The sequence below is a fragment of the Streptomyces sp. NPDC031474 genome, assembly GCF_055581185.1.
The window spans coordinates 482,436-537,105 of record NZ_JBVIJX010000002.1 but is presented as its reverse complement, the minus strand read 5'-3'; the positions used below and the strand labels follow the sequence as shown (position 1 = coordinate 537,105).

Genomic DNA, 54,670 nt, shown 5'->3' with positions numbered 1-54,670 from the left:
GAGGCCGCCTGGACCACCCCGCCCTTCGAACTGACCGAGCGCGACGGCCGCTGGTACGGCCGCGGCAGCGCCGACTGCAAGGGCGGCGTCATCATGCACCTGCTCGCCCTGCGCGCCCTCAAGGCCCACGGCGGCGTCCCGGTCCACGTCAAGGTCATCGTCGAGGGCTCCGAGGAGATGGGCACGGGCGGGCTGGAGCGGTACGCCGAGGAACACCCGGAGCTGCTGACGGCCGACACCATCGTCATCGGCGACGCGGGCAACTTCCGCGTCGGGCTGCCGACGGTCACCGCCACCCTGCGCGGCATGACCATGATGCGCGTGCGGATCGACACCCTCGAGGGCAACCTGCACTCCGGCCAGTTCGGCGGGGCCGCGCCCGACGCGCTGGGCGCGCTCATCCGCGTCCTGGACTCGTTGCGCGCCGAGGACGGCTCGACCACCGTCGACGGGCTGACCGACGACTCGCGCTGGGAGGGCCTGCAGTACGACGAGGGACAGTTCCGCCAGGACGCGAAGGTGCTGGACGGCGTCGGGCTGATCGGCTCCGGCACGGTCGCCGATCGCATCTGGGCCCGGCCCGCCGTCACCGTCCTCGGCATCGACTGCCCGCCGGTGGTCGGCGCCACCCCGTCCGTGCAGGCGAGCGCCCGCGCCCTGATCAGCCTGCGCGTGCCGCCGGGCGTGGACGCGGCCGAGGCGACGAAGCTGCTCCAGGCGCACCTGGAGGCCCACACACCGTGGGGCGCGCGCGTGAGCACCGAGCAGATCGGCCAGGGCCAGGCGTTCAGCGCCGACACCACCAGCCCGGCCTACGCGGCGATGGCCGAGGCCATGGCCGTCGCCTACCCCGGTCAGGACATGCAGTACGCGGGCCAGGGCGGTTCCATCCCCCTGTGCAACACCCTCGCCGCCCTCTACCCGCGGGCCGAGATCCTCCTCATCGGTCTGAGCGAGCCGGAGGCGCAGATCCACGCGGTCGACGAGAGCGTGTCCCCCGAGGAGCTGGAGCGGCTGTCGGTGGCGGAGGCTCTGTTCCTGCGCACCTACGCGGCGAGCTGAACCGACCTCCGGGCCGACAGCGCAGGAGCGAGGGCGCCGGCGGCCCCGACCGGATTCCTTGACGGTCCGTCAACTCCTGTGCTCCGACGCCCACTTCGGCACTCGCCCGCACCCCCGTCCAGGACGGACCGCCGCAGTCGTCGGCCGTGACGCCACGGTCGCCGAGGGTGCGGGAGGGTTTCGAAGGACAGGTCCGGGCGGAGCGCCGCCCGGCCCCCTTCCGGCGGCGGGCGCTACGGCGTGTCTCGTCCCGGCGGGAGTTCCCCGGTGGGAATTCCCGCCTCCAGGTAGAGCGCGGCCCCGCGCTCACGGGCCCGCAGCGCCCAGCGCAGTCGCTCGTAGCGGACCGGCGGCAGGAGGTCGGCCGCCTCCTCCTCCGTGGCGAAGCGCCAGGCGCGCAGTTCGGGGCCGGGCAGCAGCAGCCCCGCCACCGCCGCCGGGTCGAGCCGGCCGCCGTCGAAGAGGAGCCGCAGCCCGCCGTAGCCGGGAGGCGCCGGTCGTTCCCAGTCGACGACGAGCAGCCGGGGGACGTCCGCCAACCGGATCCCGGTCTCCTCCTCGACCTCGCGCACACCCGCGCGCGCGGGCGCCTCCCCGGGTTCCACCACGCCGCCCGGGAACTCCCAGCCGGGCTTGTACGTCGGGTCGACGAGCAGCACCCGGTCCTCCTCGTCGAAGAGGAGCACGCCGGCGGCCAGCGTCTCGGCGGTGGGCTCGGGGGTCTGCACGATGGCGCACGCGGACACGGCGCCGCCGGCCACGGCCTCGGCGATCCGGGCGGCCGTCTCGTGCGGGGTGAGGGCGCCGTTGTCCACGGGGTGGGCGTCGGCGGTGAGCCAGGAGGCGAGGGCGGCATGGTACGGCTCGATGTGGTCGTACGACCACTGCCGGATCCGTATCTCGCCGTCCGGGAGGTCGGGCGGGACCTCCCGGTTGGCTATTCGCTCGCGCAGGATCGTTTCCGCCGGAGCGAGGAGGACATGCCGGACCGCGATCCGGCGGGCGGCGAGGCCGCCGAAGATCTCGTCGCGGTACTCCTGGCGCAGCAGGGTCATGGGGACGACGAGGGTGCCGCCCAGCTCGGCGAGGAGCGCGGCCGCCGTGTCGATCACGAGCCGTCGCCAGATCGGCAGGTCCTGGAAGTCGCCGGCCTCGGCGAGTCTTTTCGGCGGTAGCAGGTACGGGAGCGCCCCGCCGATGACCTCGGGGTCGAAGAGCGTGCTGTTCGGGATCAGGTCGATCAATTCCCGTGCGGTGGTTGTCTTCCCCGCACCGAACGCGCCGTTGATCCAGACGACGGTCACGGTTCCCCCTCTTCTGTTGGCCCCCTGTGGCTTGCCCGCTCCACCCTGCCACGGAAACCAGTTCCCGTTGAGGGCGCACAAACGCCGTGACGCCGGTACCCCTCCCGGTGGGGTCCGGCGCCACGGCTTCGTGCCTGCTGCCTGGTCCGTCAGCCGCTCTGCCCCAGGGCGTCGTCATCGATGGCCAGGCTGTCGCTGGCGATGACGGTGTGATCGAGCGTGCCGAGGGTGTCGCCGACGTTCAGTCCGCCGAGGTCCTCGGCGTCCAGGCCGTGCGAGGGGGTGATCGCCGCGACGACGAAGCCGGTGGCGAGGGAGGCGATGGCGAGCATGCTGCGCTTCTTCATGCGCGGATCAACTGCGCGGACGGGCGCGGGGTCACGCGTGACCCGGCAATTCGTTCGCGCGGCGCACCGGTCCCCGGTGAGAATGCCGTGATCGCCGACGTTTCCGAGGAGCCTTGCCATGAGCAGTCCGCAGCACGCCCACGCCAGTCTGGACGGGCTCGTCCTGGGCGACGCCTTCGGCGACAGCTGGTTCACCCGCTCCGACGAACCCGCCGAGGCGCTGTGGGCGGCCCGGGAGCCGCGTCCGGCGCCCTGGCTGTGGACGGACGACTCGGCGATGGCGTTCGTGCTGTTCGCCCACCTGACGGCGCACGGGGAGGTCCGTCCGGACGACCTTGCGCGGGAGTTCGCCGCCGAGTACGGCCGCGACCCGGGCCGCAAGTACGGCCCGTCCATGCACGGTGTGCTGCGGCGCATCGCCGACGGCGAGGACTGGCGGGCGGTGACGACGGGGCAGTTCGGCGGACAGGGTTCCTACGGCAACGGCGCGGCGATGCGGGTCGCGCCGCTGGGGGCCTGGTTCCACGGCGACCTTGCCGAGGCCCGCGAGCAGGCCCGGCTGTCCGCGCTGGCCACCCATGCCCATCCGGAGGCGGTCGCGGGCGCGGTGGCCGTCGCGGTCGCCGCCGCGCTGGCTGCCGCCTGCGCGGACACGGACGCCCCTGTGCGCGCGGTCTTCCTGCGGGAGGTCGCCGCGCAGGTGCCGGACAGCGACGTCCGCTCCGGACTGCGAGTGGCGGCGAACCTGCCCGAGCACACGTCGGTGCGCCATGCGGCGTCCGTGCTGGGCTCGGGGACGCTGATCTCGGCTCCGGACACGGTGCCGTTCGCCCTCTGGTCCGCCGCCGGGCACCTGAACGACCTGCCCGAGGCCCTGTGGCAGACCGTGGGCGGCTGGGGCGACCGCGACACGACCTGTGCCATCGCGGGAGGCGTGGTCGCCGCCCGCACCGGCACCGGCGCTGTCCCGACCGCCTGGCGCCAGGCCTGCGAGGACATCCCCGCCCGAAGCGGCTGGGACCCCCTCGCCGCAATACGGCCGGCCGTCGCCTGAGACCGATCCCGCCCGATCACTCCCGGCACCCGACCCCGGCCGGGTGCCGGACGCAACGGCGCGACCTCACCCCCGACCCCGCCGCCCACCGGCCCCCACCCCACGCCGGCAGGCCGGCAGGTCGGCAGGCCGGCAGGCCGAGCCTCACAGCATCCCCCAGGCCGACAACGACCAGTCGCTCCCCACACCGGCCGCGGCCGGGTGCCGGGCCAACGGCGCGACCTCGCACGCCCGCCCGCCGACCATCGGGCCCTCACCCCAGGCCGACAACGACCGGTGGCTGCCCCATCCCCGACCGCGACCACCGGCCGGGCGCAACGGCGGCGCCCACACACCCCGCCCCGCCGACCACCCGGGCCCCCACCTCACGCCGACAGGCCGAGCCTCACAGCATCCCCCCAGGTCGGAACGTTCCTGCTGTGCTGTGTCAGACGCCCGCCGCGGTTCTCCTCGCCAGGGCGGCCGCCGCCGCCCCCACCAGGCCCGCGTCCGTGCCCATCTGCGCGGGCGTCACCCTCAGGCGCTGGACGAAGGAGAGGGTCGCGTAGTCGCGCAGGGCCCGGCGCAGGGGTGCGAAGAGCACCTCGCCCGCCTTGCCGACGCCTCCGCCGATCACCGCGATGTCGATCTCGACGAGGGTCGCGGTGGCCGCGATGCCGGCGGCCAGGGCCTGGGCGGCCCGCTCGAACGAGGCCACGGCGACCGGGTCGCCCGCCCGGGCCGCCGCGGCCACCGCGGCCGCGGAGGTGTCGCCGTCGGGGCCGGGCAGCCAGCCGTTCTCCAGGGCCCGGCGGGCGATGTTGGGGCCGCTCGCGATGCGCTCCACACAGCCGCGCGCACCACACGGACACGCGTCGCCGTCGAGGTCGACGCTGATGTGCCCGATGTGCCCGGCGTTGCCGGTGGGACCGGGGTGCAGTCGGCCGCCCAGCACCAGGCCGCCGCCGACGCCGGTGGAGACCACCATGCACAGCGCGTTGTCGTGGCCGCGGGCGGCGCCCTGCCAGTGTTCGGCCGCCGTGATCGCCACGCCGTCGCCGATCAGCTCGACCGGAAGGTCCCCGGTCGCGGCCCGGACCCTCTCGACCAGCGGATAGGCCCGCCAGCCCGGCACGTTCACCGGGCTGACCGTGCCCGCGGAGGCGTCCACCGGGCCCGCGCTGCCGATGCCGACGGCATGCGCGCGGCCCCACAGCGGCGACACGGTCAGTTCCCCCAGCACCTCCTCGACGGCCCGCATCACGGTGTCGCCGTTCTCCTGTGCGGGCGTGGGGCGCTGCGCGCGGGCCAGGATCGTGCCGTCGCCGTCCACCAGCGCTCCGGCGATCTTGGTGCCGCCGATGTCGAGCGCGGCCACGAGGTCGGTGTGCATCAGTCTGGTTTCTCCCGGTCCACCATGGAAAAGGGCTGGCCGGTCCAGCGGTTGGGGGGACGCGGGCCGGAGATTGCGGTGGACAGTGTCCCCCGCATCTGACAACGTTGTCCAGGCTCTATGCTCGACGCCACATCCTCATACAACCCCTGGGCCCCGCGCATCCCCTACGCAACACTTCGTGAACACGGCGTGTGGCCGGCGGGCAGGGCCGGCCTCCCGGGGACGACAGGACAGGACCCAGCATCGTGCCCGAGACGCAGCGCCGGCCCGAGAGCCGTTACGGCAACCGTCCCACCATGAAGGACGTCGCCGCTCGCGCCGGAGTCGGCCTCAAGACGGTCTCGCGCGTGGTGAACGGCGAGCCCGGGGTGACGTCCGAGACGGAACGGCGTGTCCAGGAGGCCATCGACGCGCTGGGCTTCCGCCGCAACGACAGCGCCCGGGTGCTGCGCAAGGGCCGTACGGCCAGCATCGGCCTGGTCCTGGAGGACCTCGCCGACCCGTTCTACGGGCCCCTCAGCCGCGCGGTGGAGGAGGTGGCCCGGGCCCACGGAGCACTGCTCATCAACGGCTCCAGCGCCGAGGACCCCGACCGTGAGCAGGAGTTGGCGCTGGCCCTGTGCGCGCGTCGGGTGGACGGCCTGGTGGTGATCCCGGCCGGTGACGACCACCGGTACCTGGAGCCCGAGATCAAGGCGGGCGTCGCCACGGTCTTCGTCGACCGGCCGGCCGGCCGGATCGACGCCGACTGCGTCCTGTCGGACAACTTCGGCGGAGCCCGCGAGGGCGTGGCCCATCTCGTGTCACATGGGCACCGTCGGATCGGCTTCATCGGCGACATGCCGCGCATCCACACCGCCGCGGAGCGCCTGCGGGGCTACCGGGCGGCGATGGAGGACGCGGGGATACCCGTCGAGGGCGGGTGGATGTCGCTGGGCGCCACCGATCCGCTGCGGGTGCGCCGGGCGGCCGAGGAGATGCTGTCCGGACCCGCGCCCGTGACAGCGATCTTCTCGGGCAACAACCGGGTGACGGTCACCGTGATCCGGGTGCTCGCCGAGCGCAGCCGCCGGGTCGCCCTGGTGGCCTTCGACGACCTGGAGCTCGCCGACCTGCTCCAGCCGGGGGTCACGGTGGTCGCCCAGGACGCGGCCGCCCTCGGCCGCACCGCCGCCGACCGGCTGTTCCGGCAGCTGGACGGCACCTTGATCGCGCCCGAGCGCATCGAACTGCCGACCCGGCTCGTCACCCGCGGCTCGGGCGAGCTGCCGCCGGCGGAGTGAGGCTCCTGTGGACGCCGGCGACGAGTACCGCACGCCGGAGCACGGCACGCTGGAGTACGGCACGCTGGAGGCGCTGGGCCTGGCCGACGCGCTGCGCGACCATCCGCTGAGCTATCCCGGCGCCCGGCCGGCCAGGACCGGGCTCCTCGACGGGGACAGGCTGCTGCCGCTGGACCGGCTGACGCATCCCGGCCGGACTCCCGTCGTGGCCGTCGGCTCCAACGCCAGCCCCGCCCAACTGCGCCACAAGATGGCCGAGTTCGGGATCGCCTCGCCCGTCCCGATGGTGAGGACGCGCGTGACGGGCCTCGACGTGGGCGTCTCGGCCCACGTCAGCCGGCTCGGGTACGTGTCCGCGTCCCCGGTCAACGCCCCTGATGCGACACGGGAGTTGTTCGTCATCTGGCTGGACGCCGAGCAACTCGCCATGATCGACGCGACGGAGCCGAACTACGACCGGGTCCTGCTGCCCGCGCCGGGTTTCCGGGTCGAGCTGGAGAACGGCGAGGCACTCCTCGAAGCGTTCGCGTACGTGAATCATCATGGGGTACTGCACAACGGCGCCGGCGCTCCGCGCAGCCATCCCGGGCAACGCGCCCTGATCACCGAACTCCTCGCAGGGTCACCGGCGTTGCGCCTGCTGTTCGGGGCCACTCCGGAGGAGTTCTGCGCTCGGGCGCGGGCCGACGCACGGCTGTGCGAGCGGGGCACCCGGCTGTTCGCGGAAGAGAAGATGGTGATCGCTTCCGGCCTGGAGTATCTGCACATCCATTAGGATGATCAGACGGCATCGCGTGTCGGTCACCGTCCGGGTGAGGCATGGAGGCGCCCGTGAGTTTGCCTTACGGAGGCATTCCACACATGTCAGTCGAGCTGAATCACACCATCGTCCACTCCCGTGACAACCGGGAGTCCGCCGAGTTCCTCGCCCACATCCTGGGACTCGAAGTCGGGGCCGAGTGGGGCCCGTTCGTCCCGGTCGAGACGAGCAACAAGGTCACCCTGGACTTCGCCACCATCCCGGCGGAGTCCATCGTCGTGCAGCACTACGCGTTCCTCGTCTCGGACGAGGAGTTCGACGCGGCCTTCGACCGGATCAAGCAGGGCGGGATCCCGTACTTCGCGGATCCGCACGGCAAGCAGCCCGGCGAGATCAACCACAACCACGGCGGTCGGGGCGTGTACTTCATGGATCCCTCGGGGCACGGGATGGAGATCATCACGACCCCGTACACCTTCCCCGCGCAGTAGTCCTGCCTGACGGCCGGCGGCCGCTCGGGGCGTACCGGCCCCGGCCGACCGCCGGCCTTCGCGCGCCCGAGCCCCTCGCGCGCTACCGGGCGGACGCCGTCAGATCGCCGCGGCGCGGGGCCGCGAAGCCCTCCAGCGCGGCCCGGGTCAGCCCGGTCGCGCCGGTCACCTCGGCGAGGTCGAGGGCGCCGCAGTCCAGGCCGCGCAGCAGATAGCCGCTGAGGGCCTTGGCGGTGGCCGGCTCGTCCATCACGTCGCCGCCGGCCCGGTTGGCGTACCGGGACAGCCGTTCGGCGGCCTGGGCGAAACCCTCGCGGTAGAAGGCGAAGACGGCCGCGTAGCGGGTGGGGAGGTGGCCGGGGTGCATGTCCCAGCCCTGGTAGTAGGCGCGGGCGAGGGCGCGGCGGGTGAGGCCGTAGTGCAGGCGCCAGGCGTCGTGGACGTTCTCGGTCGGGCCGACCGGCAGCACATTCGTGGAGCCGTCCGAGACGCGTACCCCGGTGCCGGCCGCCGCGACCTGCATGACCGCCTTGGCGTGGTCGGCGGCCGGATGGTCGCTGGCCTGGTAGGCGGCGGAGACGCCGAGGCAGGCGCTGTAGTCGAAGGTGCCGTAGTGCAGGCCGGTGGCGCGCCCCCCGGCCGCCTGGATCATGCGGGCGACCGTCGCGGTGCCGTCGGTGGCGAGGATGGACTGGCTGGTCTCGATCTGGATCTCGAAGCCGAGCCGCCCGGGTTCGAGCCCGCGCGCCTTCTCGAACGCCTCCAGCAGCCGGACCATGGCGGTGACCTGCTCGGGGTACGTCACCTTCGGCAGGGTGAGGACCAGGCCGCCGGGCAGGCCGCCGGCCTCCATCAGGCCACTGAGGAAGACGTCGAGGGTGCGGATGCCCCGGTCGCGTACGGCGGCCTCCATGCACTTCATGCGGATGCCCATGTACGGGGCCGCTGCGCCCTTGGTGTACGCCTCGGCGATCAGGCGGGCCGCCCGGGCGGCCGTCTCATCCTCCTCGGCGTCCGGGCGGGGCCCGTAGCCGTCCTCGAAGTCGACGCGCAGGTCTTCGATGGGCTCACGCTCCAGTTTGGCCCGCACGCGCGCGTAGACAGGCTCGGCGAGCGCGTCGGACAGGCCGAGGCAGGCGGCGAACGACGCGGCGTCGGGTGCGTGCTCGTCGAGGGCGGCGAGGGCCCGGTCGCCCCACGAGCGGATCGTGTCGGCGTCGAAGGCGTCACCGGGGACGTAGACCGTGTGGACCGGCTGGCGGCTGCCGGGGTCTCCTGGGTAGCGGCGGTCGAGTTCGGCGTCGACCGGGGCGAGGGAGGCGCTGATCTCCTCGCTGACGGCGCCCGCGAGACTCGTCGTCACCGTCTCCTGCTGTCCCTGACCCATCCCACAGCCTCCAGTTTTCCGCTCTACGGAATAAACAATCCGTAGAACGAAGTTAGCCAGGGATCTTCCGGCAGGTCAACACCCTGTCCACGCCGTGGTCCCCTCGCGTTCACCACCGCACCTACGCCCCCTTCCGCACGACGGTTCACCCCTTCATCCTTGCTCACGGGACGAGGGGGGACACATGACGGGCAGCGGTGGGCCGACCCGGCGGGCGGGACTGAGAACGATGGTGGCCGCCCTGGCCGCCCTCCCCCTGCTCGGCGTGGCAGGAGCCTCCGCCGCCCGGCGCGAGAACGCGTCACCGGGGGCGCTCCACCCCACGCCCGTGCCGCCGCTGGACGTCATGACGTTCAACCTCCGCTACGCGTCCGACGAGGAGCCCAACAGCTGGTCGGACCGCCGTCCCGTCATGCGCACGCTGTTACGCCGGGCGGCCCCGCACGTCATCGGCACCCAGGAGGGCCAGCCGCCGCAGTTGCGGGACATCGAGGCCGATCTCGGGCCGCACTACGACTGGATCGGCACGACCCGCGGCGGCGACGAGGAGGTGATGGCCGTCTTCTACGACAAGCGCCGGCTCGCCCCGGCCGAGTACGCGCACTTCTGGCTCTCCGCCACGCCGGAGGTACGCGGCTCCAACACCTGGGGCGGTGCCCACCCCCGCCTGGTCACCTGGGTCCGCTTCCGTGATCTGTGGGCGCGGGGGCGGGAGTTCTACCTCCTCAACACCCACCTGGACAACGCCAGCCAGTACGCGCGCGTGCGCTCCGCCGACCTGATCGCCGAGCGGATCGCCCGGCTGGACCGCTCCCTGCCGCTGCTGCTGACCGGCGACTTCAACGTCGTCGCCCACGCCAATCCGGTCTACGACACCCTGCTGGGCGCCGGTCTGGTCGACACGTGGGACACGGCACGCGCGCGTGGCGGGGCGTATGCGACGTTCCACGGGTACAAGGCGTTCACGCCGGGCGGGGACCGCATCGACTGGATCCTGGCCACTCGGGGCATCACGGTCCACCGGGAGTGGACCGACACCTACACCGTGAACGGCCAGTACCCGAGCGACCATCTGCCCGTGCAGGCCTCCTTGAGCCTGGGATGAGCCGAGGCCCCCGTGACCGGCGCGCCTGCGCGGTCACGGGGGCCTCGTACAGTCGTGCGACTGTCGGGGGATCAGCCCCTGCGGGTGTTGATCTCCTCGGTGAGCTGCGGGACGACGTCGAAGAGGTCGCCGACGACGCCGTAGTCGACGAGGTCGAAGATCGGGGCCTCGGCGTCCTTGTTGACGGCCACGATGGTCTTCGAGGTCTGCATGCCGGCGCGGTGCTGGATGGCGCCGGAGATGCCGTTGGCGATGTAGAGCTGCGGCGAGACGCTCTTGCCGGTCTGGCCGACCTGGTTGGTGTGCGGGTACCAGCCGGCGTCGACGGCGGCGCGGGAGGCGCCGACGGCCGCGCCGAGGGAGTCGGCGAGGGCCTCGATGATGGCGAAGTTCTCCGCGCCGTTGACGCCACGGCCGCCGGAGACCACGATCGCGGCCTCGGTCAGCTCCGGACGCCCGGTCGACTCACGGGCCGTGCGGCCGGTGACCTTGGTGCCGGTCGCCTGGGCGGAGAAGGTCACCGCGAGGGCCTCGACGCTGCCTGCGGCCGGGGCGGCCTCCACGGCGGCGGAGTTCGGCTTGACGGTGATGACCGGGGTGCCCTTGGCGACACGGGACTTGGTGGTGAAGGAGGCGGCGAACACCGACTGGGTGGCCACCGGGCCCTCGGCGCCGGCCTCGAGGTCGACGGCGTCGGTGATGATGCCGGAACCGATGCGCAGCGCCAGACGCGCGGCGATCTCCTTGCCCTCCGCGGAGGACGGGACCAGGACGGCGGCCGGGGAGACGGCGGCGACGGCGGCCTGCAGGGCGTCGACCTTCGGCACGACGAGGTAGTCGGCGTACTCCGACGCGTCGTGGGTGAGGACCTTGACCGCGCCGTGCTCGGCGAGCGCGGCGGCGGTGTTCTCGGCACCGGCACCGAGCGCGACGGCGACGGGCTCGCCGATACGGCGGGCGAGGGTCAGCAGCTCGAGGGTCGGCTTGCGGACGGCACCGTCCACGTGGTCGACGTAGACGAGGACTTCAGCCATGAAATTGCTCTCCTGCGAAACGAAGTTGAGGGGCGGTCGGCGAGAGGCCTTAGATGAACTTCTGGCCCGCGAGGAACTCGGCGAGCTGCTTGCCGCCCTCGCCCTCGTCCTTGACGATCGTGCCCGCGGTGCGGGCCGGACGCGCGGTCGCGGACTCGACCGCGGTCCAGGCGCCCTCCAGGCCGACTTCCTCGGCCTCCAGGTCCAGGTCGGACAGGTCCCAGGACTGAACCGGCTTCTTCTTGGCGGCCATGATGCCCTTGAAGGACGGGTAACGCGCCTCGCCCGACTGGTCGGTGACCGACACCACCGCCGGCAGGGCGGCCTCCAGCTGCTCGCTCGCGGCGTCGCCGTCCCGGCGGCCCTTGACGGTGCCGTCCTCGACGGAGACCTCGGAGAGCAGGGTGACCTGCGGGACGCCGAGGCGCTCGGCCAGCAGGGCCGGGACGATGCCGGCGGTGCCGTCGGTGGAGGCCATGCCGGAGATCACCAGGTCGTAGCCGGCCTTCTCGATCGCCTTGGCCAGCACCAGCGAGGTGCCGATGGCGTCGGTGCCGTGCAGGTCGTCGTCCTCGACGTGGATCGCCTTGTCGGCGCCCATCGACAGCGCCTTGCGCAGCGCGTCCTTGGCGTCCTCGGGGCCCACCGTCAGGACGGTGATCTCCACGTCGTCGTCGGAGTTCTCGGAGATCTGCAGCGCCTGCTCGACCGCGTACTCGTCGAGCTCGGAGAGCAGACCGTCCACGTCGTCCCGGTCGACGGTCAGGTCATCGGCGAAGTGCCGGTCGCCAGTGGCGTCGGGCACGTACTTCACAGTGACAACGATCCTCAAGCTCACGCCGGCTCTCCTACTGCATCGTCAGTTCTCGGCTGCCTTCTTCCAGGCAGCATAGGCGTCACAAGCGGCCGATCCCGGTTGGGGCGGCCTGCGCTCCCGACCGAAATATTACTCGTCAGTACACTCAGTTCATGCCCGCTAAGCAAGCGCTTTGAACTGTGACCTTTGCAACGCAGCGTAATCGGAATCCGACGACTTCGCAGGAGAGCCGGTCCGTGATCAATCCCGCAGAGCGGTGAACCGCCCCTGGTGGTAGAGCAACGGACGGCCCGCGCCCTCGGGATCGCCCAGGACGACCTCGGCCAGCACGATGCGGTGGTCCCCCGCCGGCACACGCGCGACGACACGGCACACCAGCCACGCGAGCACGTCGTCGAGGACGGGGACGCCCTCCGGGCCCTCGCGCCAGACGGTCGGCGCGCCGAAGCGGTCGGCGCCGCTCCTGGCGAAGGTGGCGGCCAACGCCTGCTGATGCTCGCCGAGTATGTGGACACCCACGTAGTCGGCCCCGGAGATCGCGGGCCAGCTGGAGGCGCCGACGCCGATGCCGAAGGAGAGCATCGGGGGCTCGGCGGAGACGGAGCTGAGGGAGGTGGCGGTGAAACCGACCGGACCGCTCTCACCGTAAGCGGTGATCACGGCGACTCCCGCCGCATGCCGCCGGAAGACGGAGCGCAGGAGATCGGGAGAGGCGAGTCGAGGCGCGCCGAGGTCGGGCGTGGCCGTCATGGAGTTGTCCTTCTGCGAGGAGTGGCGAACTGGTCCGTGGGTGCTCAAAAGGCCGGACAGCGCGCGCTCGCGGTACGGACCAGGTCGACATGGACCCGTCCGTGCAGAAGGAGTTCCTCAGGCATACAGCCAGGCTGACGATGGGTGGCGGGCGCAGTCAAGTGCGTTCCGGTATCTGGGAGCCGCCTCACCGTCGCCTTCGGGAGCGTCACACGGCCTCCCCCAGGGCCGCGATGACGTCGGCCTTGCGTGGCTGGCCGGTGGCGCGCCGGACGATGCGGCCGTCGGCGTCGAGGACCAGGACGGTCGGCGTCTTGAGGATGTCGAGTTCGCGGACGAGGTCCAGGTGCGCCTCCGCGTCGATCTCGATGTGGGCGACCCCGGGGACCACGCCCGCCACCTCGCCGAGGACCCGGCGGGTGGCCCGGCAGGGCGCGCAGAAGGCGCTGGAGAACTGCACGAGCGTGGCCCGTTCGCCGAGTTCGCCGCCGAGCCGGTCCGCCCCGATTCGTCGTCCGTCGTCCCGCCCGCGCACGCGCACCCTCCCGCTCCGCCGCCGCTGCAGCACTCCGAAGGCGCTCGCCGCCGCGAGCACGGCCACACACACCATCAGTCCGGTCATCAGCCGCTCCAGCGTTCATGAGACTGCAAAGATTCCCGACCCCATGAATCATTTCCGTTGCGGAATGCTTGATTCATGGACATCGATGCGAGGGGCCCGCGCTTCGGGGCCGCCGTGACGACCGTAGTACTCGCGGTCGTACTGATCACGGGCAGCGCCTGGCTGCTCGCCTGGCAGACGCTGGCGTTCGCGCTCGGCGCGGCGGGCGGGGTGGCACGCTCGCCGTACGGCCGGCTGTTCCGCACCGTCGTACGGCCGCGGATCGGGCCGCCGACCGAGTTCGAGGCCCCCGAGCCGCCGCGGTTCGCGCAGACGGTGGGCCTGCTGTTCGCGGGCGTCGGCCTCGCCGGCCTCACCCTGGGTCCCGACTGGCTCGGCCTGGCCGCGACCGGCGCGGCGCTGGCGGCCGCGTTCCTGAATGCCGCTTTCGGGTACTGCCTCGGCTGCGAGTTGTACCTGCTCGTGCGGAGGGTCGCGGTGCGCACGGAGTAAAGGCGACTTAAAAGGCCGAGGTGGATCAAGAGGGTTGAAGTGACGAGGATCTCGCCGCCGCCGGGCACCAGGACTGGCTCCCCGGCCGTTCTTCGGGCACGATCTGCGAGATGCCGTAAACCTACGGCTGCGTAACTTTGCCGACGGGAGCCTCCCTCGGCGAAGAGAAGGAAGGGTCCGCCCCGCCCATGGCAGAGCTCGTCTACCGCCCCGTCGTCGGCCTCGCCCAGACGTTGTTCAAGGTCTGGGACCTCAAGATCGACTGCAAGGGGTCGGAGAACATCCCACGCTCGGGCGGAGCCGTGCTGGTGAGCAATCACATCAGCTACCTCGACTTCATCTTCGACGGCCTGGCCGCGCTCCCGCAGAAACGTCTCGTTCGCTTCATGGCGAAGGAGTCCGTGTTCCGCCACCGGATCTCCGGTCCGCTGATGCGCGGGATGAAGCACATCCCGGTCGACCGCAACCAGGGCGAGACGGCGTACCAGCACGCGCTGGAGTCGCTGCGCTCCGGTGAGATCGTCGGGGTGTTCCCCGAGGCCACGATCTCGCAGTCGTTCACCCTGAAAAGCTTCAAGTCGGGTGCCGCCCGCATGGCCCAGGAGGCGGGCGTCCCGCTGATCCCGGTGGCCCTGTGGGGGACGCAGCGGCTGTGGACCAAGGGCCACCCGCGCAACTTCAAGCGCAGCCACACCCCGATCACCATCCGCGTCGGCGAGGCCGTCGAGGCCTCCCGCGACAAGTACGCGGGCGCCATCACCCGGCAGCTGCGCGAGCGCGTCCAGGAGCTCCTGGAGGCCGCTCAGCGCGCCTACCCGGTGCGTCCCAGGGACGCGGGCGACACCTGGTGGATGCCGGCCCACCTGGGCGGCACCGCGCCGACGCCGGAGCAGGTCCGCGAGGCCGAGGCGCGCTGACGTCCGTCGGCACAGCGCGCGCCGGGCGAGGTGCCGGCTGCGGCTGCGGCTGCGGCCGTGGTCGCACCGGACGGCCGGCCCGCCCAGCCGTACGTCCACGAATGGTGGGGGGCTCACAGTGAGGCGGGGAGCGTCCGCCAGAGGTGCGGGCGGTCCTGAGCGGTCTGCAGTGCGGCGAGTACGGCCGGGTGGGGTGCGGCGTACAGGCCGGGGTAGTCCAGCTCGCCCGTCTCGGCGTCGGGCAGAAAGGCCAGTCGTTCCCCGTCCAGGGAGAACCGCGCGTCCACGCCCGGCTTGTTGCCGCGTGGATCCTGGCGGTGCCAGGCCCCGTTGAAGCGCACCGCGACGAGTCCGTGCAGGGCGTACCCGGCGCCCTCGTCGTGTGCGAACCGCTGGTAGCACAGCGCGGTCGGGATGTCCTCGGCCCGCAACAGGGCGGCCAGCGCGTGGGCCTTGGCGTAGCAGATGCCCGTCCCCTGCTCCAGCACGTCCGAGGCGCGCCACGTCACGCGCGGGTCGCCGACGTCCTGCGAGTGGGGAATGGTGTCGCGGACGAACTCGAATGCCAGGCGTGCATAGACATACGAGTCCTCCGCATCCCGCGCAAGACGTGCGGCCGTCGCCCGCACCAGCGGATGATGGTGGTCGACGGCCTCGTCGGCGGCCAGGTACGCAGACAGGTCAGGGTTCTCCTGGATCAGCTCCATGGCGGGAGAGCATAGGAACACGATCACCCATGGGTCAAATACTTTTGAGGGTGACCGTATATCTATGCATGATCCAGGGGCTTGTTAGCGCGCCATCTCCTCCTTGAGCGCCGCCACAAACGCGTCCACGTCCTCCTCGGTCGTGTCGAACGAGCACATCCAGCGCACATCGCCCGCCGTCTCGTCCCAGAAGTAGAACCGGAACCGCTTCTGCAGGCGCACGCTCACGTCGTGCGGGAGCCGGGCGAAGACCCCGTTGGCCTGCACCGGGTGGAGGATCTCCACGCCGTGCACGGCCCGCACGCCCTCCGCCAGCCGCTGGGCCATCTCGTTGGCGTGGCGGGCGTTGCGCAGCCACAGGTCCTTGGCGAGCAGGGCCTCCAACTGCACGGAAACGAAGCGCATCTTGGACGCGAGCTGCATGGACAGCTTGCGCAGGTGCTTCATGTGGCGCACGGCGTCCTGGTTGATGACGACGACCGCCTCACCGAACAGGGCGCCGTTCTTCGTGCCGCCCAGGGAGAGGATGTCGACGCCGACCGCGTTGGTGAACGTCCGCATCGGGACGTTCAGGGTGGCGGCCGCGTTGGCTATGCGGGAGCCGTCCAGGTGGACCTTCATACCGTGCGCGTGGGCGTGGTCGCAGATCGCGCGGATCTCGTCCGGCGTGTAGAGCGTGCCGAGCTCCGTGCTCTGGGTGATCGACACGACCTGCGGCATCGCACGGTGCTCGTCCTCCCAGCCCCAGGCCTGCTTGTCGATCAGCTCGGGGGTCAGCTTGCCGTCGGGTGTGGCGACGGTGAGCAGCTTCAGGCCGCCCATGCGCTCGGGCGCGCCGCCCTCGTCCACGTTGATGTGGGCGCTCTCGGCGCAGATCACCGCACCCCAGCGGTCGGTGACCGCCTGCAGCGCGACGACGTTGGCGCCGGTGCCGTTGAAGACGGGGAACGCCTCCGCCGTGGGCCCGAAGTGGCTGCGGACGATCCGCTGGAGGTGCTCGGTGTAGTCGTCCTCGCCGTACGACACCTGGTGGCCGCCGTTGGCCAGGGCCAGGGCGGCCATCACCTCCGGGTGGGCCCCGGCGTAGTTGTCGCTGGCGAACCCGCGGAGATCGGGGTCGTGGTGGCGACGGGCGTCGGTCTTCGGGGGGTTCACGGCTTCTCGGTGAGCCACAGACGCTGTCCGTTCACTTCGGGGGCGGGCCTCTCCCAGACTCCGGCGATGGCCTCGGCCAGGTCCCTGACGTCCGTGAAGCCCGCGAACTTCGCGTTGGGTCGCTCGGCGCGCATCGCGTCGTGCACCAGCGCCTTCACCACCAGGATGGCAGCCGCGGAGGTCGGTCCGGCGGCGCCCCCTGCCTTGTGGAAGGCGTCGGCGAGCGCCAGGGTCCACGCCTCGGCGGCGGCCTTGGCGGCGGCGTACGCGGCGTTGCCCGCGATGGGCTTCGAGGCGCTCGCGGCGCTGATCAGCACATACCGGCCGTGCTCGCTGCGCTGGAGACCCTCGAAGAAGGCCAGCGAGGTGTGCTGCACGGTCTTGACGAGCAGCAGCTCCAGGAAGTCCCAGTCGTCCAGGCTGGTCTTGACGAAGGTCTCGCTTCCCCGCCAGCCGCCGACGAGGTGGACCAGGCCGTCGATCCGGCCGAAGTCCTTCTCGACGCGGTTGGCCCAGTCCCGGGTCGAGCCCAGGTCGAGCAGGTCGACCGGCTCGCCGGTGACGCTGGCGCCTCCGGCCCCGTAGCGGGCCGCGTCGACGGCCTCCGCCAGGCGCTCGGGGTCGTTGTCCGCGCCGACGACGGTCGCGCCGGCCTCGGCGAGCCTGAGCAGTGCCGCCCGGCCGGCGGGTCCGCCCGCGCCGGCCACCGCGATCACCGCACCGTTGAGAGCCCCGTTCCCCATCCTTGCCTCCTGCTGAGCGGTGTTCGTACGGTCGCTCACGCGGCGACCCTCTCGGCGCTGTCCGCCGTGATGCCCTTGGTGGAGGCGATCACGTGCTTCAGCTTCTTGGACAGTGCCTCATAGAACATGCTCAGCGGAAACTCGTCCGGAAGCACGTCATCCACGAGTTTGCGCGGCGGCTGGCTCAGGTCCAGGGCGTCGGGACCCTTGGCCCACTTGGAGCCCGGGTGCGGGGCGAGATAGGTGGAGACCAGCTCGTAGCCGGCGAACCAGTGGACGAGCTTGGGGCGGTCGATGCCGTCCCGGTAGAGCTGCTCGATGTCGGCGCACAGCTGGTTGGTGACCTGCGGGGCGCGCTGCCAGTCGATGTGCAGCTTGTTGTCGGTCCAGCGGACGACCTCGTGCTTGTGCAGGTAGGCGAAGAGCAGCTGGCCGCCGAGACCGTCGTAGTTGCGCACGCGCTCGCCGGTGACCGGGAAGCGGAACATACGGTCGAAGAGCACGGCGTACTGCACGTCGCGGGCCTGCGGGACGCCGTCGGCCTCCAGCTTCACGGCCTCCTTGAAGGCGGTGAGGTCGCAGCGCAGCTCCTCCAGGCCGTACATCCAGAACGGCTGGCGCTGCTTGATCATGAACGGGTCGAAGGGCAGGTCGCCGTGGCTGTGGGTGCGGTCGTGGACCATGTCCCACAGGACGAAGGCCTCCTCGCAGCGCTTCTGGTCGTGGACCATGGCGGCGATGTCCTCGGGCAGCTCCAGGCCCAGGATGTCGACGGCCGCGTCGGTGACCCGGCGGAAGCGGGCGGCCTCGCGGTCGCAGAAGATGCCACCCCAGGAGAAACGTTCCGGCGCCTCGCGGACGGCGATCGTCTCCGGGAAGAGAACGGCGGAGTTGGTGTCGTACCCGGCCGTGAAGTCCTCGAAGGTGATGCCGCAGAACAGCGGGTTGTCGTAGCGGGTGCGCTCCAGCTCGGCCAGCCAGTGCGGCCAGACCATGCGCAGCACGACGGCTTCCAGGTTGCGGTCCGGGTTGCCGTTCTGCGTGTACATCGGGAAGACGACCAGATGCTGGAGCCCGTCCGCACGGCTCGCCGCGGGCTGGAAGGCCAGCAGCGAGTCGAGGAAGTCCGGCACCTCGAAGCCGCCGTCGGACCAGGTCCGCAGGTCGCCGGTCAGGGCCCGGTGGTAGGCGGCGTCGTGCGGGAGCAGCGGGGAGAGCTCCTCGACGGCCTCGATCACGCGCCGGACCGTCCGCTCGGCGTCCGCGCGCGCGGGTGCGCCCTCGGCCGCGAAGTCGATCGACCCGTCCTTGGACTGCCAGGGGCGAATCTGCTCCACGGCATCCTTGAGCACGCGCCACGCCGGGTGCTCCACCACCCTGGTCGCCGGAGGAACCCGCTCCCCCGTTGCTGCCTGCACAAGAATTTCCGTCATGTCCCATCCTCCACTGGAGAACCTCGCGTCAGCACACCGTATGCATATGACGTTTCTTCCAGCAAGTGGACCTTCGAGAGATTATCCTGTGCGGCCGGTCCTTCACCGCATTTTTTCCTGTCGGACATCGAAGGAGCGACTACTTCCGCTTCGACTGGGTAGAGGCGGGGCCCAGCCGGCCGGCTCGCCCGCCCGCACATGTCCATGGCGGGGCGGGGCCGTTAGGCTGCGAGCTCTCCCACCCCGCCGTCGACGGAAGCGAGTCCCCTCTTGAACTTCCTCACCATCGGTCACCGCGGAGTCATGGGTGTCGAGCCCGAGAACACCCTGCGTTCCTTCGTCGCCGCCGAGCAGGCCGGTCTCGATGTCGTCGAGCTCGATCTGCACCTGAGCAAGGACGGCGCCCTGGTGGTGATGCACGACCCCGACGTGGACCGTACGACCGACGGGACCGGGCCCATCGCCGACCAGACGCTCGCCGAGCTGCGCACTCTGGACGCGGGCCGAGGAGAGCGCGTCCCGTTCTTCGAGGAGGTTCTGGACGCCGTGCAGGTGCCGCTCCAGGCCGAGATCAAGGACGTGCAGGCGGCGCGGGCGCTGGCCGAGGTGATGCATGCACGGGACCTGGTGGGGCGCGTGGAGGTGTCCTCCTTCCACGACGAGGCCGTCGCCGAGATCGCGCGGCTGGTCCCCGGGGTGCGCACCGCGCTCATCGGCAGCCGCTACGGCCTCGACATCGTGGACCGGGCCGTGGACGCGGGCGCCGCGACGGTCTGCCTGAACCTGCGGCGGCTCAACCTGGAGACCGTCGAGGAGGCGCGGAAGCGGGACCTGCGGATCATCGGCTGGGTGGTCAACACCCAGGAGCAGCTGCGGCTCGTCCGGGCCCTGGAGCTGGACGGCGCGACCACCGACTACCCGGAGATCAGGCGCACGGGCCGCTTCACGGCGTGAACGGGCGCGGGCGCGTGCGACGGCGCGGCCACGAACGTGGGCGCGCCGCGCGTGGACATGCTCCGGGGCCCGCCGAAGCTCGGGCTCAGGCGAGCGGCTTGACCAACAGCTCGAACTGCAGATCGTCGCGCTGGGGGATGCCGAAGCGCTCGTCGCCGTACGGGAAGGGGGTCATCCGTCCCGTACGGCGGTAGCCGCGCCGTTCGTACCAGGCGATGAGGTCCTCGCGTACGGAGATCACCGTCATGTGCATCTCGGTGACGCCCCAGTTCTCGCGCGCCTGGCGCTCGGCCTGCGCCATGATCGTTTTGCCGAGGCCGCTCCCCTGGGCCGTCGGGTTGACCGCGAACATGCCGAAGTAGGCGTGGTCGCCGCGGTGTTCGAGTTGGCAGCAGGCGACGATCCGGCCGTCCTGCTCGACGGTGAGCAGTCGGCTGTTGGGCGCCTTGATGACATCGAGCACGCCGTCCGGGTCGGTGCGCTGCCCCTGGAGGATGTCCGCCTCCGTCGTCCACCCGGCCCGGCTCGAGTCGCCGCGGTAGGCGGCCTCTATGAGCGCGACGAGGGCGTCCACGTCGGCGTCGGTGGCGTCGCGGAAGGTGAATTCGGTGTCGGCGGTGTCCATGCGGGCGATCTCCGGTGGTCTCTGACGCGGTGGTGACACCGAAGAGCCTAGGGCCTCCGGCGGACCAAGACGCAGAAAAGCGGCGGCGCCTGATCAACGCAGGTGAGCGGGAATGGTGCGTCCAATGGCAAGGCGGAGGAGGGCGGCGACGCGATGGGGGGGTCCCCCCGCTCGAGCGCAGCCGCCGCATGATCCGCCGGAGAGGCCCTGACCCCGGCCGCGCAAGGGCCTCTTCGGCGCAGATGTCTGCCGATCGGGCCCGTCGCGGACAGGTTCCGCCGGACGCGCCTTAGGCTCCGGACGCATGGTGCATGTACTCAGCAGCAGGACCCTGCTCCGCCCGACCGACCCCGAGCGCTCCCGAGCCTTCTACGGCGAGCAACTGGGCCTGGCCGTCTACCGCGAGTTCGGTACGGGCTCGGAGCGCGGGGTCGTCTACTTCCTCGGCGGCGGCTTCCTGGAACTCTCCGGCCGGTCGCACACCCCGCCGGATCCTGCCGTACGGCTGTGGCTGCAGGTGCCGGACCTGGCAGCGGCGCACGACGAGTTGCGAACGAAGGGCGTCGACGTCGTCCGCCCGCCGGTGAAGGAGCCGTGGGGCCTGCTGGAGATGTGGATCACGGACCCGGACGGCACCCCGATCGTCCTCGTGGAGGTCCCGGCGGACCACCCGATCCGCTACCGCCCGGGCGTCTGAGCCACGGCCCCGATACCGGATCCCGGGCGCTGCCCCGCCCCGGGCCGCGAGACCGCGCGGGCCACCGGAAGGCGGAGTTCGGATGTCCGTCGGCGGCCGTTCGCCTGTAGTGCCGGTCTTTGTACACCGAGCCCGACTGGGATCACGCCCAGGAACGGCGGCGAGCAGGTGGGGGCGCAGCTCACCGCCGTGAAGGCTTGACCCGCGCGGTGATCCCGGGATTAAGGTGGCCGCCCCGACCAGGAGCACCCTACCCATGACCAGCCTGTACGTACGGGAGATCACGCGCGAGGATCATCTGGCCCATCTGCGGCTGTCCCCCGACGCGAGCCATCTCCAGATCCCCGAGTGGGGCGACGTGAAGCCCGACTGGCTGCCGGAGAGCGTCGGCTGGTTCGAGGGCGAGGCGTTGGTCGCTGCGGCGCTCGTCCTGTACCGGCCGCTTCCTGGGACGCGGCGCTTCCTCGCGTATCTTCCCGACGGGCCGGCGATCGACTGGCGGACCCCTCGTATCGAGCGATGGCTGGACCCGCTCGTCGCCCATCTGGAGCGGATCGGGGCGTTCTCGGTGCGGATCGGGCCGCCCCTGGTCGTACGTCACTGGGACGCGGTCACCGTGGCGGCGGGCATCGCCGACCCCGACGTACGTCATCTGCACGATCTGCCCGCGGCGGGGATCGACGGATTCGCGCTCGACGCCGCTGAGCGGCTGCGACGGCTCGGGTGGCGGCCGTGCGGGGAGAACGACGGCAGCGGGTTCGGCCTCGGTCAGCCGCGCTACGGCTGCCGTATCCCGTTGGCGGGGCGCTCGGCGGACGACCTTCGCGACGCCCTCGCACCGCATTGGGAACAGTCCTTGCGCACGGCCGAAAGCGCAGGCGTCCATGTCTCGTGGGGCTCGGCCTCCGACCTGCCCGAGTTCCACCGCCTGTACACCGTGACCGCCGCCCACGACGGTTTCAAGGCCCGCCCGTTGGACTACTTCCAGCGCATGTGGAAGGCCCTGAACGCCGAGGACGACGACCGACTCCGCCTCTACCTCGCCTGGCACGAAGGCGAGGTGCTGTCCGCGGCCCTCATGATCAGCGTCGGCTCCCGAGCCTGGCACTCCTACGCCGCATCCGGCCGCCGAGGTCGCCAACTGCGGCCCAGCAGCGCGCTGTTGTGGCACATGCTGAGTGACGCACGGGCGGCGGGAGCCGAGACGTACGACCTGCGCTCCGTCACCCCTGCCCTCACCGAGGACCGGCTCCTCGGCCGACTCCGCTTCAAGACGGGGGCCGGCGGCCGGGTGGTGGAGTACCTCGGCGAGTGGGAACTCCCGGTGGGCAGCCAGGGCAAGGTGCTGCAAAGGGCGTTGGGGGTCTACCTCGGACGCAGATGACCTGACCGCAGCGGTCGGTCGGACACAGTCCTGCGCGACCGGCTCGGCAGGTCGGCGCACGACCGGTCAGGATGTCCGCTCAAGTCGTCTTCAAGTCGTCATCAAGTCGTCTTCAGGTCGGCGTGCACCAGGTCGTGGTCCGAGTACGGGGTCGGATGCACACGGTGCTCGAGCGGGAGGATGCCTCGCAGGAATATGTAGTCGAACTTGCTGTGCCAGTCGGTGGTCGGCCGGCAGTCGCCGGTGGGCGAGGGATGGCACTGCGGGTCTGCGTCCGCGGCCAGTGCCCACATCCTGGTGAGTTCGGGGGCGTCCGGCACGGCGTTGAAGTCGCCGAGCACGATCGCACGGTCGTGCCGGGCGACCTCCTTGGCGAGTACGGCGGTCTGGGCCGCTCGGACCGTCTCTTGACGTCGTTCGGCGAGGTGGGTGTTGAAGACCCGGACGGACCGGCCGCCCACAGTGGTGGTGACTGCCATGTACCCGCGGTCCTCGGATCCTCCGTCGGGGTATTCCACGGTGACGGCGTCTGTCATCGGCGCGGCCGAGAGCAGCGCCTGGCCGTAGGCCCCCGGGCTCCACGGCGCTCCCCCGCAGCGGCCCCAATTCCGAAGAACCGTCCCGTACTTGACGTGGTAGACCAGCCCGTATCGGCTCTCCAGACGGTCCCGGATCCCCTCGACGTCACGCACGCACGCTTCCTGTAGGCCGATGACCTGGGGCGCATACGTGGCGATCTCCGCTGCCCGGTCGGCGTTGCTCTTCTTGCAGGGGTTGCAGATGTTCCACGTCATGACCCGGTTCGGTACGACGTCCCTGGCGGCTTCGGCGGGCAGTGACCTGGCGGAGGAAGCTCCGCTGGGCGCCCTGGAGCCGACGAGCACGATGCAGGCCACGATCAGGACGCCCGTGAGCAACCGCATGTCCCTACCGAGCACTGTCGCCTCCTCGATGTGAATGCCCATGGCATCCGCTGTCTCCCCCGCACGAGGTTATGGGATGGGACTGTCGGCGACGCCTGCGATGTGCCGGATCCCGTCGCGCTGCGTCCGCCGTGGACCTGTCCGGCGTCCAGGCCGAGGATCATCCGCAGGGTGGTGGACTTGCCGGCTCCGTTCCGGACATGGGGCCGTGGGCGACCATCGTGCGGGCCGCCTCAGCCCGTGGCCGTACGTCCCGGGGCTGATGCCACGCCGGCGGTCGCCGGTTAGTCTCGCGGCGTGAAATCTCCTGACGCCCACTCCGCTGCACCGTCGATGACGAGAACAAGGGCCGTGGCCTGGGCGGGAGGCGCCTGCTATGTCCTCGCGGTGGGCCTGCTGGCGGGGGCCGCGCCGCGGGCGTCGGGCGCGGTCCACGGAGTGGGGGCGCTGCTGGCCGGGTGCCTGCTCGCCGGCGTCGTACGACGGATGCCGCCGGCCGCTCTGGCCCTGGCGCTCCTCGGATCCACTGCTGTGGTGGTGGGCCCTGCGAGTTCCGTCCATGAGGGCCCGGCGGCGTCCTATCAGGGCCAGTTCCTGTCGTTTCTGGCGGTGGACCTCGTGCTGGGTTTCATCGTCGCCACCTGCGCAGGACGCGCTTCGACCGTCGCCGTGGCCGGGTCCGGCGCCGTGCAGCTCCTGGTGATCGGGGGTTTCTCGCACGGGGACGGCCTGGCCGTCAACGGGGTGATCGCCCTCCTGGCGATGGCCGCGTCCTGCATGGCCGGTCTGCTCAGCCGCGAGCGCCGCGAGCACGCGGCGGCGCTGCGCGCACAGGAGGTGGCCGAGGCCGTGACCGCCGAACGGCTGAGGATCGCACGGGAGTTGCACGACATGATCGCGCACAGCATCGGCATCATCGCCATCCAGGCCGGCATGGGCAGCCGGGTCATCGAGACCCAGCCGGCCCAGGCGCGCGAGGCTCTGCGGGCCGTCGAGGCCACCAGCAGAGAGACCCTGTCGGGCCTTCGGCGCACGTTGGTGTCGCTCCGCCGGGCCGACCGGGGCGCGAGCGCCTCGGAGCGGTCACCGCTCGCACCCTCGCCGGGGCTGGCGGACGTCGAACGGCTGGCGGCGGCGACCGCGGGCGCGGGGGTCCGCGTCGACGTGCGCCGCAGCGGGAGGCAGCGTCCTGTGCCCGCCGACATCGATCTGTCCGCCTACCGCATCGTGCAGGAAGCGCTGGCCAACGTGGTCCGGCACGCGGGCACCGGGCGTTGCCACGTTGCCATCGACTACGGAGAGCGGGAACTGTCCGTGGAGGTCGTCGACGAGGGGCGCGGCGCCGACGAGAACGGCTCGGCCCACGGCTTCGGCATCATCGGGATGCGGGAGCGGGTCGGCCTGCTGGGCGGCCGTCTCAGCGCCGGACCGCGCCGCGAGGGCGGTTTCCGGGTGGCTGCCGGGCTGCCGCTGCCCGTACCCGTGGGAGTTCCGGTGGAGGCCCGATGACCGTCCGGGTGGTGCTCGCCGACGACCAGCCGTTGGTTCGGTCCGGTCTCCGGGTGATCATGGCCGATCACGCCGACCTGGAGGTCGTCGGTGAAGCCGCCACCGGCGCCGAGGCGGTCCAGCTGGTCAGGGAGGTCTGCCCCGACGTCGTGGTCATGGACATCCGCATGCCCGGCATGGACGGGATCGAGGCCACCCGTCTGATCACGGCCGGTCAGGCGACCACCCGCGTCCTCGTCCTGACCACCTTCGACGAGGACGAGCACGTCTACGGCTCGCTCCGGGCCGGCGCGAGCGGCTTCGTGGTCAAGGACATGGCGCTGGACGACATCCTCGCGGCGATCCGTGTGGTCGCCGCCGGTGATGCGCTGATCGCGCCGGGTGTGACCCGCCGTCTGATCGCGGACTTCGTCGAGCGCCCCGCGGCCGGCCCGGAGCGCTCCCCGCGGCCGGTCGAGGGCATCACCGAGCGGGAACGGGAAGTGCTGACCCTGGTCGGGCGCGGCCGGTCGAACACCGAGATCGCCGAGGACCTCTTCATCACGGTGGCCACCACGAAGACGCACGTGTCACGGCTGCTCACCAAACTGGGCGCCCGGGACCGGGTCCAGCTCGTCATCACCGCCTACGAGACGGGGCTCGTCACGCTGCCGCGCTGACGGTGAACGGCCTCGGGGCCCCATGGACGGTGGGCGTGGTCGTCAGGGGATGCCGTGGGCCGGGGGGAGGCTTAGCGTGCTGGAGGGGGTTCCCTTCGGAAGGAACGCCATGAAGCTCGACGCGCCCGTGCCCGGCGGGCCCTGCTGGGCCGAGCTGGGAACCACTGACCTTGAGGCGGCGAAACGGTTCTACGCGGAACTGTTCGGTTGGCGTGCGGAGACGGATCCGCGGCAGGAGGCGGGCGGCTACACGGTCGCGCATCTCGGCAAGGCGGCCGTCGCGGCGCTGACTCCCCTGTACCAGGAGGCACAGCCGTGCGCCTGGAACGTGTCGTTCGCGGTGACCGACGCGGATGTCAGCGCCCGGCTGGTCACGGAAGCCGGCGGCAAGGTGCTGGTCGGACCGATGGACGTCTTCGACGTGGGTCGTTTCGTGGTCGCCCTCGACCCGGGCGGCGCCGCGTTCCAGCTGTGGCAGGCCCGGGCCTTCCCCGGCGCCGGGTTGTTCAACGCGCCCGGCTCGCTCGGCTGGGTCGAGCTGCTGACCCGGGATCCCGAGCGGGCGGAGACCTTCTACACCACCGTGTTCGGCTGGACCGTCAGGCCCTCCGAGGACTATCTGCAGTGGGGCGTCGGCGGCGCCGACTTCGGCGGCATGATCACGATGGACGACAAGTTCCCGCCCGAGGTGCCGCCGCACTGGCTGCCGTATTTCGCGGTGGCCGACGTGGACGCCTCCACGCAGACCGCGCTCGGGGCGGGCGGCACCGCCCTCATGGAGCCGACCTCGGTACCGGACGGTCCGCGGATCGCCGTGCTGCGGGACCCGCTGGGCGCGGTGTTCGGCGTGTATCGGGCCGGAGACGAGGGGTGAGCCCCGGACCGGTTGCGTTGAAGTCGCCGGTCGCCGCCGGGCAGGGTCTGCGGTGCGGGGTCGAAGGGGCGCTCAGACCCGCAACGTCCGCATGAGCCCCTCCAACCGGCTCAACAACTCGCCCAGCAGGTCGGCCAGTTCGCCCTGCCGGTCCCCGTCCAGGGCGGACAGTACGGCTCTCTCGTAGGCGAGTTGCTCGGGCATGGTGCCGTCGACGAGGTCACGTCCGGCGTCGGTGAGACGGAGGTGGGCGACGCGGCGGTCGCGCGTGTCGCCGCGCCGCTCCACCAGGCCGCGTTCGGTGAGCTGCTTGAGGCGTTTGGTGACGGCGGCTCCGGAGGAGAAGGTCTCGCGGGCCAGTTCGCCGGGGGTCAGCTCGTGGCCGGTACGGCGCAGCGCGCCGAGCAGGTCGAACTCGGGTCGGCTCAGGCCGGCCCGCCGCAGGGGCGCGTCCTCGGCCTGCTGAAGGAGGGCGGCACAGCGGTTGACGCGGCCGATGATCTCCATGGGCGTGGTGTCGAGCTCGGGCCGCACGGTTTGCCACTGCCGTACGACGGCGGCAACCGTGTCGTTCCTCTCCGGGCCACCGGAATCCGACCACGCCCCGCTCCCCCCGTCGGCCGTGGGGTGTTCTCGGGGTGTTCCGTCGGTCGTGGGGTCCTGGGAGCCGTCCCCTCTCCCGTTCTCGGCCGCCGCCCGTCCCTGCGTCGCCGTCATCGCCGCGCGTCCTCCGCTTTCGTACTCGCGTCCCGGTCCAGGAGCAGCCCCTGGCGCCGTACCGTCGCCGCGAGCGTACGGTGTCCGGACTGTTCGGCCGTCACGACCCGCTCCTCGGGCAGGGCGCGCTGCCACCACTCGCCGGACGCCGCGTCGGCGGTGGCACGCAGCTCGACCAGCGCGGCGGTGAGGTCGCGGCGGGCGCGTTCCAGGGCGCCAGGGGTCGGCCGCCGCTCCGCCAGGAGGCGGGCGGCGTGCTCGCGGGCCCGTTCGACGGCCGTCAGGGCGTGTCCGAGGCGGTCGCCGGCCCGGCGGTTGGTGACGGCGACCGCGGCGAGGAAGCCGACCACGGCGCCCACGAGGGTGTCGACGAGCCGCTCGGTGATCAGCCGACCGGCGTCCTGGACCTGCGCGAACTCGGTGATGAGCAGCGCCATGGGGGTCACGCAGACGCTGCCGAGCCAGTAGTTGCGGCTCATCAGCGCCTCGGCGCCGAAGTTGAGGGCGAGGCAGATCAGGACGAGGGCCGCCGGATGGACGTGGGCGAGCGGGGCGAGCGCGGCGAACGCGAGGACGCCGACGAGGTTGCCGACGACGCGCTGGACTCCGCGGCTCCAGGTGAGGGTGACGTTCGCCTGGTAGAGGGAGGCGGCGGTGACCAGGGCCCAGTAGGGGCGGCCGACACCGAAGGCGAGGGAGGCGTATCCGGCGAGGGCGCAGCCGAGCGCGGTGCGTACGGCGATCGGCGCGAAGGGGCCCAGGCGATGCCGCAACGGCGGTCGGCCGGTGGCGGGTTCGGCGTCGAGGCCGAGGAGTTCGCCGTCGTCCACGAGGTCGGCCGGATGCGGGACCGGGCCGCTGCCACGCAGGTCGCGGGCCCAGTCGCGCAGCCGGGCCGGGTCGGTGTCGGCGGGGGCCGCGAGGGCGATCTCGGCTCGGACGAGGAGTCGTTCCAGGGCGCGGCGCGTCTCCCCGGCGCGGGCCGACAGGAGGGTCTGCCAGGCGGCGTGCACGGCGGCGGCCGCGGCGGCACGCGTCGGGGCGTGACCGTCGTCGACGCCGTTCCTGGCGGTCTGCGCGGCGGCGTGCGCGGCGGCCGCGTTCAGGGCGTGGGCGGTGGCGCGGCGCTCGGGACCGTGCGGCCGGGACAGTCGGGGCGCCATGCCGATCAGCCAGGCCCAGGCACCCGTGGCGAGGGCCAGTCCCACATGGCCGGGAACCTGGCCGAGGGTCTGCGGCACGAACAGCGAGGCGGCGCTGATGAAGGTGAGGACGACGTTGCCGGGCGGGCCGAGGCGGGTGGCGTCGCAGAAGGCCTTCTGCACGGCGGCGAGCAGGGCGCCGACGGTGACCAGGACCACCGCGCCGGGGGCGAGCGAGGCCGCGAGCAGGGCGACGGCCAGGCCGCCGGTCATGGCCAGCACGACCCGGGCCAGGACGCGTGCCCGGGCGGCGTAGGGGCGGTTGTGGGCGTACAGCGCGCACAGGGAGCCGGCCATCGTGTACATCGCCAGGTCCAGCCGCCCGAGCGCCAGCAGGAGCAGGTTCGGTGGGGCGACCGCGGCGACCACGCTCAGGGCGGGCTTGAACCAGATGTCGGAGGGCCGGCCGAGGCGCAGCACGCCGGTGAGCGGGAGACGGAGTCGGTGGGCCATGCCCGTTAATTTAACATGTGTTTTACTCGTGAAATATTTCGTCACCTGCCGTGCTCCGTCGAATGCTCCCCGTGTACACCCTTGCGCCCGCTTGTGCGTGGCGTGGTCCGGCATGGCGTGGGCATCGCATCCCTGGACGGGGAACGTCGAGCGGGGAGGTGCGCGTGCACGGACCGGCTTCGCCCGGCTGGCTGCTGGTCGCGCTGTGTGCGGCGACCGGGGCCTACTGTCTGCTGCGGATGCGCAGCGCCGTCGAGGAACAGCGCAGGGCCGCGGGCGGCGAGGCGCTGATGGGCTTCGGGATGGCCGCGATGGCCGTGCCCCCGGTCGTGTTCACCCCACCGGCGTGGGCCTGGCCCGCGTATACGGCGGTGTTCGGCGCGGCGGCACTGCGGACCCTGTGGGCCCTGCGGGCGGCCCGTACGAACCCTCACCACCTGCACCACCTGGTGGGGACCGGGGCGATGGTCTACATGGCGGCCGCGATGGCCGCCTCACCCTCGTCCTCGCCGGCGCACGCACACGGGCACGCGCACGGCGGCTCGGGGATCCCGCTGCTGACGGGCGCGCTGCTGCTGTACTTCACCGGGTACGTCCTGCTCTCCGGGGTCCGGTTGCTGCCGGCGCCCGGGGCGGGCGGAGCCGCCCTCGCGTGGGGCGACCGGCCCGAGGTGGCGCGCGCCTGCCGGCTGGCGATGGGCGTCGGGATGCTCGCCATGCTGCTGACGATGTGATCCCCCGCCCCAACCGCAGGACGGCGGCGGCAGTCCGTGTGCCCTGGCGTGGTCTGCGTCACTTCGCCGTGACAAGTCGTACCCCTGAGCAGTACGCCGCTCATAGGGTGCTGTCCATGATGGTCCCCGCGGTCCTGCTGCTGCTCGGCGCTCTGACCGCCGTCGCCGGCCCCCGGCTGATCGCCCGGGCCGACTGGCCGGACCACGAACCGGTGGTGGCCCTGTGGGCGTGGCAGTGCGTGGTGGCGACGGTCCTGCTGTGCTGCGCGCTGTCGATGACGCTCAGTGCGGCGGCGGCCTGGCACGCGGTGCGCGGCCAGGTCTTCGCACCGGCCCCTCGGCCGGTCGTGGAGGCGTACGCACTGGGTGCGGCCGGTCCTTGGGCGGCGGCGACCGCGGTGACGCTCGCGTGCGGCGGGCTGTGGAGCGGGGCGATGCTGGTGCGGGAGGTGCTGCGCGGTCGGGCCCGAGCCCGGTCCCGGCGCGCGGAACTCCGGCTGCGTGCCCCGCTGTTGCCGGGCGAGGAGTTTGCCGGGGGACGGCTGCTCGTACTGGAGGGGGAGCGTCCCGACGCCTGGTGGCTGACCGGCGCGAAACCCCAACTGGTCGTCACGACAGCCGCGTTGCGGCGGTTGAAGGGCCGCCGGCTCGATGCGGTGCTCGCGCACGAACAGGGGCACGCCCAGGCGCGGCACGACTGGTTGCTGCACTGCTCGACGGCGCTGGCCACCGGGTTTCCGCAGGTGTCGGTGTTCGCCGCGTTCCGCGACGAGATGCACCGGCTGGTCGAGTTGTCCGCCGACGACATGGCCTCGCGCCGCTTCGGGCGACTGACGACCGCGCTGGCGCTGGTGGAACTCAACGAGGACCGGGGCGTGTTCGGCCCCTCCCCCACCCCGCAGGCCCATCTCCCGCAGCGCGTACACCGGTTGCTCACCCCGCCCGACCGCCTCACCACAGCCCGAAGACTCCGTCTGACGGCAGCGGCCTCCCTGGTACCGGTGATCCCCGTGCTGGTGACCCTGGTCCCAGGCCTGCGGGCACTGGGCTGACCGCCCACCGCCCGGGAAACCCGCCCGGAAGCCCCCGTAGCCAGAAGCCCGGGGTCTTTGGGCAAGCACCCCGGGTCCGGACCGTCGCTCCATGGCTGAAATCAGCCCACCGAAGGCCGGAACCAGCACCCCTGTGGCCCGGGCGAGCCCCCCGGGTTCGCCTCTCGCCCCCCGGTTCGGCGAGGATCGACCCATGCACAACCCGTCCGTCGACTCCTCGCCCCGCCCCCAACTCCGCCCCAGCGCCCTGCGCCCGGCCCTCCGCAGCGCCCTGGCCCTTGGTGTGTGCTCCGGACTGCTCCTCGTCCTGGTCGGGGTCGAGTGGCGTCCGCTGATCTCCGTCGACGGGGACATCTCCCGCACCGCCCACCGCTGGGCCGTCGCCGCCCCCGACGTCACCCAGGCCTGCCGCATCCTCACGGACTGGGTCTGGGACCCCCTGACCATGCGTCTGCTCGGCGCGGCGGTCGCCGTGTGGCTGGTGTGGCGGCACGCGGCCTGGTGGACGGCCGGGTGGCTGGTCGTCACATCGGTGCTGGGCACGCTGATCCAGCAGGGCCTCAAGGCCGGGGTCGGCCGGGCCCGCCCGGTGTGGCCCGACCCCGTCGACTCCGCGCACTACGCCGCATATCCCTCCGGGCACGCGCTCACCGCGACCGTGGTGTTCGGCCTCCTGCTGTGGCTGCTGCACCGGCACGGCGTCAGGCCCGTCGTATGGCGTACGGCGCTGGCGGTGGCGGTGGTCTCCGTGGTGGGCGTGGGACTGACCCGGATCTGGCTGGGCGTGCACTGGCCGTCGGACGTCCTGGGCGGCTGGCTGCTGGGGGCGCTTCTGGTGGCGCTGGCGATCGCGGCACAGCAACGGCAGCGGGGGTGGCGGTCGTGACCGGCCCGGGGTGCTGACCCGCGCTCCGGGGGCCGGACGTCCGCCCCACCGCCGACCCAGGCAGCCGGTGGGGCGGTCGGCGCGGTCGGCAACATCGGCTGGGATCCGCGGCCGGCGCTGAGGCTGGTCAGGTGAGGTGAGCTGCCGCAAGACGCCGGCTCGCCGTCCCGCAAGGCGGTAGCCTCAGGCCACTTTCAGGGGAAAAGCGCGCCCACTCTGGACGATCCCCCGCGTCGCCCAGAGCAGGCGGCAACCCGGCGCGCTCCGTCCGGAGTGGACCGGGATGCCCTGAGTATAGTTGGCTGCCAGCCAGTCAACGCAGGAGTTACAGGATGTCCCCGCGCAGCGCCTCGGTCAATGAAGAATTGCGGCGGCGTTCCCGGGAGCGGCTCCTGCAGGCCGCGGTGGAGCTGGTGAGCGAGCGCGGGTACGAGGCGACGACCCTCGCCGACATCGCGGACCGGGCCGGCTCCGCGCGCGGTCTGGTGTCGTACTACTTCCCCGGCAAGCGGCAGCTGGTGCAGTCGGCCGTGCACCGGCTGATGCACTGCACACTTCAGGAGGCGCTGGAGCGCGAGCCGCGCACCGAGGACGGCCGGGAGCGGATGGCGCGGGCCATCGACGTGATCCTGGGCCTGACCCGGGACCGTACGGTGCTGATGCGCCAGCACATGGCGGGGCTGCTGCATGCCGAGGGGTTCGTGCAGTGCCCGGAGCAGCAACGGCTGGCCGAACTGCTGCGGGACACCGCTGTCCGGCACGGGTCGCAGGACGTCGGCCACGACTACCCGATGCTGCGCTCCCAGCTGATGGGAGCCGTCTACGCGATGGTGCTGCCCAATGTGCCCCTGCCGCTCGCGACCCTGCGCGCCGAACTGTTCGCGCGCTACCGGCTCGACTGGGAGCAGGGGGTCCCGCCGGACGCCGAGGCGCCCGGCGGGAGATGTGACACCGATCTGTCGCGGTTCTTCGCGACGGATCCGGCTGCCGGGGATCAGTCGAAGTAGTCCGGCTGCGTCTGGACGTTGAGCTCGCGCAGGTGGACCCGCTTCGCCGGATCCGTGCGACGGTCGTCGAGCTTCAGCACGTCGAAGCCCTTGGCGATGTCGTTGGAGTAGATGTAGCCGTTGTAGTAGTACGCCGACCACGCGCCGCCGGTCTGCAGGGTCGTGGTGCTCAGCGGGCCGCGCTCGAAGTAGGCGATCTCCTTCGGCTTCGCCGAGTCGGTGAAGTCCCAGACGGAGACGCCGCCCTGGTACCAGGCCTGGACCATGAGGTCCTTGCCCTTGACCGGGATCAGCGAGCCGTTGTGGGCGACGCAGTTCTCGGTGTCCGCCTGGTGGCGCGGGATCTTGTAGTAGCCGCGGAAGACGAGCTTGCGCTTGTCGCCCTTGCCGACGATGTCGTAGATGCCGTCGGCGCCGCGGTTCGGGCCGGTCGCCTCGTTGCAGGTGGCCGCACCACCGCCGCCGAGCTCGTCGGTGAACACGACCTTGTTCGCCTTCTGGTTGAAGGTCGCCGAGTGCCAGAACGCGAAGTTGACGTTGTCCTGGACCTGGTCGATGACCTTCGGGTGCTCCGGGTCCTTGATGGAGAAGAGGATGCCGTCGCCCATGCAGGCACCGGCCGCCAGGTCCTTCTCCGGCAGCACGGTGATGTCGTGACAGCCGGTGGTCTTGGAGACGCCGGGGTTCGTGGGAGCGCCGGGGTTGCCGCCGCCGTCCGGGCCCTCGCCCGGGAACAGCACGGGGAAGCTGACCACCGCCGCCTTCTCGGGCGCCTTGCGCGGCACCTTGATGACCGAGATGCCGTCGTGCGGGGGCTGGCAGTCGGGGTAGGCGGCGTTCGGCGAGTACGAGGAGACGTAGATGTAGACGTTCTTGCGCTCGGGCACCAGGGTGTGGGTGTGCGAGCCGCAGGCGGTCTCCACGGCGGCGACGTACTTCGGGTTCGCCTTGTCGCTGATGTCGAAGACCTTCATGCCCTCCCAGGAGGACTTCTCGGTCACCGGCTGCGTGGTGCTGTTGCAGCTGCTGTCGCTGCGCGAGGAGTCGGTCGACAGGAAGAGCAGGTTGCCGGAGACGGAGATGTCGTTCTGCGAGCCGGGGCAGAGCACCTGGGCCACGGTCTTGGGGGACTTCGGGTTGCTGATGTCGAAGATGCGGAAGCCGTCGTAGTTGCCGGAGAAGGCGTACTTGCCCTGGAAGGCCAGGTCCGAGTTGGTGCCCGGCAGGGCGTCCTTGGGGATGTTCGTCAGGTGCTCGATGTTGGCGGAGTGGACGATCTCGTCCTGCCCGGGTATCTCGCCCGCCGCGATCGCCTCGGCCGCCTCGGCCCGGACGCCCTGGGACACCTCGCGCTGCACGGCCGGACCGTCCCCCGGGTCGGGGGTCGCGGCCGCCGGCACCGCGGTCAGGAGCGCGGCCAGAAGTCCGCCGCACGCGGCTGCGACTCCCAGCCGTCTGCGGCGTGTTCGGGGATCGTTCAACAGGGTCACTGCATCCTCCCTCGTCGCCGTTCGCACAGGAACGGTTCACGGTGCTCCGAAGTATCGTCTTCATCATGCACATATCAAAGGTTGGCAACGCACTCGTAATGAATCTTTCTGGTCAGTAATGCGGCCGGTGAAGCGACCAGTGATGCGAAGATCCCTACGAGGACGGGTCCCCGTCCCAACTCGCCTGCCCCAGGAGGTCGTTGTGCTCGTTCGCCGCGTGCCCCTCGTCACAGCCTCGCTGCTGCTCGCACTCGCCCTCACGGGCTGCGACTCCGGGAAGGACACCAAGTCGGCTGCGGTAAGCGGGCCTTCGGTGATCGCGCCGGGCAAGCCGGGCGAGGCGAACCGGACCCTCTCCGCCCAGGACGCGGCCGAGCAGCGCGTCGACGACGACACACCCAACTCGGCCGACGTGGCCTACGCGCAGAAGATGATCGAGCACCACGCACAGGCACTGGAGATGACCGAACTCGCCCCGGAACAGGCCCAGTCGGCGACCGTCAAGGGGCTCGCGGCGCGGATCGGAGCGGCGCAGGGACCGGAGATCGAGGCCATGAAGGCCTGGCTCACGACATACGGCAAGGAAACGGCGAGCAGCGGGCACCAGCACACGGCGATGCCCGGGATGGCCACCGAGGCACAGTTGGCCGATTTGCGTGCGGCGCGCGGCAAGGCGTTCGACGCGCTCTTCCTCACGCTGATGATCACCCACCACGAGGGCGCCCTCACCATGGCCACGGAGGTCAAGACACAGGGCAACAACGTGCGGATCGAGGAGATGGCGGACGACGTGATGGCCCAGCAGACGAGTGAGATCACGCGGATGCGCGCCATGCAGTGACGCCTGCGCCACCCGGCGACAGGTTCTGCGGGCGCTGCGCCGACGAGCGCCGTCCCGGCCGACGATGTGGCGACGAGCGCCTCGCCGACCGCCTTTCTCAGCGTCGAGCGTGGCGTGGCGTCAGGTATCCGGCGTCCCGCGCCTGTGAGATCAGCCTCAGGCACCGGCGTCGGCTGTGCCCGGTCGCGCACATGACCGCGAGGACGGGATCCACCCCCTCCTCCTGCGCGGCGCGGTACGCCTGCGCCACCAGCCGCCGCCCCTCGGCACCGCGCGGCCAGGCCGGGCGGGCGCGGCGGACGGCGGGGGGCTCGTCGGGGCACGCCGCGTCACCGGCATCCACGGCGACTTCCGTGCGGTCCGCGCCGTCCGTGCGGTCCGTGCCGTCCGCGGCCTCCGCGGCCGCCGTCTCAGGGGCAGCACCGCCGCAGTTCTCGAACAGCGGGCCCTTGATCCAGTCCGCGAGCACCGTCAGATCGACGAGGGACAGGGCCGGCTGGGCCCGGATGTCCTCGATGGAGACGCGGCCCGCGGAGACGACGGCCAGCAGTTCGACGCGCGCCCCGTCGGCGAACGCCAGCCGGACATGGAACCAGGAAGTGGCGCCCCCGCTCTCCCGGACCTCCCACGCGGGCCACACGGAGACCGTGCCGTCCTCGGCGGAACGATCAGAAAGATTAAGAAACGATGCTTCTAGCACACACGCAACGTAACCGCATGATCACTTTCCATAAGAACGAACACGCGCGCGTCGCCACCGCACAGCACCCTGTCAGCGGAGCGACCATGGTGCGATGCTGGAGTCACCAGCGATCTCCTCCGACCCAGAGGGTAAGGAGTTCCGCCCGTGCTGCGTGTCGCCGTCGTCGGCTCCGGGCCGAGTGGGGTCTACACCGCCCAGAGCCTGGTCCAGCAGGACCCCGAGGCGCTCGTCGACGTCCTGGACCGGCTGCCGTGCCCGTACGGGCTCGTGCGGTACGGCGTCGCCCCGGACCACGAGAAGATCAAGTCGCTCCAGCAGAACCTGCGCGCGGTGCTGGAGCACGAGCGGGTGCGCTTCCTCGGCGGGGTCCGGGTCGGCGCGGGCGGGGTGCCCGTGGCCCGGCTGCGCGGGCTCTACCACGCGGTCGTGTACTGCGTGGGCGCCGCGACGGACCGCCGCCTCGGCATCCCCGGCGAGGAGCTGCCGGGCAGCTTTTCGGCCACGGAGTTCGTGTCCTGGTACAGCGCGCATCCGGACGCCGCCGTCGGCCGGTTTCTGCAGGGCGTTCACTCGGCTGTCGTAGTCGGCGTGGGGAATGTCGCGGTGGACGTCACCCGGATCCTGGCCCGGGGCGCGGCCGAGCTGAGCCCCACCGACATGCCGCAGGCGGCGCTGGCCGCGCTCGCGGCCGGCACGGTGACCGAGATCCACATGGTGGGCCGGCGCGGCCCGTCCCAGGCCCGCTTCACCACCAAGGAGCTGCGCGAGCTGGGCGGACTGCCGGACACCGAGGTGGTCGTGGACGAGGCGGAACTGGCGCTGGACCCGGCGTACGGCGATCCGTCCGCACTGCCGGCGGCGCAGCGGCGCAACGTGGAAGTGCTGCGCGGCTGGGCGTCGGCGCCGGCCCGCGGCGCCCGGCGACGGATCCGGCTCCGGTTCTTCCTCCGGCCCGTCGAACTGCGCGCCGTCGGGGACCGGGTGGGCGCGGTGCGCTTCGAGCGGACCGTCCCGGACGGCCACGGCGGGATAAGGGGCACCGGCGGGTACGAGGACGTCGAGGCGCAGTTGGTGCTGCGGTCGGTGGGGTATCGCGGGGTGCCGCTGGAGGGGCTGCCGTTCGACCCGGAGCGGGGCACGGTGCCGCAGCTCGCCGGGCGGGTGCTGCGCGAGGGCGCGGTCGCGCCGGGCGAGTACGTGGCGGGCTGGATCAAGCGGGGCCCGACCGGCGTCATCGGCACCAACCGGCCGTGCGCGAAGGAGACGGCGACGTCCCTGCTGGAGGATGCCCCCGGCCTCATGCGGCGGGAGCTGCCCGGTGATCCGCTCACCATGTTGCGAGCCGCCGGGGCCGAGCCCGTCGAGTGGGCGGGATGGCTGGCGATCGAGCGGGCCGAGGCGGAGCTGGGCGCCTCACTGGGGCGGAACGTGGTGAAACTGCCGGACTGGGCGTCGCTGCGGGCCGCGGCGGGCCCGACCGGGATCGGTGTACAGGACACACAGCCGCAACGTCCGTGAAATCAACAAACTGTTCAAGACTCGTACGGTCTCGTGCAGTGCGGATGCCGCCGCCCCCTTTCCCCGCCGCTCTGGAGTGCCCATGGCCACGACCGCGCCCGTTCATCCCGTCGACGAGGTGCCGCCCGTACGCCAGTTGGCCGCGTTCGGCCTGCAGCATGTGCTCGCGATGTACGCGGGAGCGGTCGCCGTGCCCCTGATCGTGGGCGGTGCGATGAAGCTGTCGCCCGCCGACCTGGCGTATCTGATCACCGCCGACCTTCTGGTGTGCGGCATCGCCACGCTCATCCAGTGCGTGGGCTTCTGGCGCTTCGGCGTCCGGCTGCCGATCATGCAGGGCTGTACGTTCGCCGCGGTGTCGCCGATGGTGCTGATCGGGACGACGGGCGGCGGGCTGCCCGCGATCTACGGCTCGGTGATCGTGGCGGGACTCGCGATCGTGCTGCTGGCACCCGTGTTCGGCAGGCTGTTGCGCTACTTCCCGCCACTGGTCACGGGCACGGTGATCCTGGTCATCGGTGTCTCGCTGCTGCCGGTCGCGGGCAACTGGGCGGCCGGCGGCGTCGGCTCGGCGGACTTCGGGGAGCCGAAGAACATCGGGCTCGCCGTGTTCGTGCTCGTGGTGGTGCTGGGCGTGCAGCGGTTCGCGCCGGTGTTCCTCAGCCGGATCGCGGTGCTGATCGGCATCGTGGTGGGGCTCGCCGTCGCGGCGCCGTTCGGGTTCACGGACTTCGACGGGGTCGGGGACGCCGACTGGGTCGGGATCAGCACGCCGTTCCACTTCGGCGCACCCACGTTCGAGGCGTCGGCGGTCATCTCGATGCTCGTCGTGGCGCTGGTGACCATGACCGAGACGACCGGCGACCTCATCGCGGTCGGTGAGCTGACAGGCCGTGAGGTCGAGCCGCGCGGCCTCTCCGACGGCCTGCGCGCCGACGGCCTGTCGACCGTCCTCGGCGGTGTCTTCAACACGTTCCCGTACACGGCGTACGCGCAGAACGTCGGGCTGGTGAGCATGACCCGGGTGCGCAGCCGCTGGGTCGTCGCCACCGCGGGCGCCATCCTCGTCCTGCTGGGGCTGCTGCCCAAGCTCGGCGCGGTGGTGGCGGCCGTGCCGGCGCCGGTGCTGGGCGGCGCCGGGCTCGTGATGTTCGGGAGCGTGGCCGCGAGCGGTCTGCGCACGCTGGCCCGGGTCGACTTCAAGGACAACCACAACCTGACGGTGGTGGCCGTGTCGGTCGCGATGGGCACGCTGCCGGTCGGCGTGCCCACGATCTACGCGAAGTTCCCCGACTGGTTCCAGACGGTGATGAACAGCGGCATCAGCGCAGGCTGCGTGACGGCGATCGCGCTCAACCTGCTCTTCAACCACCTTCCCTCACAGGCCGTTTCGGCATCGAAGCCGGTCCCCCTCGCCCCCGCCGGCGGGGAACGGCCCGCCGGGCAAGAGGCTGTCTGAGGTGGCCCGCCGGGCGGCCGGGCACGCCGGCTGCTCATGGACGTCGGATCTCAGCTCTTCGTGCAGGCAGCCCCGTTGAGCGTGAAGGAGCCGGGGGCCGCGCTGTTGCCCGTGTGGTTGGCCTGGTAGCCGATGGTGACGCTCGCGCCCGGTGCGAGCGTGGCGTTGTACGTCGCGTTCGTCGCCGTCACCGCTCCGGAGGCAGGAGCGTATGTGGCGCCCCAGCCGTTGGTGATGGTCTGGCCGCTGGGCAGGGTGAAGCCGAGCTGCCAGCCGTTGACCGTGGCGGCGCCCGTGTTGGTGAGGGTCACCGAGGCGGTCAGACCGGTGCTCCAGGCGTTGGTCGTCGCACTCACCCTGCAACTGCCGGGCTCGGGTTGCGGCGCGGGACCTGACGCGTCCAGGCCGAAGAAGGTCAGCACGCGGGCGGCCATGCCCCAGGCGTACAGGTTGTGCCCGACGCCCTGGAGACTGATGGCCTCCACCGGGGCCTGGTCACCCGTGCCGCCGTACCGGGTGCGGGTCCAGCCGGAGGCGGGCGTGTCGGTGGCGGACGGGGTCTGGCTCACGCCCCGCACATTGGTCCACTGCTTGATCGCCTCGCCGAAGTTGGGGTAGCGCAGCACGTCGTCCTCGGTGCCGTGCCACAGCTGCACACGCGGCCGGGTCCCGGTGTAGCCGGGGTAGGCGCCGCGGGCGAGGTCGCCCCACTCCTGCGCGGTGTGGATCACGGTGCCGCCGGAGCAGGCGCTGTTCCACTCGGATCCGTCGGTGGTGGCGAAGCAGCCGAACGGGACCCCGGAGAAGGCGGCTCCGGCGGCGAACACGTCGGGGTAGTCGCCGAGCAGGACGTTGGTCATCATCGCCCCGGACGAGATGCCGGTGACGTAGACGCGTGAGGCGTCGGCCGCATAGGCGGCGCTCACCCAGTCGATCATCGACTTGATGCCGACGGGGTCGCTGCCACCGCCGCGCTTGAGCGCCTGGGGGGAGGAGACGTCGAAGCACTTGCTGCTGCGGGTGACGGACGGGTAGACGATCACGAACCCGTACTTGTCGGCGAGTTGGGGGTACTCGGTGCCGGAGTACATCGCGGGACCGGAACCGCCGCACCAGTGGACAGCGACGAGAACGGCCGGGTGCGCGGTGACGGTGGCGGGTGCGTACACGTACATCTGGAGGTTGCTGGGGTTGGCGCCGAAGCCGGTGACCTCGGTGAGGGTGCCGGCGGGGACCGGCGCGGCGGCCTGGGCGCGGGCGGTGGCCGCGGGTGCGGTCAGCAGCGCGGCGGCGAGCAGGAGCAGCAGTGCGCCGAACAGCGAACGCAGCGCTTTCCCGGGGGAGTTGGACACGTGCTTGCCCCTTTCTGATAGCGGCTCGGGGGACGTCGTACGTGTGGTGCGGGGTGAGGAAGGGCGGGTGCGGGCGGAGTCCGTCTGGATCAACACGCCCTAGCCGCCGGGGAAGTCGGGGGTAGTCGCCGCTCGACGCGGGATCCATGCCGTGACGGAGGAAGCGAGCCGTCGACGGCGATGGTGAGCAGGACGCCGATCAGGAACAGGACCACGAGCGGCGGTGAACGTACGCGTGCGCGGAGTCGGCATCGACTCGCCCCTCTCCGACAGGCCGTGAAAAGGAAGCGTCGCGTCGCATGGTGGCATGCGCATGCTCGCCATGGAAGCGCTCCCACGCCAACTCTCCGAAAGCCCTTGCCGGGCGCGCGAGCCGCGCCGGGGTGGCCGGATGTGTTCTGCGCAAAGCGTTGACTAGAAAGCGCTTGCCCCCTACGTTCCGTTCAGCAGTGTGACCGAGCCGCTCGCACTGACCCCACAAAGGGCCGCACTGCCCGTGCATGACGTTCAACATGGCGCACAACATTCACATACCTGTCCGACTTCCCTCCCTGAAGGGACGCACCCGCATGCGTACAGGCCCCCCACGTACACACGCGCAAAGATCCACTCTTGTGGCGGCGGCCGCCGCTCTCGCCACGGCGGCGGTCCTCGCCCTCCCCCAGCCGGCCGGCGCCGCCGACAGCTCGCCGGTCGGGTTCGGCGCCGGCACGACCGGCGGCGGCAGCGCCACCGCGGTCACCGTCTCGACGCTGTCCGCCTTCAAGACCGCGGTGACCGGCGGCACGGCGAAGGTCGTGAAGGTCAACGGCCTGATCTCGCTGAGCGGTCAGGTCGACATCGGGTCCAACACCACGGTCCTGGGCGTCGGTTCGTCGTCCGGGTTCACCGGGGGCGGGCTGCGTCTGAAGAAGGTGACGAACGTCGTCATCCGCAACCTGAACATCAGCAAGCCGCTCAAGCCGGCCGACGGCATCGAGGTCCAGGCCTCCACCAAGGTGTGGATCGACCACAACTCCTTCTCGGCCGACCGCGATCACGACAAGGACTACTACGACGGTCTGCTGGACATCAACCACGCCTCGGACTACGTGACGGTGTCCTGGAACACCTTCAAGGACCACTTCAAGGGATCGCTCGTCGGCCACAGCGACAACAACGCGGGCCAGGACACCGGGCGCTTGAGGGTGACGTACCACCACAACCAGTTCACCAACGTCTACTCGCGCATCCCCAGCCTGCGCTTCGGCACCGGCCACTTCTACGACAACTACGTCGTCGGAGCCGAGACGGCCGTCCACTCACGCATGGGCGCCCAGATGCTCGTCGAGAACAACGTCTTCCGCTCGACGCAGGTCGCCGTCACCACCAACCGCGACAGCGACGTGGACGGCTACGCCAACCTGACCGGCAACGACCTCGGTGGAGCCGCGACCGAGGTGTCGCAGGTGGGGACGTTCACCAAGCCGCCGTACAGCTACACCGCCGAGCCCGCATCGTCCGTCGTCGCCTCGGTGACGTCCGGCGCGGGCGCCGGAAAGCTCTGACCTTCCCAAGCACCGTTCCAGAGCACCGTTCCAGAGCACTGGCCCGAGCAGTGTCCGGAGCACGGGCCGGAGCACCGCCCGAAGGCACTCCCCATCCCCACCTGGAAGAAGGCACGGGACATGACTTCACCAGCACCTCGGCGCACCCGCGGGCGCGCTCTCACCGGCGGGCTGGCCGCCGTCGGCCTCACGGTTGGCATGATCATGACCAGTGGGGCGCTGACCCCCGCGAGCGCCGCCACCTGGCCCACGCCCACCAGCAGCAAGGCGGTGACCGCCACCATCCCGGTCTCCGGCACCAAGGACTACGGGATGCAGCGCCTGTACGGCAGCGGCGACCTCGGCACTGGCGGCCAGAACGAGAACCAGGACCCGATCCTGGAGCTCGCGCCCGGCGCCGTCCTGAAGAACGTCATCATCGGCGCGCCAGCCGCCGACGGCATCCACTGCAAGGGCAGCTGCACGCTGCAGAACGTCTGGTGGGAGGACGTCGGCGAGGACGCGGCGACCTTCCTCGGCTCCTCCTCGTCCAACGTCTACACCGTCTCCGGCGGCGGGGCGAAGGAGGCCAGCGACAAGGTGTTCCAGTTCAACGGCGCGGGGACGCTGAACGTCTCGAACTTCGCCGTGAAGAACTTCGGCACCTTCGTGCGCAGTTGCGGCAACTGCAAGAGCGCCCAGTACAAGCGCACGATCAACCTCAACACGATCGAGGCGACCTACAAGGGCGGCCGGCTCGTCGGCATCAACACGAACTACGGCGACAGCGCGACCCTGAGGAAGATCACCATCGTCGGGGACAGCAGCAAGAAGATCGTCCCGTGCCAGAAGTACATCGGCAACAACACGGGCGCGGAGCCGCCCAAGAACGGCTCGGACGCCGACGGGACGTACTGCAAGTACTCCTCGTCCGACATCACCTACAAGTAGACCCCCCACGGTGAACCCGGCCGTACGAAGCGCACCCGCACGGCGCTTCGTACGGCCGCCGTGTTCACGCTCCCGGTCAGCGCCTCATGGCTCCGGTGATCTCCGCCTGGTACTCCGCGTAGGCGGCGCGCAGGGCCGTGCCCGGCCAGTCGGCCGGGAGGAGTTCGGGGGGCAGCACGGGGTCGGTGAGCAGATGACGTACGACCGCGGCGAAGGCCGCGAGGAGGTCGGCGGGGCGGTCCGCCTGCGCGATGTGGACGAGCAGGGCTTCCGCGGTGGCGGCCCAGGTGTCCAACGGCCAGAGATCTGCGACGAGTTCGCGTGCGGGACGGTCCGGGCGGGCGGTATAGGACTGGGCCACCGGCGTCAGGTCGTCCGGCAGGGGGCGGCTGAGGTTGGCGGGGCGCAGCCAGACACCCTCGCGGAGTTCGGCCAGGCGCAGCGCGGCCAACCGGGAGCGCAGGTCGGCGCGTTCGGCGGGACCGCGTCCCGTGGCCGTGATCACCACCATCTCCCAGTCGCCGTCCCACGCGCGCGTGCGGGCGGCCACCGCGTCGTCCTGCCGGCGCTGACGAACCAGCAGGCGGTCGCTGAGCCGGTAGACGGAGTCGGTGCGCCGCAGGTCACCGGCGGCCACCATGCGGCTGAGCGCGGCACGCAGCGTGGAGCCGCCGACGCCGAACGACTCGACCGCGCGCACGAGGTCCTTCACCGCAAGCTCCGGCGGGTGCGTGCCCAGCAGCAGGCTCAGCACGACCGACCGCGCGGACAGCGGCCGCAGGCCGAGCTCACCGGACTGCTCCGACACGTTCATGCGCATGAGCACGTACTGTACGGGCGCCCCACTGTTGCATCATTGCTACGGCCGCAGGAAGGATGCAACATGGGCGCATGATGTCGACACCCGCGCCCTCGCAGCCCCAGCCCCAGCCCCAGTCCCAGCCCCAGCCCCAGCCCCAGCCGAAGTACGCCACGCACGAGGTCACGAACCAGCCCCCGCCGCTGACGCCGTACGACGCTTCCGAGGACGCCGCCCTGCTGGAGGGGCTGCGCCGGGAGGGCGCCGGATGGGGGGAGGAGGACGTCCGGCGGCTCGGCCTGCGGGCCGGCAGCGCCGAGGCGCAGGAGTGGGCCGAGCAGGCCAACGTCCACGAGCCGGTGCTGCGCACCCATGACCGGTACGGCAACCGTGTCGACGAGGTCGACTTCCATCCCGGCTGGCACCACCTGATGCGGGCCGCGGTCGCCGAGGGGCTGGCCGGGGCGCCGTGGGCGGACGACCGGCCCGGCGCCCATGTCGCCCGCACCGCCGGCGGGCTGGTGTGGGGGCACACCGACGCGGGTCACGGCTGTCCGACGTCGATGACGTACGCGGCCGTTCCCGCGCTGCGCGCGCAGCCGGACCTGGCGAAGGTCTACGAACCCCTGCTGACCGGCCGGGAGTACGACCCGGAGCTGCGGGTGCCGACGGAGAAGCCCGGACTGCTCGCCGGCATGGGGATGACCGAGAAGCAGGGCGGCTCCGACGTCCGCACGAACTCCACGACGGCGACCCCGACGGCCGAGCCGGGCGTGTACACGCTGCGCGGACACAAGTGGTTCACGTCGGCGCCGATGTGCGATGTGTTCCTGGTGCTGGCACAGGCTCCCCAGGGGCTGTCGTGCTTCCTGGTGCCGCGGATCCTGCCCGACGGCAGCCGCAACACCTTCCGCATCCAGCGCCTCAAGGACAAGCTGGGCAACCGCTCCAACGCCTCCTGCGAGCCGGAGTTCGAGGGAACCGTGGCCTGGCTGGTCGGGCCCGAGGGCCGGGGCGTGAAGACGATCATCGAGATGGTCAACTGCACGCGCCTGGACTGCGTGATGATGTCGGCGACGCTGATGCGCAAGACGCTCGTCGAGGCGGGCCATCATGTCCGGTACCGCAGCGCGTTCGGGGCGCCCCTCGTCGACCAGCCGCTGATGCGCAACGTCCTGGCCGACCTGGCGCTGGAGTCGGAGGCCGCCACCACGCTCACGCTGCGGCTGGCGGGCGCCGCGGACCGGGCGATCCGCGGGGACACGGGCGAGGCGGCGTTCCGGCGGATCGCGACCGCCGTCGGCAAGTACTGGGTCACCAAACGGGGGCCGGCGTTCACCGCGGAGGCGCTGGAATGCCTGGGCGGCAACGGCTACGTGGAGGAGTCGGGCATGCCCCGCCACTACCGCGAGGCTCCCCTGCTGTCGATCTGGGAGGGCTCGGGCAACGTCAACGCCCTCGACGTACTGCGGGCGCTCAGGCGGGAACCGGGCACCGCGCAGGCCTTCTTCGACGAACTCGCCCTGGCGCGCGGCGCGGACGCCCGGCTGGACGCGGCGGTCGTCCGGCTCCAGGGCCTGCTGACCGCCGGCTCCGAGGCCGGCGCCCGCCGTCTGGTGGAACAGATGGCGCTCGCCCTCCAGGCCTCCCTGCTGGTCCGGCACGCCCCGCCCGCGGTGGCCGACGCCTTCTGCGCGACCCGGCTGGGCGGCGACTGGGGGCACGCCTTCGGGACCCTCCCGGACGGCGCCGATGTCGACGCCGTCCTGGAGCGGAGCCTTCCCGTCCCGCACTGACGGACCCCACCTGTGAGTCATCGCCCGGTTCCTTCGTCCCGGGGAACAACCGAAGTGCGGGGTCGCTCAGCCTGTCGGGCGGCCCCACAGGGCGTCGAAGCGGGCCCAGTCGGTGTCCCACTGCTCCACGCGGCGGCGTTCCAGGCGGCCTCGTACGAAGCGGCCGCCCGCGAGGGGGAGGGCCGCCGTGCCGACTCCGGCCAAGCCGCCGACGAGCGAGGCACGCAGTCTGGCCTGGGCCGCGGTGGCCGGCTTCGTCACCAGGCGGCCCTGCCGGTCCGTCCAGACCGTGACGGGCGTGCCGGCGGCGCTGCCGGGGCCGACCCTGACCTGGCCGGTGTGCGCGGAGCCGTCCGGCCCCGTCCAGCCCACCTTCGCCCACACCTGCTCGCCGCCGGCGGAACCGCTCACGGCGGCCTTGCCCGGCGCCTGCTCGGACAGCCGCCCCACGAGGGGCCGCCACTCGACGCGTTCCCGCGCCAGACCGTGCTCGACGGACCCTGCGGTCGCCAACCCCGCCAGCACCCCGGCGAGGACGGTGAGCCCCCACACACCGAGCACGACCCAGGACTCCACCCGGTCGGCGCGACGCTTGAGCGGGTTGCGCCGCCAGCGCCACAGCCACAGCTTCGGACCACGGAACGCCATCGAAGGCTTCCTCCTCGTGAGCATGAACATCCCGGCCGCCCTCCCATACGGGGCAGGCGGGCCCGATGCTCAGGACGACTCCCTCATCCCGACGGTCCCACGCCTGCGCCGCCCGCGCAGGCGCCGTCGGAAAGTGGCCGAGGACATGCGCCCCCCACCCGCCTCCACCGCTGTGACCTGCGGCGACGGCGTTTCCAGAGGTGACTGTCAGTGGCGGGGTGCAGACTGGCCGGTGTCTGGGACAAGGACGTCGAGGACACAGCGGAGGAGATCGGCATGACCGAGGTACTGCTCGCCGTGGGTACGCGCAAAGGTCTGTTCATCGGACGGCGGCGCGGCGGCGCATGGGAGTTCGACGAATCACCCTATTTCAACGCACAGGCGATCTACTCGGTCGCCATCGACACCCGCGGCGACCGTCCGCGGCTGCTGGCCGGCGGCGACAGCGCGCACTGGGGGCCGTCGGTGTTCCACTCCGACGACCTCGGCCGTACCTGGACCGAACCGGCGAAACCGGCCGTCAAGTTCCCGCAGGACACCAAGGCCTCGCTGGAGCGCGTGTGGCAGCTGCACCCGGCGGAGGCCGAGCCGGACGTGGTGTACGCGGGCACGGAACCGGCCGCGCTGTACCGCTCGGAGGACCGCGGCGAGAGCTTCGAGCTGGTCCGCCCGCTGTGGGAGCACCCGACGCGCTCGCAGTGGGTGCCGGGCGGCGGCGGGGAGGGCCTGCACACGGTCCTCACCGACGAACGCGACCCGCAGGCGGTGACGGTGGCCGTGTCCACGGCCGGGGTGTTCCGCACGACCGACGGCGGCACGAGCTGGGCCCCCTCCAACTCCGGTGTCTCCGCGGTGTTCCTGCCGGATCCGAACCCGGAGTTCGGCCAGTGCGTCCACAAGGTCGCGAGGGACGCGTCGAACCCGGACCGCCTCTACCTGCAGAACCACTGGGGGGTCTACCGCAGTGACGACGCGGGCCAGCAGTGGACCGACATCGGTGCGGGTCTGCCGTCCACCTTCGGCTTCGCCGTCGCCGCGCACCCGACGCGCGGGGACACGGCGTACGTGTTCCCGATCACCGCCGACGCGGACCGGGTGCCCGCCGACCGGCGTTGCCGGGTCTTTCGCACCGCGGACGCCGGCAACAGCTGGGAGCCGCTCACGGCAGGCCTGCCCCAGGAGGACCACTACGGCACGGTCCTGCGCGACGCGCTCCGGACGGACGACGCGGACCCGGCGGGCGTGTACTTCGGCAACCGCAACGGCGAGGTCTTCGCCTCCGCCGACGACGGCGACAGCTGGCGGCAACTGGCCTCGCACCTGCCGGACGTCCTGTGTGTGCGGGCCGCGGTGGTCGGATGAGGGGAGCCCTGCGACAGAAGCGGCCGGGCAGCCTTGGCCACTGGTTGATCACCGTTGTGCGTACGGCAGTAGGGTGACGCCGTGGCACCACGACCCTTGCATGAAATCGTCGAACCGGGCTGGGCGAAAGCCCTCGAACCCGTCGCCGGAAGGATCGCCGGGATGGGCGACTTCCTGCGCACGGAGATCGCCTCGGGACGTACCTACCTCCCGGCCGGGCAGAACGTCCTGCGGGCCTTCCAACAACCCTTCGACGACGTCCGCGTCCTGATCGTCGGACAGGACCCGTACCCGACGCCCGGGCATGCGGTGGGACTGTCGTTCTCGGTCGCTCCGGAGGTCCGCCCGCTGCCCGGCAGCCTGATCAACATCTACCGGGAGCTCAACACCGACCTGGGCCTGCCCCAGCCGTCCAACGGCGACCTGACGCCGTGGACGCAGCAAGGGGTGCTGCTGCTGAACAGGGCGCTCACCACGGCGCCGCGCAAACCGGCCGCGCACCGCGGCAAGGGCTGGGAAGAGGTCACCGAGCAGGCGATACGGGCGCTGGCGGCGCGCGGCAAGCCCCTGGTGTCCATCCTGTGGGGCCGTGACGCCCGCAACCTGCGTCCGCTGCTGGGGGATCTGCCGTCCGTGGAGTCCGCGCACCCCTCCCCCATGTCGGCCGACCGCGGTTTCTTCGGCTCACGGCCGTTCAGCAGGGCCAACGACCTGTTGGTCCGGCAAGGAGGTCAGCCGGTGGACTGGCGCCTGCCGTGACCGCCGACGCCGGTCACGGCGACGGCACCGGTCAGGGCGACGGCACCGGTCAGGGCGACGGCACCGGCATCCTCGCCGTGGATTCGGGCGGTTCGGGGCTGCGGGTCGCGCTGGGCGTCGCCGGGCAGGGGATCCTGGGCCGGTGTTCTTCCGACGTGCCCGTGCGCACCGGTGCACGGGGCATCGACGCGGGTCACCTGATGGAGCAACTGACGCCCCTGGTCCGGGCGTTGAGGGACGAGGCCGGTGCCCCGCCGCCGGTCACGGCCGTCGTGGGAGCGGCCGGGCTCAGCACGTTGGGCGACGCCCTGCGCGCCGAGCTTCCGGGCGCGCTGGCACGGGAGTTCGGGGTTCGCAGGACCGCGCTCGTCGCCGATGCCGTGACCGCCTACGTCGGCGCGCTCGGGGCCCGGCCGGGAGCCGTGGTGGTCGCGGGCACGGGTCTGATCGCGATCGGCACGGATCTGACGGCCTGGCAGCGGGCGGACGGCTGGGGCCATCTGCTGGGCGACTGCGGGAGCGGCGCCTGGATCGGCCGGGCCGGGCTGGAAGCCGCATTGCGTGCGTACGACGGGCGTCCCGGCGGATCCGCACCGCTCCTGGCCCGCGCCGAGGAGCGGTTCGGGCCGATGCCCGGACTGCCCGGGCTGCTCTACCCGCGCCCGGACCGCCCGGCCGTCCTCGCCTCCTTCGCACCGGACGTGGCCGGTTGCGCCCAGGACGACCCGGTCGCCACCGGCATCCTGCAGGCCGCGGCCCGGCACATGGCCGAGTCGGCCGCCGCCGTCTGCCCGCCCGGCGGAGCGCCCCGGATCGCCCTCACCGGGGGCCTGTTCAACCTGGGCGAGCCCCTTCTCGTCCCCCTGGAGGACGAATTGGCGAGACAGCTGCCGCACGCCCGGCGGGTGCCCGCCGAGGGCGATCCGCTGGACGGCGCCGTGTGCATCGCCACCGCACTGGCGGCGGGCACGCTCACGCTGCCGGCCGAGGAGACACTGCTCTCGGTGGTGCACCAGCCGTAATGCAGTGCGCGTAGAGAACGTACGCCACGGTCCAAAAGCGGGGATTGCCCCCTTCGAGGGCAAGTCTCCCGGAAAACACGCTGATCACTTCTGATCCGTACGTAACTCATCAGACAAAACCGGACGGATACCGCTCACCTGCACCCTCCCCGAACAGGGGAGCCCAGGAAGCCAGTAACATGCGTCGCCATGAGCTCCCCCACTGGGCCCGCGTCCGGCCTGCCAGTACGAATGCCGCGACCTCGCCAGCCCGGGCGGCACCGCCGACCCGAGCCTCTGGCGGCTCCCGAGGGCGCGCCCGCCCTCGTTCTCGCGGTGCCGGGTACGCCGAGCGCCGCCACCCGCGGCCTCGCCGAGGAGATCGTGAGCATCGCTCGCTCCGAGCTTCCCGGCCTGGACGCGCGCATCGGTTACCTCGACGGGGACGACACCGAGTTCCCCACCCTGCAGTCCGTGCTCACGTACGCCGCCGAGGAGCGCACCGCCCGCTTCGAGCAGGCCCGTGCCGCCGGTCTGGACGTCAAGGAGCCCGACGGCCCGGTCGCCGTCGTCGTGCCGCTGCTGGCCGGCCCCGACAACTCGCTGCTGCGCCAGGTCCGCCAGGCCGTCATGGAGAGCCGGATCGCGGCCGAGCTGACCGATGTGCTCGGCCCGCACCCGCTGCTGGCCGAGGCGCTGCACGTGCGGCTGTCCGAGGCGGGCCTCGCCCGCGCGGACCGCGCCCGGCTGTTCACCGTGGCCACGGCCGCGGACGGCATCATCCTGGCCTCCGTGGGCGGCGAGGAGGCCGTGCAGGCGGCCGGGATCACCGGCATGCTGCTCGCCGCGCGCCTCGCCGTGCCGGTGATGGCCGCGGCCCTCGACCAGGAGGGCTCCATCGCCTCCGTCGCCGAGCAGCTGCGTTCCTCCGGCTCCCAGCAGCTCGCCCTGGCGCCGTATCTGATCGGCCCGGAGATCGACGCCACGCTGATCGAGGAGGCGGCCAAGGAGGCGGGCTGCGCCGCCGCCGAGGCGCTCGGCCCGTACCCGGCCATCGGCAAGCTCGCGCTGGCCAAGTACACGACCGCCCTCGGCATCGCGCCGCCGCAGCCGCAGGGCGCGCCGGTCCGTTGAAACCACTGTTAGAGGACGCAGTACGACCCGAAGGGCCCGCTTCCGGCTGAGGAGCGGGCCCTTCGTCGTGCGGGCGGCCGAGGCCGGGACAGGGGTCGCGAGACTGAGGTCAGCCGAGGACCACGCAGGACGCGGCCGGGACGGCGATCGAGCCGCCGCGCCGGGGCAGGCCGGTGGCCGGGTCCAGGGTGAACCAGGTGACGTCGCCGGAGCGCTCGTTGGCGACGTAGAGGCAGCGGCCCGGGCCGTCGACGGCGACGGCCCGCGGCCAGTTACCGGCGCAGGGCACCGTGCCGACGAGCCGCAGGGCGTCCCCCTCGCCCTCGACCGCGAACACGGAGAGCACGTCCTCGCCGCGGGTGGCGGTCCACAGGAACCTGCCGTCGGGCGAGACGGCGAGCCCCGAAGGGTAGGCGTCCCCGGCCGGGGCGCCGGGCAGCACCGCTGCCTCGGCCAGCGGTTTCAGCGAGCCGTCCGAGGCGTCCCAGCGGCAGACGGTGACGGTCGGGGTGAGTTCGTTGACGACGTAGGCGTACCCGCCGCCGGGGTGGAAGGCCAGGTGGCGGGGTCCGGAGCCGGGGCGCAGCGCATGCTCCCGGTGCAGGACGGGGCTGCCGTCGCGCAGGGCGCACACCCGCACGGAATCCGTGCCCAGGTCCACGCTCACCGCCCAGCGGCCGCTCGGGTCGGGCTGCACCTGGTGGGCGTGCGGGCCCTGCTGGCGTCGCGTGTGCGGGCCCGATCCGGTGTGCCGCAGGACGCCGGAGGCGACGCGGGCGAGGGTGCCGTCCGGGCGGACCGGGACGGCGGTGACGCTGCCGGAACCGTAGTTGGCGGTAAGGACATGGCCGTCGAACACGCTGAGGTGCGTGGGCCCGCTGCCGCCGACGGGCACGGGCGGCCCGGCCGGCTCCGGCACATCGCCCTCGACCCGGTAGGCGGCCACCGCGCCGTCCGCCGTCTCGCTGACCGCGTACAGCGTGTCCCCGGCGGGCGACAGGGCCAGATACGAGGGGTCGGGGACGCCGTTCACGCTGCTCAGGACGGTCAGGGCGCCGCTGTCCGGGTCCACGGCGGCGGCCACGATGCCGGGCCCTCCAGCCGCCGTGAACGAACCGATGAACGCCCGCCGTCGTCTTCCGCCGAGGTCTGCCACCGCTGTCCCCTCCCGGGTCGCCGCTCTCGCTGCTGACGCTGCTGCTCGGGGTGACGGTAGCAGTCGATCACCGGCGGTCTAGACCAGACTCGCTCGCCGCGTCGGGAAGCCCGCGTCCGCTCAGCCGCCGAGCGAGGCCCGGTGGGATCCGCGCAGGGGGACGGCGAGTTCGAGGAGGGCCTGTTCGAGGGCGTGCAGATGGGCCAGTACCGGCTCGGCCGGCGCACCGTGCGGCGCGGCGGCGGTCGGTGCGGGCTGGCGCGGCCCGTCGGCCGGCGGGGCGGTGAGCGACTCGACGGCGGCCTCCACACGCCAGCAGGCAGCGACGAGCCGGGCGTCGTGCGAGGCCTCGGGGTCCGCGACGACCGAGGCCAGGGCGCGCACCTCGCGGGCGCAGTCGTCGAGCAGCGCGAGCACGTGCCGGGCCCGTGCCTTGCGGGCCCGCAGCGGGCTGAGCGGGTGCACCAGCGGCGCCAGGGACTGCCGGACCCGGGCCAGGATCTGCTCCAGCTCGGCCACCCGCCGGGCCGGGTCCGCCGTAGGGGAGCCCGCGAGCCGGGCGGCGGCCTCGGCGGTGCACGTGTGCACGCAGCGCAGGGCACGCTCCACCCAGGCGTCGGTGACGGAGTGCGTCGTCACGGGGAGCACCAGCAGCACCGCCAGCACGGCGCCCAGCGCTCCCACGGCCGTCTCGGTGACCCGGAGGGCGAGCAGGGCCGGGTCGAGCACACCGAGCAGCCCGTACAGCGCGCTGGCCATGACCGTGACGGCGAGCATCATCCAGGTGTAGGAGACGGCGGCGGAGTAGAAGATCCCGAAGACGGCGACCGCGACGATCGCGGCGGTCGCCACCGGCTCACCGTGCAGGGGCACGGCCACGAGCAGGCCCAGCACGATACCGATGGCGGTCCCGAGGAACCTGCGGAAGCCCCGGACCAGCGTCTCGCCGCGCGAGGTGGTGTTCACGAACACCCACCACGTGGCGCCCACCGCCCAGTACCAGCGCTGGTCGGACAGCGCCTGTCCGACGACGAGGGCGATTCCGGCGCCCGCGGTCGCCTGGACCGCCTGCCGTGTGGTGATCCGCGCCAGTCCCGTGCCACCGGCCGGCGGGACGACGGGGGCCGGCGGCGTCGGGAGCCGCCGCTCGTAGCACCACAGCCCGAACCGCACCGTCGACGACGCCGTCAGCGACATCAGCACGGCGGCGCAGAGCTCGGGCAGCTGCCCGGGGACGGTGTGCAGGAACTGCGCGGCGAAGAAGGTCATGAACGCGAACACACCGAGCGAGTGGCCGCGCGGCCCCCAGCGCCGTGCGTACGCGCCGGCCCCGACGACGGCGAGGAACGCCAGGTCACGGGCGACGGGCAGCTCGTGCAGGACGGCCGCGAGAGCGAGCACCGGCAGCCCGGCGACCGGGAGCAGAGCGGTGGTGACGGCCTGTCCGCGCACGGTCGCGTCCGTCACCGTGAACAGGGCGAGCAGTGCCGCGAGACCTCCGGTGACGGCCGCCGTGAGCGAATGCCCGGCGAGACCGCACAGCGCGACGGCGAGCCCGATGCCCAGCACGGCCCGGGAGGCGAACCGCAGCCGCACACGCCCCGGATCCGGTGCCACGAACGCCCTCTTCAGCAAGCTGCCCCGCCCTTTCCCCACCCTGACGCACCGCGCTCTGAGACACGCCATGAGACGCGACATGTGATGCGACATGAGAAAGGCGCCGCGGAGTCCGCAGCGCCATCGATACGACCATCTGAACATCTGGAGGGCTGGTGGTTCAACAGGGTGCGAAAGAAGTGGGCCAATGGCTCAGCAGGGAGGCGAGTCTCACTGCCATCGGCCGGCCAACGGCCCACTCCCGGATCAGTGCCCCAGCCCGGCGCCTCCGTCGACCGGGATCACGGCGCCGCGCACATAGCCCGCGCCGGCCAGGTACGCCACCGCTTCGGCGACCTCGTCGGGTCGGGCCGGGCGGCCGGCCGGGGTGCGGTCGAGCAGGTGGCGGCGCTGCTCCTCGGTGAGCGCGCGGCTCATGTCCGTCTCGGTCAGACCGGGGGCCACCACGTTGCAGGTGATGTCCCGGGCGCCGAGCTCATGGGTGAGTGACCGGGCGAACCCGACCAGCCCCGCCTTCGCCGCCGCGTAGTTGGTCTGCCCGGCGGCGCCGTGCAGGGCGGCCGTGGAGGAGATCAGGACGATACGGCCGTGGCCCTGCCGCAGCATCCCGCGCACCGCGCGCCGGACGACCCGGAAGGCTCCGGTGAGGTTGGTGTCGATCACGGAGGTGAAGTCCTCCTCGCTCATCCGCACCAGCAGCCGGTCGGCGGTGACCCCGGCGTTGGCCACCAGGACGGTGACCGGACCGTGGGCTGTCTCGGCCTCCTTGAAGGCCTGCTCCACCTGCTGCCCGTCCGTCACATCGCACCGTACGGCGAGGAGATCGTCGGCGGCGGGCGGCGGATCGCCCCGGTAGGTGACCGCGACCCGGTCGCCCGCCGCCGCGAAGCTCCGGGCGACGGCCAGCCCGATCCCCCTGTTCCCGCCGGTCACGAAGACCGACCGGCCGGTCGCGGGTTCGCTGACGCCTGTCATTTCGTCTCCCCGTCCTCTCGGTTTCCTCCGGCATCGCCGCCGGCCTTCCGTGCGCGCAGCCCTGCCGCGGCCACGACGAACCCGACGAAGGCCAGTACGGCGGTCCAGAACGTGGCCGCGTACATGGCGTCGAGGAAGGCGCGGTCGGCCGTGGCCGCCAGTTCGGGCAGCCTTAGCGAACCGGCCAGTGCGCGGGCCGCCTCTGCCGAGGTGCGGGCCTGCTCCTGGGCGGCCGGGGTGAGCTCCTCCGGACCGTCGGGCAGGCGGGCGGCCGCCATGCGGTCCCGGTACACGGCGGAGAGGATCGAGCCGGCCATCGCCACCCCGAGCGTTCCGCCGACCTGCCGGGTGACGCTGTTGACGGCCGACCCGGCGCCCGCGAGCTGCGGCGGCACCCCGCTCATCATCACGGCCGTGACCGGCGTGCCGACCAGGCCCATGCCGAACCCCTGCACCCACAGCAGAAGCACGACGACCGGGATCGGGGTCCCGCCGTCGAACCACAGGTAGCCGACGTAGGTGGCCGCCGTGGCGAGGACTCCGGCCGCGACCGTCCAGCGGGCCGACAGCAGTCTGCTCAGCACCGGGGACGCCTGACTGCCCAGGACGATGCCGACCGCGGCGGCGATCATCACGATGCCGGCGTCGGCCGGGGAGAGCCCGCGGGGTCCCTGGAGATAGAAGGCCGCGTAGAACAGGTGCCCGGCCAGCGCCATGAACGCGATCAGCAGCACCACGCTCCCGGCCGCGAACCCGGGCTGCCGGAACAGCCGCAGGTCCAGGCTGGGCGCCGGGGACCTGCGCTGACCGGCGACGAAGGCGGTGAGCAGCACGCCGCCCAGGACGAGCGGCAGCAGGACGTGGACGCCGTGCCAGGTCTGTCCGTTGCCGAGTTCGATGACGCCGTAGACCACACCGCCGAGGCCGAGCACGGACAGGGCGAGGCCCGGCAGGTCGAGGACCCTGCGTCCGGGGCCCTTCAGCGCGGGCACCACCGCCGCCACTCCGGCCAGGCACAGGGCCACGATGGGCACATTGACCAGGAAGACCGAGCCCCACCAGAAGTGGC

53 protein-coding genes (2 of these 53 only partly in view) are annotated in these 54,670 nt (G+C 72.0%); 28 read left to right on the top strand and 25 right to left on the bottom strand.

All coding sequences use genetic code 11. The features are described 5' to 3' along the window. A protein-coding gene (locus tag ACZ5SK_RS05340) for a dipeptidase (protein ID WP_334582580.1) crosses the window boundary here: on the top strand, nucleotides 1–1,062 show its 3' portion. Its footprint begins 294 nt before the window's first position; the window shows 1,062 of its 1,356 coding nt (coding positions 295–1,356); the start codon falls outside the window, past its left edge; its stop codon occupies nucleotides 1,060–1,062. A gap of 233 nt (nucleotides 1,063–1,295) precedes the next feature. Here the strand turns inward: ACZ5SK_RS05340 and ACZ5SK_RS05335 are convergent, their stop codons facing one another. Together ACZ5SK_RS05335 and ACZ5SK_RS05330 are read right to left on the bottom strand one after the other, a co-directional pair. Next, nucleotides 1,296–2,366, bottom strand: coding sequence for an NUDIX hydrolase (locus tag ACZ5SK_RS05335; protein WP_334582581.1), 1,071 nt, complete (start codon nucleotides 2,364–2,366; stop codon nucleotides 1,296–1,298). A 149-nt stretch (nucleotides 2,367–2,515) separates the two neighbouring features. Further along, on the bottom strand, nucleotides 2,516–2,713 hold the full coding sequence (locus ACZ5SK_RS05330) for a hypothetical protein (protein ID WP_468575378.1): 198 nt from the start codon (nucleotides 2,711–2,713) through the stop codon (nucleotides 2,516–2,518). A 118-nt stretch (nucleotides 2,714–2,831) separates the two neighbouring features. On the opposite strand from ACZ5SK_RS05330, the gene ACZ5SK_RS05325 reads away from it, so the two are divergent. Next, nucleotides 2,832–3,767 (top strand): ADP-ribosylglycohydrolase family protein, encoded by a 936-nt coding sequence (locus ACZ5SK_RS05325; protein WP_334582583.1) that lies wholly within the window; start codon nucleotides 2,832–2,834, stop codon nucleotides 3,765–3,767. A 427-nt stretch (nucleotides 3,768–4,194) separates the two neighbouring features. Here ACZ5SK_RS05325 and ACZ5SK_RS05320 read toward each other — a convergent pair whose 3' ends face one another. Continuing rightward, nucleotides 4,195–5,139 (bottom strand): ROK family protein, encoded by a 945-nt coding sequence (locus ACZ5SK_RS05320; RefSeq protein ID WP_334582584.1) that lies wholly within the window; start codon nucleotides 5,137–5,139, stop codon nucleotides 4,195–4,197. A 248-nt stretch (nucleotides 5,140–5,387) separates the two neighbouring features. On the opposite strand from ACZ5SK_RS05320, the gene ACZ5SK_RS05315 reads away from it, so the two are divergent. The 3 genes from ACZ5SK_RS05315 to ACZ5SK_RS05305 all read left to right on the top strand — a co-directional run bounded on the left by ACZ5SK_RS05315 (nucleotide 5,388) and on the right by ACZ5SK_RS05305 (nucleotide 7,676). After that, nucleotides 5,388–6,425: a LacI family DNA-binding transcriptional regulator gene (locus tag ACZ5SK_RS05315; RefSeq protein WP_334582585.1), complete on the top strand. Its 1,038-nt coding sequence runs from the start codon at nucleotides 5,388–5,390 to the stop codon at nucleotides 6,423–6,425. A 7-nt stretch (nucleotides 6,426–6,432) separates the two neighbouring features. Next, a complete protein-coding gene (locus tag ACZ5SK_RS05310; RefSeq protein WP_468575374.1) occupies nucleotides 6,433–7,200 on the top strand; it encodes a hypothetical protein in 768 nt (255 codons plus the stop codon). 86 nt (nucleotides 7,201–7,286) lie between these two features. Continuing rightward, the gene (locus tag ACZ5SK_RS05305) at nucleotides 7,287–7,676 is read left to right on the top strand and encodes a VOC family protein (protein ID WP_457493874.1); all 390 of its coding nucleotides are present in this window, start codon (nucleotides 7,287–7,289) and stop codon (nucleotides 7,674–7,676) included. Between the two features lie 82 nt (nucleotides 7,677–7,758). On the opposite strand, the gene ACZ5SK_RS05300 is transcribed toward ACZ5SK_RS05305, so the two are convergent. Then, nucleotides 7,759–9,063, bottom strand: a complete 1,305-nt coding sequence (locus ACZ5SK_RS05300; RefSeq protein ID WP_457493873.1) for a DUF6986 family protein — start codon at nucleotides 9,061–9,063, stop codon at nucleotides 7,759–7,761. Nucleotides 9,064–9,247: 184 nt separating this feature from the next. Between ACZ5SK_RS05300 and ACZ5SK_RS05295 the strand changes: the two genes are divergently transcribed. After that, nucleotides 9,248–10,168 (top strand): endonuclease/exonuclease/phosphatase family protein, encoded by a 921-nt coding sequence (locus tag ACZ5SK_RS05295; RefSeq protein WP_457493872.1) that lies wholly within the window; start codon nucleotides 9,248–9,250, stop codon nucleotides 10,166–10,168. Between the two features lie 71 nt (nucleotides 10,169–10,239). On the opposite strand, the gene ACZ5SK_RS05290 is transcribed toward ACZ5SK_RS05295, so the two are convergent. The 4 genes from ACZ5SK_RS05290 to ACZ5SK_RS05275 all read right to left on the bottom strand — a co-directional run bounded on the left by ACZ5SK_RS05290 (nucleotide 10,240) and on the right by ACZ5SK_RS05275 (nucleotide 13,391). Beyond that, complete coding sequence (locus ACZ5SK_RS05290; RefSeq protein WP_457493871.1) at nucleotides 10,240–11,202, bottom strand: electron transfer flavoprotein subunit alpha/FixB family protein; 963 nt, start codon at nucleotides 11,200–11,202, stop codon at nucleotides 10,240–10,242. 49 nt (nucleotides 11,203–11,251) lie between these two features. After that, nucleotides 11,252–12,040 (bottom strand): electron transfer flavoprotein subunit beta/FixA family protein, encoded by a 789-nt coding sequence (locus ACZ5SK_RS05285; protein WP_334582591.1) that lies wholly within the window; start codon nucleotides 12,038–12,040, stop codon nucleotides 11,252–11,254. A 219-nt stretch (nucleotides 12,041–12,259) separates the two neighbouring features. Next, nucleotides 12,260–12,769, bottom strand: coding sequence for a flavin reductase family protein (locus tag ACZ5SK_RS05280; RefSeq protein ID WP_334582592.1), 510 nt, complete (start codon nucleotides 12,767–12,769; stop codon nucleotides 12,260–12,262). 208 nt (nucleotides 12,770–12,977) lie between these two features. Further along, nucleotides 12,978–13,391, bottom strand: a complete 414-nt coding sequence (locus ACZ5SK_RS05275) for a TlpA family protein disulfide reductase (protein ID WP_468575371.1) — start codon at nucleotides 13,389–13,391, stop codon at nucleotides 12,978–12,980. 75 nt (nucleotides 13,392–13,466) lie between these two features. Between ACZ5SK_RS05275 and ACZ5SK_RS05270 the strand changes: the two genes are divergently transcribed. Together ACZ5SK_RS05270 and ACZ5SK_RS05265 are read left to right on the top strand one after the other, a co-directional pair. Continuing rightward, nucleotides 13,467–13,883: a DUF4395 domain-containing protein gene (locus tag ACZ5SK_RS05270; RefSeq protein ID WP_334582594.1), complete on the top strand. Its 417-nt coding sequence runs from the start codon at nucleotides 13,467–13,469 to the stop codon at nucleotides 13,881–13,883. Nucleotides 13,884–14,071: 188 nt separating this feature from the next. Then, nucleotides 14,072–14,800, top strand: coding sequence for a lysophospholipid acyltransferase family protein (locus tag ACZ5SK_RS05265; RefSeq protein WP_334582595.1), 729 nt, complete (start codon nucleotides 14,072–14,074; stop codon nucleotides 14,798–14,800). 113 nt (nucleotides 14,801–14,913) lie between these two features. Here ACZ5SK_RS05265 and ACZ5SK_RS05260 read toward each other — a convergent pair whose 3' ends face one another. From ACZ5SK_RS05260 to ACZ5SK_RS05245, 4 genes are all read right to left on the bottom strand, one after another. Beyond that, the gene (locus ACZ5SK_RS05260; RefSeq protein WP_334582596.1) at nucleotides 14,914–15,507 is read right to left on the bottom strand and encodes a transglutaminase family protein; all 594 of its coding nucleotides are present in this window, start codon (nucleotides 15,505–15,507) and stop codon (nucleotides 14,914–14,916) included. An 84-nt stretch (nucleotides 15,508–15,591) separates the two neighbouring features. Beyond that, nucleotides 15,592–16,662 (bottom strand): threonine aldolase family protein, encoded by a 1,071-nt coding sequence (locus ACZ5SK_RS05255; protein WP_334582597.1) that lies wholly within the window; start codon nucleotides 16,660–16,662, stop codon nucleotides 15,592–15,594. Then, complete coding sequence (locus ACZ5SK_RS05250) at nucleotides 16,659–17,405, bottom strand: SDR family oxidoreductase (protein WP_361706413.1); 747 nt, start codon at nucleotides 17,403–17,405, stop codon at nucleotides 16,659–16,661. Before ACZ5SK_RS05250 ends, ACZ5SK_RS05255 begins: the two co-directional genes overlap by 4 nt. A 35-nt stretch (nucleotides 17,406–17,440) precedes the next feature. Next, on the bottom strand, nucleotides 17,441–18,838 hold the full coding sequence (locus ACZ5SK_RS05245; RefSeq protein WP_334582598.1) for a DUF6421 family protein: 1,398 nt from the start codon (nucleotides 18,836–18,838) through the stop codon (nucleotides 17,441–17,443). 270 nt (nucleotides 18,839–19,108) lie between these two features. Here ACZ5SK_RS05245 and ACZ5SK_RS05240 point away from each other — a divergent pair, with 270 nt between their 5' ends. Next, a complete protein-coding gene (locus tag ACZ5SK_RS05240; protein ID WP_334582599.1) occupies nucleotides 19,109–19,792 on the top strand; it encodes a glycerophosphodiester phosphodiesterase in 684 nt (227 codons plus the stop codon). An 85-nt stretch (nucleotides 19,793–19,877) separates the two neighbouring features. Here ACZ5SK_RS05240 and ACZ5SK_RS05235 read toward each other — a convergent pair whose 3' ends face one another. After that, nucleotides 19,878–20,417, bottom strand: a complete 540-nt coding sequence (locus tag ACZ5SK_RS05235) for a GNAT family N-acetyltransferase (RefSeq protein WP_457493869.1) — start codon at nucleotides 20,415–20,417, stop codon at nucleotides 19,878–19,880. Nucleotides 20,418–20,721: 304 nt separating this feature from the next. Between ACZ5SK_RS05235 and ACZ5SK_RS05230 the strand changes: the two genes are divergently transcribed. Together ACZ5SK_RS05230 and ACZ5SK_RS05225 are read left to right on the top strand one after the other, a co-directional pair. After that, nucleotides 20,722–21,114 carry a VOC family protein gene (locus tag ACZ5SK_RS05230; RefSeq protein ID WP_334582601.1) on the top strand — a complete coding sequence of 131 codons (393 nt, stop codon included), beginning with the start codon at nucleotides 20,722–20,724 and terminating at the stop codon, nucleotides 21,112–21,114. Nucleotides 21,115–21,370: 256 nt separating this feature from the next. Continuing rightward, nucleotides 21,371–22,498: a lipid II:glycine glycyltransferase FemX gene (locus tag ACZ5SK_RS05225; protein WP_334582602.1), complete on the top strand. Its 1,128-nt coding sequence runs from the start codon at nucleotides 21,371–21,373 to the stop codon at nucleotides 22,496–22,498. Nucleotides 22,499–22,599: 101 nt separating this feature from the next. On the opposite strand, the gene ACZ5SK_RS05220 is transcribed toward ACZ5SK_RS05225, so the two are convergent. Beyond that, complete coding sequence (locus tag ACZ5SK_RS05220) at nucleotides 22,600–23,463, bottom strand: endonuclease/exonuclease/phosphatase family protein (protein WP_334582603.1); 864 nt, start codon at nucleotides 23,461–23,463, stop codon at nucleotides 22,600–22,602. A gap of 255 nt (nucleotides 23,464–23,718) precedes the next feature. Between ACZ5SK_RS05220 and ACZ5SK_RS05215 the strand changes: the two genes are divergently transcribed. The 3 genes from ACZ5SK_RS05215 (at nucleotide 23,719) to ACZ5SK_RS05205 (ending at nucleotide 26,463) form a co-directional block, all read left to right on the top strand. Then, a complete protein-coding gene (locus ACZ5SK_RS05215) occupies nucleotides 23,719–24,930 on the top strand; it encodes a sensor histidine kinase (protein WP_334582604.1) in 1,212 nt (403 codons plus the stop codon). Next, nucleotides 24,927–25,589, top strand: a complete 663-nt coding sequence (locus tag ACZ5SK_RS05210) for a response regulator (RefSeq protein ID WP_457493868.1) — start codon at nucleotides 24,927–24,929, stop codon at nucleotides 25,587–25,589. The genes ACZ5SK_RS05215 and ACZ5SK_RS05210 overlap by 4 nt, the downstream gene beginning before the upstream one ends. Before the next feature lie 109 nt (nucleotides 25,590–25,698). Beyond that, nucleotides 25,699–26,463 (top strand): VOC family protein, encoded by a 765-nt coding sequence (locus tag ACZ5SK_RS05205; protein WP_334582606.1) that lies wholly within the window; start codon nucleotides 25,699–25,701, stop codon nucleotides 26,461–26,463. Between the two features lie 72 nt (nucleotides 26,464–26,535). Here the strand turns inward: ACZ5SK_RS05205 and ACZ5SK_RS05200 are convergent, their stop codons facing one another. Together ACZ5SK_RS05200 and ACZ5SK_RS05195 are read right to left on the bottom strand one after the other, a co-directional pair. Continuing rightward, nucleotides 26,536–27,180 (bottom strand): MarR family winged helix-turn-helix transcriptional regulator, encoded by a 645-nt coding sequence (locus ACZ5SK_RS05200; protein ID WP_334582607.1) that lies wholly within the window; start codon nucleotides 27,178–27,180, stop codon nucleotides 26,536–26,538. Continuing rightward, nucleotides 27,177–28,835, bottom strand: a complete 1,659-nt coding sequence (locus ACZ5SK_RS05195; protein WP_457493867.1) for an FUSC family protein — start codon at nucleotides 28,833–28,835, stop codon at nucleotides 27,177–27,179. Before ACZ5SK_RS05195 ends, ACZ5SK_RS05200 begins: the two co-directional genes overlap by 4 nt. A 164-nt stretch (nucleotides 28,836–28,999) precedes the next feature. Here ACZ5SK_RS05195 and ACZ5SK_RS05190 point away from each other — a divergent pair, with 164 nt between their 5' ends. The 4 genes from ACZ5SK_RS05190 to ACZ5SK_RS05175 all read left to right on the top strand — a co-directional run bounded on the left by ACZ5SK_RS05190 (nucleotide 29,000) and on the right by ACZ5SK_RS05175 (nucleotide 32,514). Next, nucleotides 29,000–29,569 carry a DUF5134 domain-containing protein gene (locus tag ACZ5SK_RS05190; protein ID WP_334582609.1) on the top strand — a complete coding sequence of 190 codons (570 nt, stop codon included), beginning with the start codon at nucleotides 29,000–29,002 and terminating at the stop codon, nucleotides 29,567–29,569. 116 nt (nucleotides 29,570–29,685) lie between these two features. After that, the gene (locus ACZ5SK_RS05185) at nucleotides 29,686–30,621 is read left to right on the top strand and encodes a M56 family metallopeptidase (protein WP_334582610.1); all 936 of its coding nucleotides are present in this window, start codon (nucleotides 29,686–29,688) and stop codon (nucleotides 30,619–30,621) included. 193 nt (nucleotides 30,622–30,814) lie between these two features. Then, the gene (locus tag ACZ5SK_RS05180) at nucleotides 30,815–31,507 is read left to right on the top strand and encodes a phosphatase PAP2 family protein (protein ID WP_334582611.1); all 693 of its coding nucleotides are present in this window, start codon (nucleotides 30,815–30,817) and stop codon (nucleotides 31,505–31,507) included. Between the two features lie 332 nt (nucleotides 31,508–31,839). Continuing rightward, nucleotides 31,840–32,514: a TetR/AcrR family transcriptional regulator gene (locus tag ACZ5SK_RS05175; RefSeq protein WP_334582612.1), complete on the top strand. Its 675-nt coding sequence runs from the start codon at nucleotides 31,840–31,842 to the stop codon at nucleotides 32,512–32,514. Here ACZ5SK_RS05175 and ACZ5SK_RS05170 read toward each other — a convergent pair. Beyond that, the gene (locus tag ACZ5SK_RS05170) at nucleotides 32,502–34,004 is read right to left on the bottom strand and encodes an LVIVD repeat-containing protein (protein WP_334582613.1); all 1,503 of its coding nucleotides are present in this window, start codon (nucleotides 34,002–34,004) and stop codon (nucleotides 32,502–32,504) included. The two genes, ACZ5SK_RS05175 and ACZ5SK_RS05170, sit on opposite strands and share 13 nt — an antisense overlap. A gap of 142 nt (nucleotides 34,005–34,146) precedes the next feature. Between ACZ5SK_RS05170 and ACZ5SK_RS05165 the strand changes: the two genes are divergently transcribed. Beyond that, the gene (locus tag ACZ5SK_RS05165; protein ID WP_468575367.1) at nucleotides 34,147–34,845 is read left to right on the top strand and encodes a DUF305 domain-containing protein; all 699 of its coding nucleotides are present in this window, start codon (nucleotides 34,147–34,149) and stop codon (nucleotides 34,843–34,845) included. A gap of 97 nt (nucleotides 34,846–34,942) precedes the next feature. Here ACZ5SK_RS05165 and ACZ5SK_RS05160 read toward each other — a convergent pair whose 3' ends face one another. After that, entirely contained in the window at nucleotides 34,943–35,545 is a 603-nt protein-coding gene (locus tag ACZ5SK_RS05160) for a DUF6214 family protein (protein WP_468575365.1), read from the bottom strand. A gap of 147 nt (nucleotides 35,546–35,692) precedes the next feature. On the opposite strand from ACZ5SK_RS05160, the gene ACZ5SK_RS05155 reads away from it, so the two are divergent. Together ACZ5SK_RS05155 and ACZ5SK_RS05150 are read left to right on the top strand one after the other, a co-directional pair. Next, nucleotides 35,693–37,066, top strand: a complete 1,374-nt coding sequence (locus ACZ5SK_RS05155; protein WP_334582615.1) for an FAD-dependent oxidoreductase — start codon at nucleotides 35,693–35,695, stop codon at nucleotides 37,064–37,066. 82 nt (nucleotides 37,067–37,148) lie between these two features. Then, a complete protein-coding gene (locus tag ACZ5SK_RS05150) occupies nucleotides 37,149–38,525 on the top strand; it encodes a nucleobase:cation symporter-2 family protein (protein WP_468417904.1) in 1,377 nt (458 codons plus the stop codon). 50 nt (nucleotides 38,526–38,575) lie between these two features. Here ACZ5SK_RS05150 and ACZ5SK_RS05145 read toward each other — a convergent pair whose 3' ends face one another. Then, nucleotides 38,576–39,877, bottom strand: coding sequence for an extracellular catalytic domain type 1 short-chain-length polyhydroxyalkanoate depolymerase (locus ACZ5SK_RS05145; RefSeq protein WP_468417906.1), 1,302 nt, complete (start codon nucleotides 39,875–39,877; stop codon nucleotides 38,576–38,578). A 569-nt stretch (nucleotides 39,878–40,446) separates the two neighbouring features. Between ACZ5SK_RS05145 and ACZ5SK_RS05140 the strand changes: the two genes are divergently transcribed. After that, the gene (locus tag ACZ5SK_RS05140; RefSeq protein WP_334582618.1) at nucleotides 40,447–41,424 is read left to right on the top strand and encodes a pectate lyase family protein; all 978 of its coding nucleotides are present in this window, start codon (nucleotides 40,447–40,449) and stop codon (nucleotides 41,422–41,424) included. A 120-nt stretch (nucleotides 41,425–41,544) separates the two neighbouring features. Beyond that, entirely contained in the window at nucleotides 41,545–42,354 is an 810-nt protein-coding gene (locus ACZ5SK_RS05135; RefSeq protein ID WP_334582619.1) for a pectate lyase, read from the top strand. A 76-nt stretch (nucleotides 42,355–42,430) separates the two neighbouring features. Here the strand turns inward: ACZ5SK_RS05135 and ACZ5SK_RS05130 are convergent, their stop codons facing one another. Beyond that, nucleotides 42,431–43,174 (bottom strand): PaaX family transcriptional regulator C-terminal domain-containing protein, encoded by a 744-nt coding sequence (locus tag ACZ5SK_RS05130; protein ID WP_334582620.1) that lies wholly within the window; start codon nucleotides 43,172–43,174, stop codon nucleotides 42,431–42,433. Between the two features lie 71 nt (nucleotides 43,175–43,245). Here ACZ5SK_RS05130 and ACZ5SK_RS05125 point away from each other — a divergent pair, with 71 nt between their 5' ends. Beyond that, a complete protein-coding gene (locus ACZ5SK_RS05125) occupies nucleotides 43,246–44,949 on the top strand; it encodes a DNA alkylation response protein (RefSeq protein WP_468156117.1) in 1,704 nt (567 codons plus the stop codon). 66 nt (nucleotides 44,950–45,015) lie between these two features. Here the strand turns inward: ACZ5SK_RS05125 and ACZ5SK_RS05120 are convergent, their stop codons facing one another. Continuing rightward, entirely contained in the window at nucleotides 45,016–45,597 is a 582-nt protein-coding gene (locus ACZ5SK_RS05120) for an Rv1733c family protein (protein WP_334582621.1), read from the bottom strand. Between the two features lie 210 nt (nucleotides 45,598–45,807). Between ACZ5SK_RS05120 and ACZ5SK_RS05115 the strand changes: the two genes are divergently transcribed. The 4 genes from ACZ5SK_RS05115 to ACZ5SK_RS05100 all read left to right on the top strand — a co-directional run bounded on the left by ACZ5SK_RS05115 (nucleotide 45,808) and on the right by ACZ5SK_RS05100 (nucleotide 49,853). Next, nucleotides 45,808–46,959, top strand: a complete 1,152-nt coding sequence (locus tag ACZ5SK_RS05115; RefSeq protein ID WP_334582622.1) for a WD40/YVTN/BNR-like repeat-containing protein — start codon at nucleotides 45,808–45,810, stop codon at nucleotides 46,957–46,959. Nucleotides 46,960–47,040: 81 nt separating this feature from the next. Further along, entirely contained in the window at nucleotides 47,041–47,718 is a 678-nt protein-coding gene (locus ACZ5SK_RS05110) for a uracil-DNA glycosylase (protein ID WP_319671419.1), read from the top strand. After that, nucleotides 47,715–48,740 carry an N-acetylglucosamine kinase gene (locus ACZ5SK_RS05105; RefSeq protein ID WP_443041374.1) on the top strand — a complete coding sequence of 342 codons (1,026 nt, stop codon included), beginning with the start codon at nucleotides 47,715–47,717 and terminating at the stop codon, nucleotides 48,738–48,740. The genes ACZ5SK_RS05110 and ACZ5SK_RS05105 overlap by 4 nt, the downstream gene beginning before the upstream one ends. Before the next feature lie 189 nt (nucleotides 48,741–48,929). Next, nucleotides 48,930–49,853: a sirohydrochlorin chelatase gene (locus tag ACZ5SK_RS05100; protein ID WP_334582623.1), complete on the top strand. Its 924-nt coding sequence runs from the start codon at nucleotides 48,930–48,932 to the stop codon at nucleotides 49,851–49,853. Between the two features lie 109 nt (nucleotides 49,854–49,962). Here ACZ5SK_RS05100 and ACZ5SK_RS05095 read toward each other — a convergent pair whose 3' ends face one another. From ACZ5SK_RS05095 to ACZ5SK_RS05080, 4 genes are all read right to left on the bottom strand, one after another. Continuing rightward, nucleotides 49,963–51,009, bottom strand: a complete 1,047-nt coding sequence (locus ACZ5SK_RS05095) for a lactonase family protein (RefSeq protein ID WP_334582624.1) — start codon at nucleotides 51,007–51,009, stop codon at nucleotides 49,963–49,965. Between the two features lie 120 nt (nucleotides 51,010–51,129). Beyond that, complete coding sequence (locus ACZ5SK_RS05090) at nucleotides 51,130–52,644, bottom strand: FUSC family protein (RefSeq protein WP_334582625.1); 1,515 nt, start codon at nucleotides 52,642–52,644, stop codon at nucleotides 51,130–51,132. Between the two features lie 228 nt (nucleotides 52,645–52,872). Continuing rightward, on the bottom strand, nucleotides 52,873–53,601 hold the full coding sequence (fabG, locus tag ACZ5SK_RS05085; RefSeq protein WP_334582626.1) for a 3-oxoacyl-ACP reductase FabG: 729 nt from the start codon (nucleotides 53,599–53,601) through the stop codon (nucleotides 52,873–52,875). Continuing rightward, on the bottom strand, nucleotides 53,598–54,670 hold the 3' portion of the coding sequence (locus tag ACZ5SK_RS05080; protein WP_334582627.1) for an MFS transporter. Its footprint extends 517 nt past the window's final position; only the last 1,073 of its 1,590 coding nucleotides appear in the window; its start codon lies off the right edge, out of view — the gene reads right to left on this strand; the stop codon is at nucleotides 53,598–53,600. Before ACZ5SK_RS05080 ends, fabG begins: the two co-directional genes overlap by 4 nt.

What these genes read in the sequence shown, in the direction of transcription:
- ACZ5SK_RS05305 (WP_457493874.1), top strand. Translation starts at nt 7,287, where the DNA reads ATGTCAGTCGAGCTGAATCACACCATCGTCCACTCCCGTGACAACCGG.
- ACZ5SK_RS05235 (WP_457493869.1), bottom strand. Translation starts at nt 20,417, where the DNA reads ATGGACACCGCCGACACCGAATTCACCTTCCGCGACGCCACCGACGCC.
- ACZ5SK_RS05205 (WP_334582606.1), top strand. Translation starts at nt 25,699, where the DNA reads ATGAAGCTCGACGCGCCCGTGCCCGGCGGGCCCTGCTGGGCCGAGCTG.
- ACZ5SK_RS05185 (WP_334582610.1), top strand. Translation starts at nt 29,686, where the DNA reads ATGATGGTCCCCGCGGTCCTGCTGCTGCTCGGCGCTCTGACCGCCGTC.
- ACZ5SK_RS05260 (WP_334582596.1), bottom strand. Translation starts at nt 15,507, where the DNA reads ATGGAGCTGATCCAGGAGAACCCTGACCTGTCTGCGTACCTGGCCGCC.
- ACZ5SK_RS05180 (WP_334582611.1), top strand. Translation starts at nt 30,815, where the DNA reads ATGCACAACCCGTCCGTCGACTCCTCGCCCCGCCCCCAACTCCGCCCC.
- ACZ5SK_RS05245 (WP_334582598.1), bottom strand. Translation starts at nt 18,838, where the DNA reads ATGACGGAAATTCTTGTGCAGGCAGCAACGGGGGAGCGGGTTCCTCCG.
- ACZ5SK_RS05100 (WP_334582623.1), top strand. Translation starts at nt 48,930, where the DNA reads ATGAGCTCCCCCACTGGGCCCGCGTCCGGCCTGCCAGTACGAATGCCG.
- ACZ5SK_RS05300 (WP_457493873.1), bottom strand. Translation starts at nt 9,063, where the DNA reads ATGGGTCAGGGACAGCAGGAGACGGTGACGACGAGTCTCGCGGGCGCC.
- ACZ5SK_RS05290 (WP_457493871.1), bottom strand. Translation starts at nt 11,202, where the DNA reads ATGGCTGAAGTCCTCGTCTACGTCGACCACGTGGACGGTGCCGTCCGC.
- ACZ5SK_RS05295 (WP_457493872.1), top strand. Translation starts at nt 9,248, where the DNA reads ATGACGGGCAGCGGTGGGCCGACCCGGCGGGCGGGACTGAGAACGATG.
- ACZ5SK_RS05150 (WP_468417904.1), top strand. Translation starts at nt 37,149, where the DNA reads ATGGCCACGACCGCGCCCGTTCATCCCGTCGACGAGGTGCCGCCCGTA.
- ACZ5SK_RS05325 (WP_334582583.1), top strand. Translation starts at nt 2,832, where the DNA reads ATGAGCAGTCCGCAGCACGCCCACGCCAGTCTGGACGGGCTCGTCCTG.
- fabG (WP_334582626.1), bottom strand. Translation starts at nt 53,601, where the DNA reads ATGACAGGCGTCAGCGAACCCGCGACCGGCCGGTCGGTCTTCGTGACC.
- ACZ5SK_RS05250 (WP_361706413.1), bottom strand. Translation starts at nt 17,405, where the DNA reads ATGGGGAACGGGGCTCTCAACGGTGCGGTGATCGCGGTGGCCGGCGCG.
- ACZ5SK_RS05195 (WP_457493867.1), bottom strand. Translation starts at nt 28,835, where the DNA reads ATGGCCCACCGACTCCGTCTCCCGCTCACCGGCGTGCTGCGCCTCGGC.
- ACZ5SK_RS05120 (WP_334582621.1), bottom strand. Translation starts at nt 45,597, where the DNA reads ATGGCGTTCCGTGGTCCGAAGCTGTGGCTGTGGCGCTGGCGGCGCAAC.
- ACZ5SK_RS05225 (WP_334582602.1), top strand. Translation starts at nt 21,371, where the DNA reads ATGACCAGCCTGTACGTACGGGAGATCACGCGCGAGGATCATCTGGCC.
- ACZ5SK_RS05175 (WP_334582612.1), top strand. Translation starts at nt 31,840, where the DNA reads ATGTCCCCGCGCAGCGCCTCGGTCAATGAAGAATTGCGGCGGCGTTCC.
- ACZ5SK_RS05275 (WP_468575371.1), bottom strand. Translation starts at nt 13,391, where the DNA reads ATGACCGGACTGATGGTGTGTGTGGCCGTGCTCGCGGCGGCGAGCGCC.
- ACZ5SK_RS05330 (WP_468575378.1), bottom strand. Translation starts at nt 2,713, where the DNA reads ATGAAGAAGCGCAGCATGCTCGCCATCGCCTCCCTCGCCACCGGCTTC.
- ACZ5SK_RS05220 (WP_334582603.1), bottom strand. Translation starts at nt 23,463, where the DNA reads ATGGGCATTCACATCGAGGAGGCGACAGTGCTCGGTAGGGACATGCGG.
- ACZ5SK_RS05230 (WP_334582601.1), top strand. Translation starts at nt 20,722, where the DNA reads ATGGTGCATGTACTCAGCAGCAGGACCCTGCTCCGCCCGACCGACCCC.
- ACZ5SK_RS05130 (WP_334582620.1), bottom strand. Translation starts at nt 43,174, where the DNA reads ATGCGCATGAACGTGTCGGAGCAGTCCGGTGAGCTCGGCCTGCGGCCG.
- ACZ5SK_RS05280 (WP_334582592.1), bottom strand. Translation starts at nt 12,769, where the DNA reads ATGACGGCCACGCCCGACCTCGGCGCGCCTCGACTCGCCTCTCCCGAT.
- ACZ5SK_RS05200 (WP_334582607.1), bottom strand. Translation starts at nt 27,180, where the DNA reads ATGACGGCGACGCAGGGACGGGCGGCGGCCGAGAACGGGAGAGGGGAC.
- ACZ5SK_RS05320 (WP_334582584.1), bottom strand. Translation starts at nt 5,139, where the DNA reads ATGCACACCGACCTCGTGGCCGCGCTCGACATCGGCGGCACCAAGATC.
- ACZ5SK_RS05125 (WP_468156117.1), top strand. Translation starts at nt 43,246, where the DNA reads ATGATGTCGACACCCGCGCCCTCGCAGCCCCAGCCCCAGCCCCAGTCC.
- ACZ5SK_RS05265 (WP_334582595.1), top strand. Translation starts at nt 14,072, where the DNA reads ATGGCAGAGCTCGTCTACCGCCCCGTCGTCGGCCTCGCCCAGACGTTG.
- ACZ5SK_RS05135 (WP_334582619.1), top strand. Translation starts at nt 41,545, where the DNA reads ATGACTTCACCAGCACCTCGGCGCACCCGCGGGCGCGCTCTCACCGGC.
- ACZ5SK_RS05140 (WP_334582618.1), top strand. Translation starts at nt 40,447, where the DNA reads ATGCGTACAGGCCCCCCACGTACACACGCGCAAAGATCCACTCTTGTG.
- ACZ5SK_RS05210 (WP_457493868.1), top strand. Translation starts at nt 24,927, where the DNA reads ATGACCGTCCGGGTGGTGCTCGCCGACGACCAGCCGTTGGTTCGGTCC.
- ACZ5SK_RS05165 (WP_468575367.1), top strand. Translation starts at nt 34,147, where the DNA reads ATGCGAAGATCCCTACGAGGACGGGTCCCCGTCCCAACTCGCCTGCCC.
- ACZ5SK_RS05270 (WP_334582594.1), top strand. Translation starts at nt 13,467, where the DNA reads ATGGACATCGATGCGAGGGGCCCGCGCTTCGGGGCCGCCGTGACGACC.